This is a genomic window from Psychrobacter sp. UBA3483 (assembly GCF_002377905.1).
In the GTDB taxonomy this organism is placed as follows: Bacteria; Pseudomonadota; Gammaproteobacteria; order Pseudomonadales; family Moraxellaceae; genus Psychrobacter.
In genome coordinates this window covers 1-43,768 of sequence record NZ_DFQS01000067.1, presented here as the reverse complement: position 1 = coordinate 43,768, position 43,768 = coordinate 1, and the positions used below count along the sequence as shown (strand labels likewise).

The following is a 43,768-nucleotide window of genomic DNA, read 5'->3' as shown; positions in this document are numbered from 1 at the left end:
GTGTTGGCTGACACCGGCGCAACCGTGCTGGTTACGCTTAATGCTTTGCGATTATTACGCTTTAAAGGTGCTCCGTCACTTGATGAAAGGGAATAATTGCCAGGTTTTTAAACAATTACTCGCACCTTTTCTCAATGCAGCCATCATTAGTATTTAGAGGCGCTACTAAGTGCTAATATTTAAAATATGAAATTCAAAGCAAAAAACTACCTTTTTTTAATGATAACAATAATCATTAGTGTTATCATTATTTCCGTATTGAACATTCATATCTTTTAACTCAAAACCCTCATCTACTTCTATCTGAAAGGAAATACGATGCCGTCTCTTTTACGTTCCGAATCTGCCCGAAAAAAACAATTAAGAATGGCAGTCAAGATTGGCTTATTAATGAGTATTAGCCATACTGCATACGCTGAAGAAACGGCAAATAGTATTGAAGATGACCAAAATAAAAATGAGAATATTGCTACGGTTAGTTCGACACCAGCGACGACCTTAGATACCATTACGGTTTACGCTGACAGCTACCGTAGTACAGGCACCAAAACTGCATTAGATCCTAACGATGCTCCAATAAGTTATAGCAGAATCAATCAAGAATTATTACAAAAACGCCAAGCAGACAGTGTCAATGCAGCGTTACGTTATGAGCCCGGCGTGAGTACTGAGAGCCGCGGTACGGTATCTATTTTTGATGAATACAACATTCGTGGTTTTAAGACTTATTCCAATTTTTATGATGGATTGCGCCTCCCCTACGACGGCGCTTGGAACCTGATGCCGCAAGTAGACATTTATGCGACTGAAGCGGTAGAAGTGTTAAAAGGCCCAGCATCCTCACTTTACGGCTACGCGGCTCCAGGTGGCATGGTCAATCAGGTCGCCAAAACGCCAAAAAACACCCAAGCATCTGAAGTACAGTTGCGCTTTGGCAATCAAAACCTCAAAGAAGTGGCAGTCGATACGACCGGCCCTATCTCAGATACGCTTAATTATCGCTTGGTGGCGCTAAAACGTAAAAAAGAGGGACAGATGCAGACCACAGAAGAAGAACGCACTTTAATTAATCCGTCATTTGAATGGCGACCGACAGAAGATATCTCCGTTCTTGCCAATCTTTTTTATCAAGACGACCCAGAGATGGTGCCTTCCACTCCGCTGCCGGCTGTTGGGACAGTCTACAATGCCAGTTATGGCAAGCTAGGCAGTGATGCCTACGCAGGAGACGAATGGAATCATTTTAGCAAAGAAGTTCTGATGCCAAGTGTGACTGTCAACTGGGCTATCAATGACAAATTAACTTTTAAGCATATCCTACGCTATACCGATGCCGAAGCGCAGCAACGTAATATCTATAATAGAGGGTTCATTGATAGTAGTGATAAGGTTTTGAAGCGTAGCGCCTACACCACTGATGAGGCGATGACCAACTGGACCACCGACAATCAGCTGGCTTATCAGTTAGATACTGCCAACACCTCGCATAATTTATTATTCGGTGTGGAATATCAAGAAACTGATAGTAGGGCGACTTATCGAGATACGCTCGCCAGCGAAGATTTACCTATTGATCTATCTAAACCTAGTTTTACTCAAGTTAGTACTGACATGCTACCATTGGATACCTATTATCAGAAAGATGATATCGAACAAAGCCAGCTGGGATTTTATATACAAGATGAGATGCAGTGGCAAGATCTGACAGTGGTCGCAGGATTACGCCATGACGATTTTGAAAGTACCAATGAGCAAAAATCAAGCTATCTAGGTTCACCTAGTGAAGAAACTGTTTTTAATGATGCCTCAAAAACCAGTGGTCGTCTTGCTGCTATTTATGATTTTGATAATGGTATATCACCCTATGCCAGCTATTTATTCCCAGTCGTTTCAGCCTGTTGTCGGTAGCAACTTCATTACTAATAAGGCATTTGAGCCCACCACCGCTGACCAGTTAGAGGCTGGTATCAAATATCTGTCCCCAGATCGCGCCACACAAGGAACGTTGGCGGTGTTTGATATTACGCAAAAGAACGTCGTGGTGGCTGATGAAATCAATTATAGAAGCCAAACCCAAACGGGTGAAATTACCTCTAAAGGTTTCGAGGTTTCAGGCAGCCACATGCTAAGTGATTGGGTAGATATTGCTGCAAGCTACAGCTATACCGATGCTGAGATTACCGAAGATGAATTTAACCCTGACGTGGTTGGCAATACGCCAGCACAAACCGCTAAACATAAAGCGACACTGTGGGCAGACTATTACGCCACAGATAAATTGACCCTCAATGCAGGCGTTCGCTATGAAGACGGTATGCAACTTGATAAGCAAAATTCAGACGATCTGCCAAGTGTGACATTGGTAGATATTGGTGGCAGCTATCAAATCAATCCGATGCTCACTGTTGGCGCTAGTATCAATAACCTGTTTGATAAAACCTATGTCGGGACTTGCTACGATAGTAATAACTGCTGGATGGGACCCGAGCGCCAGATGTCCGTCAGTCTAAAGGCCAACTTTTAAACAATATAGAGCTTATCATTACTAGAGAATGTCCATTTTATATACTGGCGTTATCTAAACTGATAACTTAAAAAATAAAACACTTAAATTAAGAAAGGCATTAAAATGGCAAAACCCGCTCCAAGAACATTGAATGTTGTTCGTACCAAATACATCACGCCACAGATGTACCGCGTCACGCTTGGCGGTACTGGCCTGCTTGACTTTCCAGAAGATCAAGAAAGCGCTTATATCAAACTCATATTTCCTCAAGACCATGGGGCTCGGCCACTGATGCGCACTTATACCATTAGTGGACAACGTGAGGATGAAATAGATGTCGATTTTGCTTTGCATGACGCTGAAGGGCCTGCTTCAATGTGGGCACGTAACGCCCAAGTGGGTGAGCAAATATTGGTCGGCGGCCCAGGGCCAAAGAAGCTGATTAATAATGAGGCAGATTGGTTTTTATTGGTTGGTGATATGACAGCGCTACCAGCCATTAGCGTCAATCTTGCCCAGCTACCTGCTGAGGCCTGCGGCTATGCAGTCCTTGAAGTCACCAGTGAAGCAGATAAACAACTACTCAAAAAACCAGACAACGTTGACATTCACTGGGTGATCAACTCACATCCAAATACCGAAAGCAGCCCATTACTTGAAAGGGTTAAAACGCTTACGTGGCTAGCAGGCCAGCCTGCGGTGTGGGCAGCATGTGAATTTCATAGTATGCGCGCCCTGCGCCATCACTTTAAAACATATTTTTCAATACCAAAAACGCATTTATACATATCCAGCTATTGGAAAGTCGATAGCACGGAAGACCAGCATAAAGTTGAGAAGCAGAAAGATGCAAAAAATCTAGCATAATATGCTATTTATACTCAAAAATTGAAGGTTGTACTAACAACAATTTTTGAGCTATGAGTATTAAGTTTCTGACATGAGCTCCACTCATTGTTGGGCTAGGTTACCGGAATTGGAGTTTGTTATAGCTTACTAAGTCATAATCCAGTTAAGAAAATATGCTATACAGTATTCCAGCCGTAAAGAGGAAGAATGAAATTTTATCACCTAGCATCACAGCTAAATGGATCAAGTAATATTTTCCCCATGATATTAGTGGTCTATCCCTTTTGATAGACAGGTTTTTCTAGTCTTCTATTATCAATCGAGGTTAGACATTAGACTTTTTTTGCCAAGGTATCAATAAATAACGATTAGATTAATAAATTCTACAAGAAAGTTGATATTCTTTGATGGAATGAGCTTTAATGCTAGGAGTTCGGCACCCTAGTGAGGACTCGAACCTTTGGCAGTGGGCTAATGATATCGGTATATTGAGTTATTTAGGTAGTCGCGGTGTACTTCGTTGTGTACATGCAGTGAGCTTTTGGATGATTATTTTTGTTTACCATAAGCGCGGTTATGAGAAATCATAAAACATACCCTAAAACCCTCTATTCTTGACTGCGAATCTGCTCAATCACATCCGCAAGCGTTGAACTTTTTAGCTCTTCTCTTAACGCCCCTTCTACCCGATACAAGATCGGATTAATCGCTGATTGAATATGCATCCCTACCAAACAGCGCTCACTGGTATCTTGGTGCACATCAAACAACGCTTGTGACTTATTATCCGCATAAACCGCTTCATATACCGCTAATAGCGGAATCTGCTCTGGTGATTTCGCTAAGCACGCACCGGCAACTCCAGCTTGTGTATGAATCAGCCCTGCTGCTTTTAACAGACTCATGATCTTACGAATCACCGCTGGATTGGTATTAACACTAGAAGCAATAAAGCTTGATGACGTTACCTCGTCTTGATAAATATCCAATACCGCCAAGATATGAATCCCGACTGAAAAACGTGTCGTAATAGACATAGCGCCTCTTTCCTACTTATTTGTTTAATAACTTACAGAATAACATTTTGAGCAACTCACTAGTTTTGACATTTTACGGTCTAAACACTCTTATGAAAAGACAACAATTCTTCAATAATTATTACTAGTTGACTTTAATGAGCCTTCATTTTATCATACCTGTAACTTAAATAGTTACAGGTTCAATTACTATTGAATATTTGTTTCAATATTAACCTCAATATTTCAATACCCATTATTGATAAATAGGAATACATTATGAAAATTGCAATTATCGGTGCTACGGGTCAGGCTGGACGTTTGATTATGCAAGAAGCTTTAGATCGTAGCCACACGGTTACCGCTATTGTTCGTAGTCCAGAAAAATTAGCACAAGAAAGTCCGATCGCCGTGGTCGAAAAAGATATCTTTGCGCTAACTCCTGCAGATTTGACACCATACGATGTGGTGGTTAATGCGTTTAATGCGACTTTTGGTACGGAAGAGCAACATGCAAGCGCAGGTCATGTGTTGATTGAGGCGCTAAAAGGTCAAGCTAATACTCGCCTTGCTATTGTCGGTAGTGGTGGTAGCTTGTTTACTGATGAGAGCCGCAGCGAGCGTGTTCATGAATCAGCCGATTTTCCTGCTCAGTTCTTAGATACGGCATTACAGATGCGCAAAAATTTGGAAGAGCTTCAAAGTACGTCAGATTTGAATTGGGTCTATCTAAGCCCTTGCGGTCTATTCGACGCAGAAGGTAAGCGTACAGGCCGTTATGATACGGGTAGCGATGTGGCTTTAGTAAATAGCAAAGGTGAGGCTTATACCAGCTATGCTGATTTTGCTATTGCTATGCTTGACGAGATTGAGCAGCCTAAACACCATAACGAGCGTTATGCGGTGGTCTCTGAGTCTTAAGGAATAGTCGGTATTAAGTATTAACGACTATTATTTATACCAAGTAGTCGCTTGTTGGTATTGCTGTCGTTCACAGTGATACTAAAATTAATCCAGCTTAAATAGAGGTTGTGGGGTCCTACACAACCTCTATTTAAGATGTTATCCTTTTTGACATAAAGAGGGTTTATGGGAACACAGCATGGTTCTTAGTGAAGATTTGAATTCTAGGCTATACCCCAAGGGAACCAGCTATTTCACCCTTCAAACCTATTAACAGACCACTTAAAACAGACTGCTATATTGGAACTATTTAAAACAGACTATTCTATATGAATTGAATAATAACAGGTTTTGCCAATATGACATGGTTTTATGAAATAAGTGCTTAAATTCTTATACAAACCCAAGCAAATAGTTCGTTGAAAAGTTTACACAAATACCAAGCCATCTTCAGTCTGATGCGCTTTTATATCGACATTATAGGTAGCGCTGAGTCGCTGGCGCGTCATAACCTCAGTAGGCGTGCCTTGGGCAATAACTCGTCCGCCGTTTAGTAACACCACCTCATCGGTATAGCGATGGGCATGGGTTAAATCATGTAAAACCACGAGGATACTTTTGCGCTGCTGATGTACCAGATTGTGCAAATAATGCAGTAAAAAACGCTGATGGCGGATGTCGAGATGGTTGGTCGGCTCATCAAACACCATGATTTTGGTGTCTTGCATCAACGCCCGTACGATAGCCAAGCGCTGCTTTTCACCACCTGATAAGGTTTGCACGCGAGCACTAATTAGATTCGATAGCTCAAAATCTTGCAGCAAGGTTTGCGCGCGTTTGATATGGTAACGATTTGGCCGCTGATACCAAGTAAGACTGGGTGACACACCCAATAGCGCATAATCGAGCACCGTAAGTGGCAGCTCAAAACGCTCATGTTGCCCAACCCAAGCGATATGACCGTCCTGTATGACTGTATTAATAGGCTGACTACCAATCGTAATGTGACCATTGGTCTTCAGTGCTACTCCCGTCTGTTGACCCAACACCGTATGCAGCAGTGTGCTCTTACCTGCGCCATTGGGCCCGATAAAGGCGATCAGCTTTTGACTTGGCACGGTGAGCTTGTCTATTTTTAACAATGTTTTATGACCATGCGAAATATGAATATTCTGCATCGACAATAGTTCGCTTACCTTATCGTTATTTATATTACTTTTTTGAATCGCTTTTTGCATTGACTGCACTGACCGCACGGTTTTTGCTGCCGTAGCGCCGCGTCCACTTTGAAAAAATGAATCAAGCATAGTTATTCCTATCAATTAACGGCGGCTACTGCGCACAAACAGCCAAATAAAGAAAGGGCCACCAAGCAGCGCTAAAACAATGCCAACAGGCACATCCGCCGGATAAGCAACATGCCGCGCTGTGCTATCAATGAGCAGTAATAGTATCGCCCCAAGCCAACCAGACCAAATCATCAGCCGCATACGCCCGCCGCCAAACAAAATAGCCAGCAGGTTTGGCACCATCATGCCAATAAAACCGATGACCCCCGCTAAGGACACCGCCGCCCCTGTCAATAATGCCGAAGCAATCACGACTAAACAACGAACCAGACCCACCTTGATACCCAAGGATTTTGCCGCGGCCTCCCCTAACATTAACCCATCTAACTGCCGACCTAAGGGTAATAAAATAGCCAACCCTAAGATCATAGAAACGATCGCATAGCGCAGTGGTACAAATCCCGCCTCTGCCATACTGCCCGACAGCCAATTGGTCGCGGAGCGCAGCACCATATCATCAGACATAAATAAAATTAGGCTGACCACCGCGGCACAGAACGCACTAATGACAAATCCCAATATCAGCAGACCCATCTGCCCGCCGCCCAAGAACCGATGACAAGCAAGAATAAACAAACACACCAGCACACTACCGCTAAAAGCAGCAAGCGGTATGCCAACGCCACCAAATCCTAAAGCCAATACCAGCACTACCCCAAGTGCTGCGCCACCTGACGTTCCGATTAGGCTCGGATCGGCCAACGGGTTTTCAAACAACGCCTGTAGCGCTGCTCCACTGACAGACAATGCCATACCAACCAGCAGTGCTGTTGCCACGCGCGGATAGCGCAGCTGCCAGATAGTATCGTCAAGATGATTGGGGCTTGACCAGTCGCCAAAGCCTATACCAAGCGCCAGCCAAATCAGTAGCAGTGTTACGGCAACGGGCGCCAGATAATAAAGGCTGTGTTTGTACTTGCTTGATAGGGCGGAGATCGGTGCAGTCAGTGTGTTTGCCATGAAAAGTATCGTTTTATGTAGATAAAAATTCAGTGAGAGATTTGCTTAATTGTGCAAAATTTTGCTTAGGCTATTTTGCAAGTGCATTGAGTTTTTTTAAGACCTCAGGTGACTTTAAGCGATAACGCAAAAAATCATCGGCTGGCCAAAAATGGACGCCGCCACTTTTACCAGCAGCACTGGCCGCAACCTCAGGACGCTTACTAAATTGACTGACCCCGCCAACCACCGCCTTATTATGATCGGCAATGATAATGACATCGGGCTTAGCGGCCAGCCAACCTTCACGTGACATGGGTTTTAACCCCGCTACGTTAGCGGCATTTATCCCGCCCGCCCGCCGAATCAGCTCATCGCCTACCGTGCCCTTACCTGCAACGATACGGCCATCATAACTTAGCAGATAGCGCTTACCGGTTTTTGCCCTAGGGCTCATCGCTACCTGCCAACGCTGTGCAAGCTGCGATCCTGCAGATTTTTTATCGACATAACTGCCGATGGATTTGATACTGCTGGCAAAGGTGCTGACTTCTTCTTTGGGCGCGACATTGACTGCTTTAACTTTTAGTCCATTTAGACGCTGATAAATACTCGCCGGCTGTACCATATAACTCCCAAGCGCCAAATCTGGTTTGACGGCCAAAACCGACTCGGCGGTGATATTGCGGTGCGTGCCAACTGCTGGCACGTTTTTTAACGCTGGGTTGTTATTGGTCGCATCTTTACCAACCAATTTATCGCTCGCGCCTAGTGCCACCACGATATCTGCAACATCAGGGCTCATCGCGACAATGCGCTCATAAGCTTGAGCGGAAAGCGATGGCACGGCAACTGTTCCAATCATGATGGTCATGTTAAATGCTGCTCTGCTAAAAGATGAGCTTGTTGTTAAAGAACTTTTTGCTATTATTTTTTTTGTATATTGTGCTAATTGTTGGTTTGGTAATTGCTTTGTGGTGACCTGCTTTGAGAATTGAAAAGACATACGCATTCCTAATTTGCTAACGTAAAAACGACCCGATTGATAGTACAATTGGCGTTTATGAATTATCCAAAAGCGCTCACACAACCGCGATGCTTTATCCGTTATGTGAGTGGCAGTTGTATGAGTATCAGTTATATGACTGGCAGCATCGCAAAATTTAATGACTGATTTTTTATGACTGGTTTACGCGCTCTCTGCTTCAGCTATCATCACGGGCGCTAACGCTTCTGCGTGTGAGTGTTTTTCGACAATCTGAGCGACGATTTGCTGCCACTCTACAAGCTCAGGCGTGCCTTCAATGCGCTGACCAAATACGCTAAATACACTAGATCCTTTATTATCAAAACCTTCAATACAAGTCACGATGCCATCTTTGGTTGGACGCTTAACGCACCATACTTGCGCCAATGCCTTGTCTTTTAAGTGCAAAGTGAAGTCATTATGGTCTTTATCTAACACATTAAACCAGTCGCCCACACGCTTGAGCGTCTGTACGGTGCCCGTTTGGATTTGTACCAAACCACTATTGCCAACAAACGTCATAATTGGACATTTGGCATCGCGGGCCTTTTCATACACCGCTTCGACAGCGCTAATATTCAGTCGATGCGTCATTTTTTCAGGTGCCTGCTGGTAGCTGCTGGCACGATCGATATCAAGATTTTTTAGTAATGAATGAAACTGGTGCACATCCGTCATCTCTTGCCAGCCTTTTTGTAGCTGCGTACGCTCCGCCTCGCTCAGCGCCTTATAGCGCCACTCATTAAGCGGCTCTTGCGCTTTTAATGTCACCTCAGCTACATTAACCGTTTGCAACTGCGCCCCAATCATCGCTTGCCAACGGCTAATATTCTCATCACTTAATTCTCGTAGATATACTTTATCAATCGCGCCGCCCTCTGCGTTATAAAACTGAATACTATAAGAAGGCTTGTCGGCACGGCTGGTATCGGTTACTGCCAGCATGTGCTGCCATTGCCACATAAAAAATCGCAGATCTAAACCACCGACATTGAGCGCCAAACCCATCTTTTCACCAAGCTTAAGATTGTGATATGGCGCGGTTTTTTCATGTACGGCCAGCTCATTTCTGACGATGCTTTCAACCTCGCCAAAGTTTTCAAATTGCTTTAACACCGCTTTGCACTGCTCACCAATGTACTGACTGTAAGGTGATGCGAGCATTAGCTCAAACTCACTCACTCCTAGCGCCGCTGCCCCTTCTGTCGGAAACAGCATCGGCGTTTTTGCTTTGAGCGTTTGGTACTGTTGCCACAGCTCAGTATTTTTTTTGGTTAACGATAATGGTTGACGCATAATTCTCTCCATAAAATAGTTGGTAATAAAAACCAATCAGCTTAGCTTTATCAGTTAAAGAAACAAATGCATAAAAAATAGCAGCGATATTGAACGGAAAATATTATGGCAACATTTTTTTAGTTTGTAAATAGAAACAATTATCATTTACATGTTGATAATTATTATCGTTTGAAATATGATGTCTTGGCTTTGTTACTGCCGATAATGAATTGCGTAACAAATCCTTGAAGAATTACACCCAAGAAAGTCTCTTTGTAAGCATTTTTGCTTGTAAAGCATTTTGATAGAAAAAAGTATTCAGCAACTCTATTTTCCTTCTTTATTTACGATGGTCGTTTTATTTATGTCGATTTTAGCGCCTCAACTTCCTTTAACTTATCCAAGATTGCCCACTGCTCCATCACAGCTGCGCCGTAACTCTTTAGCTATTAGCATCGCGTTAGCATTGTTTGCATTAGCGCCAGTTCCAGCGCAGGCTGCTCCACTTCTCGCAGAAAATAATGTTGCTACCACTGACGACGCCATGCCAAGCATACGTTTAGACCCCATCGTCGTAACTGCCACCCGCTCTGAGCGCGCCTTAAGCGATGCGCCAGTTGCAATGCAAGTGCTTAGCCGCCAACAGCTCGATGACAACCATGCTCATACGTTAAAAGAAGCGCTAGCCCTCCTGCCCAATGTTTACTTACGCGAAGTCCATGGCAAGACAGGCTACGAGGTCAGCATGCAAGGCTTTAGCGGTGATCAGGTATTGGTATTGATTGATGGCTTACCGATTACCGCTAGCACTGGCTCGACGGTAAATTTAAATCAATACATGAATATGGATATCGAACAAATAGAAGTGGTACAAGGAGCGGCGTCAGCGCAGTTTGGTAGCGCGGCAATGGGCGGCGTTATTAATATCATCACCAAACCTATTGGCGCGGCGACGGGGCATATCACCACCGAGGTTGCCAGTAACGGTCAGCAAAATCCTTCTGGTAAAAAGTTAGATGCCAATAAGCGTTATGTAGAAGCCAGTATTGAGGGCGCCTTAGACAAAGACCAGCGCTTTCATGCTCGCCTATCAGGCTCGTATCTTGATAATGATGGCTTAAGCTTAGACCATAAAGCATGGCCCAGACTAAAGGACGCCAGCGAGCAGTCGCAAGTTAGCGCGCGCTTGAGCTATCACCCTGATGGTAAAGGCATGTCAAACGATAGCAATAGTAGCGACGATAGCCGAGTGGTCAAAAACACTCAGTATTGGCTAGAAGCCAGTCACTATAAAGAAGACGATGTCAGCCGCTTTAATTATTATGTGGCGCCGCGCTATTTGGCACAGCAGCGAGATGAGCACATTACTAAGCAGCGCTTTAGTGTTGGTGCGCGCGCTGATATCACGCCGCATAAGGAGGATCACAGCAAGACGTATCGACTGTCCGCTCAAGCGCTGCATGAGGACTATCAAAGTGAGTCTAATACTAAAACCCAGCAGACCATCACCAGCGCCCGTGATACCGACATCAGTACGACATTGGCGCAAGCGCAGCTCGATCTACCGGCGTTGGTACTATCCGATAAACACAGCCATCTTATCCAAGTCGGCGGTCAAGTCCAACAAGACACACTTAGCCAAACCAAAAACCAAGTAAGCGAGTTGATCAGCGATGAAGTCAGCCGCGATGTCGGTGAGCTATACCTACAAGACGATTGGCTGATTGGTGACAATTGGGAAGTCTTAAGCGGTATTCGCTATCAAAACGATGAAGACTTTGGTGATCATATCGCGCCAAAGGTATCGCTCAAATACAATCATTTAGACACGAGCGGTCGCGAGCACATCTTGCGCGGTAGTATCGGCGGCGGTTACCGTGTACCAAATCTAAAAGAACGCTACTACGTCTTTGATCATAGCAATTTAGGCTACAAAGTGCTGGGCAATCCCGACTTGCAGCCTGAAACCTCAACCAGTTACCAAATCGGCTATCAAGGTCAGCTGAGCGATAATGTCAATTTAACGGTTAATGGTTTTTATAATGACGTTGACGACCTTATCCAAACCGACGAGGACAACGCGACCTTTGATGGCAATATCGCCGTTTACAAATATATGAACGTCGATAGCGCCAAAACCTATGGCGGCGATATCGGTATCGACTGGCAAGTGGACGAGCGCGCCAAACTACAAGCCAGCTATGCGTATCTCAAGACCCACAACAATGTCACCGATACCGAGCTGACCTATAAGCCCAACCACAAAGCCATGCTAGCGCTTGATTATCAAATTAATGACAAGTTACAGCTGATCCCGCGCCTTAACTACGAATCCAAACAGCTCGTCAGCACCAGCGCGCAGACGTACTCACCGTCTTGGTGGACGCTCGATAGCAAGCTCAACTATGACATGACGGCAAATCTGAGCATATACGCGGCGGTTAATAATATCTTTGATGTGCAGCGAGATGTCACCGATGCCAGTGACTATCGCCCGATCGACAATCGTGAATGGTTATTGGGTGCCAGCTACCACTGGTAAGCCTTTGCTCATACTTATCTTAAAGCAACTCTTTTAAAGCCATTCTTTAAAAAAAACTCTGTCTAAGCGCTGTTTTTAACTTTAGCCAAAACAATAACCATCAAGGAGCCCGAAATGACCAAAACTACCCCAGCAGTGAGCACCAAACTGACCAAATTGGCCTTACTTTTTAGCAGCAGCCTGCTAGCTCTCAGCATAACCGGCTGCGGTGGCGGCAGTGATGACTCGAGTAATAACAATACCGGAAATGGCGGTAATAGCGATAACAAGCCACCTGTGAGCACAGCGAGCTTTAGTGAAACGGCCACGTGGCAAGTCACCAATCTAGCGCCTGACGCCGTTACTTGTTATGACTTTGATGCCAAAGCTGAAAGCTCGTGTGATGGAGAGACGTGGGATATTAAGTTTGAAAACCAAGCGCGTTCGGTCAAGCTTTGGTCAAATAGTGGTGATTCTGGCGCAGGTTTGGGCGGGGTTTTTGGCTTGATTGACTGGTCTGACTTGGGTCGTTATAAAAATGCCACCCTTGATCCTGATACAGGTCGCGACATTACCATGCATTACAATGAAGATCGCAGCGGCGGGATTTTTGCCGCTAAGCCTTGGTTTGAATACAACTTGCAAGGTAATCATCAGCTATATCCCAACAACCGTGTCTATCTTGTCACCACAGACAATAGCAGCGCCATGACAGACAGCAGCGTGCAGCAGCCTATCTATGCCATGCAAATTACCAACTACTATAATGATGCTGGGAAATCTGGCTACCCAACTATTCGCTGGATTGATACGGCGCTACCAGACAAGGTACAGACAACAATCATCAACGCCACAGGCAATGATAACTGGGTGTATTTTGATCTAACCACAGGACAAAGTAACACCGATAAAAATAGCACTTGGCAGATTGGCTTTAAGCGTAATGATGTGATTTTGAATGGCGGGGATTCTGCGACTGGTAACAATAAAGGCAAAGTTGGTGGCTACCTCGCTGCTACGCCAGCTGGCTATTATGATGCGCAAGGTAAACCCATTACCAGTCAGTTTATCACCGATGGTAGAGAAGCTACCTTATCCAACCTTACCAATACCGCTGTATATGATAAACCGCTGAGCGCTAGAAGCTGGGTGATCGATAGCAAAGGCTCGGATCTCAACCCTGCGTATACTGGCAACTTCCCAAATCTGGACTTTGGCTGGTACACCTACAATGGCATGACCCATCAGCTAAACGCCAAGCCGCTTGATAGCGCACAAGGCGCACTCATCCGATCTGCCGAAGGCAATAGCTATGCGCGCATGCGTTTGGATAAAATCAACTATCCTGATAGCACAGCGACAACGGCGACCTCGTGGGAGTTTAAACTAGATATTCAGCCGGCTTCTTAATACACAAGGATAAAAGCAAAAGTATTACCTCCATTATTGAGTAATCACTTTTCAGTTTCTATTATAGTGAGTGAAAAGTAATATCGTTACATCACGCACTGCTGATATCCATTTTTCTTGCTTGCTGTGCCTGCGCAGACAGAGGCTACAAAAAATTGATATCAGCAATACCGTCGCGTTTTTAGGATACTTTTACTATAGTTAAGTCATAAAGTTAAAAAAAACTGTCTGCTATTTATTTCTAGTAGACAGAGCTTTTGCTGTCTATGGTTAATTGTTAAGAACAGCCTTCGACCAAATAGATCGCTGCTGGTATCCCAATATCAATACTCTCTACCTCACCTTTTAACAGACTTTTCTTATCTGCCGTCCAATCACTCGCCTTTATTTTATGCTCGTTAAGCGTTTGACCGCCCTTAATATAATATTTAATTTGTAAGGGCAATTTATCTTCTTTATTATTAAGCTTGATATTTTCAGCTTTTAAGGACTCTCTAAGCTCGGGTTCTTTTATCACTTTAAAATTGACGTTAGCAATCAAGTTATAATATTCACCATCAACCGCGTATTTATCGACTTCATAAGTCAGCTTATTATCATGCGCTTGCATCACCTCTGCTACTGCATCGCCAACATGGATGTCTGTATAAAACGCTATGTTTGGATCCTGAATAGCAATCAAAGCAACTTTGTCATCGATGATCTGATATAGCACAGAAGCACGTTTGCCGTACTCTTTATCTATATAGTTTAGTGCTGGATTACTGACGTAATAGCACTGCTCGTTGTCAGTTTTTTCTTTGGTCAGTCCTAACTTACTCAGTAATTCTGGGCTAATAGCCTGCCCAAAGTTTAGCTTTTGGTAGCCCGATGGATTGACAGTTTTATCATTGGATAACTTTTCTGCTTCGTTATTTTGTGCTTTATCCGCCGTAGCAGGACTTATAGGCGCAGGGTTTATAGAACTAGAATTGATAGGCACACCATCTTTCTCAGCCGTATTTTTATCTATATTATCCGTTTGCGCTGCGACATTATCATTTTTATTTTCATTCGAATTTGCAGGCCGCGAATCACAACCTGCCAGCAGTTGTGCCGTACCGAGCAATACAGTGGTAAGCAGCACCGTTTTAATCGTTTGCAAAGATGAGCCTTGGGTAAAATCTAACATGGCAACGCTCCTAAATTTGGATTATCCATCTTCATAAAGCATAAACAACCATCACTACAAAACCGGCGTACCCTGCGTGCTAAAAGCAAAGCCTTTATTGCTAAAATTACCAATCATCACGGCCTCGATGACGGGCTTGACGGTTTCATCTATCCCTTCAACTTCAATGATAAATTTTGCCCCAGAACCGCCTTTATCCTCTTCTTTTTCGACGATATAATTTAACGTCGCCATGGCGGGCAGCTCAATAGGCTCTTTTAGATAGGATTTTACCAACTCGCCATCGGTACTGTAATAATCTATCTTATTAATATAGAGTGATTTTTTTAAGGTAGTATTGCGCACGCTCAAGGTCGCAGAGAGTAAAACCTTACGATTATCCCTATCAGTATAAATATCTGAGTAAATTGGCACATAAAAAGTTTGTTTATAGCCAAACTGGCTGTGATCGACTTTTTTAGACCGCTTCTCAAGCTCTTGAATAGGGTCTTGATGCTTCTCTGAAAACATCACATTTGGGTTTTGTTTTGACTCATCACAGCCGCTGAACAGCATGAGACTGGCAAGACATAGCACGGATATGCAGCTTTTATTCATAACGTTATCCCTAGCGGTTAGTGTACTTTAACCCCGACACTACGTAAAAAAGTATTGATATGTTTGTTGGCACCATAAACCACCAATACATCATTTTCTTGCAGGACTTGCTCTGCTGTCGCCAGTCCCTGAATGCTAGGTTTGCGCTGCTGACGTCCAAAGCTGTCTTCGTAATGCTCATAGCGCATGGTGCTCAATAGCTTAATATTAAACCTATTTTCTAGCTGTAATGTCGCTATTTGTTTGCCAATCAAAGGAGCAGGAATAGCAATCTCGACAATACTAAAGTGCTCCGTTAAGCTAAACGAGTCAACGTAATAACGCAGCGATAGGCGTTTTGCCCAGCGCATCGCCGATTCTTTTTCAGGATGAAAAATATCATCGACGCCAATCGCTTGCAGTACTTTTTCATGCAAGGGATTGATACTACGGCTGATTAAGCGCTTGGCTTTGAGAGTTTTAAACAGTGCCGTTGCCATAATATTGGCGCCTTCGTCTTCGCCAACCGCCACCACCACTATATCGGTATCCATAATAGGTAAGCCATTGACGGTATATTCGTCGGTGGCATCCATACAGATAGTATGAGTGATGGCTTCTTTATAGGCTTCAACTTTCTGCATACTGCTATCAATGGCGATGACTTCATGACCTTGGCTCGTCAGTGCTATGCCTAACGAAGAACCAAAACTGCCCAAACCTGCAATGATGTATTTCATAATATTCCTTGTCACTCATGCCATCGTAAAAGCAGCAATCGTGACGTATTTAGTTAATACTTAATGAGTTATAAATTATTTTTTTAATTAACATTTTTTAATTAATATTAAGTTAATTGATAGTAATCTCTTCAGTCGGATAACGATAGTTAAGCTGATATCTATTCTTCAGTAGCGCAATAAATATCGTCAACATCCCCACCCGCCCGACAAACATAATCACCGAGACAACCAGCTTATTAAAGGTCGATAGCTCGGTGGTCAAATTTAAGCTCAAACCAACCGTGCTATAAGCAGAAAAACATTCAAAAATCACTTTAATCAAATCAAGCTCGGGCTGATCGTAGCTGATAAGGGTGACGCCCATACCAATGACAAATAAAGACAGCCACATAATGGAAAACGCCCGGCGGATAGAGATGTCAGCAATCTCGCGCTGAAACACTTCAACCTTGGTCTGACCACGCGCTAAGCTCAAGGTATTTAACACCGCAATGGCAAAGGTGCTGGTTTTTATACCGCCGCCGGTTGAGTTTGGTGACGCCCCAATCCACATCAAAAAAATCGTCAGCATAATGGTCGGGAACGCCAGCGCATCCATATCGGCAATATTAAAGCCTGCCGTCCGCGGAGTTGCTGCCGTAAATAGCCCTGTGATGAGTTTTGCAAAAAAACTCTGATGCTCAGCAAGGATGCCGTTGTATTCAAATAATACGACTCCGACCAGCCCAATAAGCAATAAAGCGCCGGAGGTAATTAGCGTAATACGGCTATTGATACTCAGCAGCCATGGCTGATAGCCAAATCTTGGGTCATTATGAAAAAGCGCCCGCTGCGCACGGTGGCGCAGATAACGCAGTAGATTGACGATAATAATAAAACCCATGCCGCCAAATAAGAACGTGGTACTAATGATAAGCTGCAAAGGATAATTAAAGCGTAGCGACTCATCGTATAAGCCGGCGCTAAAGGTCGAAAATCCTGCATTACAAAAGGCAGAGATAGCATGAAATACCGAGAAATACACTCTTTGGGCAAAGCTCATCCCTGGCAAATCATAAATACTTATAAAAATCAAAATAGCAGCCAATGCTTCAACGCCAAAAGTCACATACAAAATGGACTTAATGGTGGTGACCATATCGCCGATGCGCCGTGAGACGTTCATCTCACTGATACTGAGCTGCGTCTCATAACTGACCCCACCTTTAAAAAAGTAGCTAAAATAGGTCACAAAAGTCAAAATCCCCAGACCGCCGATTTGAATCAGCCCGATGATAATCAGCTGCCCAAACGTGGTAAAACGAGTTGCCGTATCCACCACAATCAGCCCTGTCACACAGACCGCACTGGTAGCCGTAAATAGCGCATCGACAAAGGATATCGGCTCAGTAGTGGCATTCGGCATCATCAATAGTGCGGCACCGATCAATATCACCGATAAAAAGCTTAGGATAAAAAACTGACCAGGGTTTAAAAATGCCCGATTAAGGCTAAAATTATTGTCCGATATCTCACGGATAAAGGTGACAAAAACAGCAATTTTAATCGCCACAAAACCATCAACTGGCATCGACAGTCCTGAGCGCGCCAGCTCAAAGAAATGCACCGCCAACAGCATAAAAATAGCGCCACTGGTCAGCAAATCAAAAACCGCAACTTTGTTAACCGCGAATTTATTAACTGACGAGCGCGTCTTTGAGCGAAGATAGCGCCATACCGTGGCTATAAAACCCAATAGAATAATGATTAGATAAAAAATATGAAAAATATGCTGTAGCCATGTCGTGAGGTTAAAACCACTATCAACAAAAGCAATCCCGATGCCAATGGCGCTGATAATAATAGTGAATCTATTCAACAGCCGATATAGTAGGGCTGGATGCATAGTCTAATTCCGTGAAAGGAGTAACGATAATACTTATACGCCTTTTTTTTGCCATTCCCTAAAACTGTTTCTGAATAATCGTAACCAGTTATGACATTTTTTTTGCTTGTTTTTGGTGCAGCTGTAAGTATCGCGTGCGCAGTAGAATGGAGAGCTTTTTAGTAGCAAAACGGCGGCATAAAAAAACCCACTTATCGGTCAGTAGAGTTGCTACAGAAATGGTTATTAAAATTTAGAAGCTGACTAAAACAAGGCATTATTAAAAGGTATTGTTAAATTATCATAATCGCTATGTTGAATTGACGAAGGAAGCTAAACGACAATAAACCTAAAAGCTCAAGGCTCAAGGCTAAAAGCCAAGCAATTTAAAGGTAAGAAACTCAATCTATAGCAGCTGAACGAATATGAGCAGTAGGAAATACGGCGCTAAAGGTGGAGCCTTTGCCTTCTGTCGATGCGATTTGCAGAGTCGTATCATATTGATATAACACATGCTTGACTATTGCTAGCCCCAATCCCGTACCACCTGTCGCCCGACTGCGACCGCTATCTACCCGATAAAAACGCTCGGTCAACCGCGCGACGTGCTCGGGCGCAATACCAATACCATCATCACTGACCGCAAAGCGACAGCCTTCTGCTACTTTTGCCCAACTGATAACGATATTGCCGCCTTTTGGCGTATATTTAATGGCATTGATGACCAAATTGGATAACGCACTGTTTAAATACATCTCCGAGCCGTAGAGACCATCATAGGTATCTATCTGCAGGTGCAGCGTATGGCCGTATTCTTGGTTATACGCCTGCGCGTCGTCATAGACATGGGTGAGCAGCTTAGTCATATCAATATAATGCAGCTCATGCGTCTCTTCGATTTCAATTCGTGATAACAATAATAAGTCATTGACCACCCTATTCATACGCGCAGTCTGCTGCGTCATTAGCTCAAACCCGCGTCGCCATTGCCGCGGCATTTCTTCTTGATCGGAAAAATTCTCCAGATAGCCCATCAGTACAGTGAGTGGCGTTCGTAACTCATGCGAGACATTTGCCACAAAGTCGCGGCGCATTTGCTCTAAGTGTTGTAAGCGGGTCACATCATAAATAATTAGTAGCTTTTCATCGCCAAAAGGTGTGAGTTCACATTTAAGATAACGGTTAGGGTCTTGCCATGACTTCATGTGTACGCCATCATTGGGCGTGATCTTATTCTGATAGTACTGACGAAACTCAGGGACATTAATAAAGTCAAAAATACTTTTGCCATGATCCGTTGTCTGCAACAATAATAAATCTTCGGCGGCCTGATTCCACCACTCCAAACCATCGTCACCATTGAGCAAGATAACTGCATCTCGCAATGCGCGTAAGGCACTTCTGATTTTTTGAAGCTGATCGGGAGAATTTTGCTGCAAAATTTGATGGTCCTGTTGTTTTTTACTTTTTTGCTCTTTATTTTGTTGTTCTTTATTTTGTTGAGCATTTTCTGGTTGGGCGTTTTTTTCAAGCATTGTTATGCAGACCTCTTATTTTTATTGAACCAAACTAGAAAACCGATAACCTGTCCCGCGCACCGTTTGAATCAAGGTACTACAATCGTAAGGCTGGAGCAGTTTACGTAAACGCCTGATATGCACATCAATCGTGCGATCTTCGATATAGACATTACCGCCCCAGACCTGATCGAGCAATTGAGTGCGCGTATAAGCGCGCTCTGGATGACTCATAAAAAACGCTAATAATCGATATTCTGTCGGCCCGATATCAAGGACTGTATTGTCAGCGGTGATGCGTTGGCTTTTGGGATCGAGGCTAAGCTTACCTATTTCGATCGGCTTATCGCTACTGAGCGCACGACTACGCCGTAACACCGCTTTGATTCTGGAGATTAATTCACGCGTTGAAAAGGGTTTGGTCATATAGTCATCAGCGCCCGCATCAAGTCCATGAACCTTACTATCTTCCTCACTTTTGGCGGTCAGCATAATTACGGGTATCTCGCCCAGCATTTCATCACTTTTTAGCATGCGGCAAAAATCAATACCGCTTTTATCGCCTGGTAACATCCAATCGAGCAAAATCAGCGCAGGTCTGTGATCGACCACTTGCTGATGCGCCTCTGCGACGTCAGCCGCTTCTAAACTCTCAAAGCCCGCCATCTCTAGCGTCATTACCACCATCTCACGAATTGCAGGTTCATCTTCTACAATCAAAATCTGCTCACTGCGCATACCATAGCCTTATTATTAAATGACAAAGTTGAAAGTTAAAGTTAAAAGACAAAAACGTAGAAATAAATAAAACAATATTAAATGCCAATGCCTACCCATTAAACGGCTTAATTATGACAGTTTAATGACATTGAGTTTGAAATCCGCTTTTACGAAAACGCCTGCCCATATCATAACGATTTTTGTACAAGATATCAGCCGTCATTAGAAGCATTTCTACCCTTTATCACACGTCTATTTTAATTAAATGACTTTTTTCATAAAAATGTCTTATTTCATCAAACTGTCATATTTGCGCGGCACAATGGGCTCATCGACCACCAAGCGTCTTTGCAGTAAATCATTTTTAATAAAGCGTTATGAACAAAGCAGTATGAATAAAGCACCATTTATAAAACATCGAAATCAGCTCTGTTATTCATAAATATCCAATACTCAACTATGTTTACTTAATATCATTACTTTTTAGGAGAAATAATGCGTTATTCATTAATGGCTTTAGCCGTCGCGAGTACCTTGACCTTAGCTGCTTGTAATAAAAACTCCAATAGCAATGAAAGCAACGAGCCCGCTACTTCGGCGCAATCAACTACCGCTACTACCGACACCGCAAACGTTACGTCGTCAACCGCTAAATCAGCTGACAATGTATCAATGAATATCACCGGCGCAGGCGCTTCTTTCCCGCAGCCTATCTATGCTAAATGGTCAGATGCCTATCATAAAGCCACTGGCGGTCAAGTGAACTATCAGTCGATTGGTTCATCGGGCGGTATCAAACAAATCGTCGCAAAAACGGTGGATTTTGGCGCGTCCGATGCGCCGATGACGCCAGCGGAATTAGAGGAAGCCGGTCTGATTCAATTCCCGACCGTTATTGGTGGCGTGGTACCTATCGTCAATATCGATGGCGTTGCGCCTGGTCAATTAAAGCTCGATGGAAAAATGCTCGCTGACATCTATCTTGGCAAAATCAGCAAATGGAACGACCCTGCCATCACAGCCATGAACCCTGATTTAACCCTTCCTGACGCGGCTATTACCACGGTGTTCCGTTCAGACGGTTCCGGCACAACCTTTAACTTTACCGATTATCTAGCCAAAGTTTCAAACGACTGGAAAGACAGCGTTGGCGTCGACAAAACCGTGAAATGGCCAACCTCAGCAACCGGTGCGGGCGGTAAAGGCAACGAAGGCGTTTCAAGCTATGTGAATCGTATGAAAAACTCTATCGGCTACGTTGAATACGCCTATGCTAAGCAAAATGGTATGTCACACGTTGCCCTGAAAAATGCTGCCGGCAATGTCGTTCAACCATCTGCGCAAACATTCGCCGCCGCTGGTGACATCGATTGGTCAAAGCAAGAAGGCTTTTATAAAGTCATCACCAACTCTGAAACGGCTCAAGCATGGCCTATCGCTGCTGCGACCTTTATCTTAGTCCATAAACAACCAAAAGACGCCAAGCAAGTGGCAGGTGTCCTTAACTTCTTTGACTGGGCTTATACCCAAGGCGATGATGATGCGATGAGCCTCGATTACGTGCCTTTTTCTGATACGGCCGTGGCTTTATTTAAAGCGAAATGGAACGAGGTGGTAGATAGCGAAGGTAAGCCTGTTTATACCTCAGCACAGTAGCTCGAAGCTTATTAATTCGAATCTTATTAATTCGAGAAGAAGCAAGTCGAGAATAAGCCAGTCGAGAACGAGCTAACTAATGCCATCAAGCAAATACTGAAAAGCGTGTTTGCTTGGTGACGTCTTAGCCGTAGTGAACTTAATAGATGGTTGTTAGATGACACAGTTTATTACGGTAAGACGCTAAAGCTAAAACCCATAAGGTTTTTTACAATCAAGCTTTCACATAATCAAGCGTTAACACCATTCATCATTAACATAATGAAAAGTTAGAGCGATAAACAATAGAGGCTTTTATGGCAGACCTAAAATCCCAACTGGCAAAACAAAAACGCTACGATGCAGTTTTTGTCAACGCCACCAAAGCATTTGCAATCTTGGTGCTCTTGTCGCTTGGCGGCATCATGCTGTCATTGATTGTCGGTGCGTGGCCAAGTATCACTAAGTTTGGTTTGGGATTTTATACCAGCAATAACTGGGATACGGTGAACGATCAATACGGTGCGCTTGCGCCCATTTACGGAACGGTGGTCACTTCACTCATCGCTATCTGTATTGCCGTGCCAGTCAGCTTTGGGATTGCTATCTTTCTAACGGAACTTTGCCCCATTTTTTTGAAAAAGCCATTGGGTATTGCTATCGAGCTGCTGGCAGGTATTCCTTCTATCATCTACGGCATGTGGGGCTTGTTTGTCTTTGCGCCGTTTTTTGGTGATCACATTCAGCCTTGGTTTATTGAAAATATTGGTCCCCTACCTATTATTGGCAAGGTTTTTACCGGTGCGCCGATGGGACTGGGACTGTTTACCGCCTCATTAATACTGGCAATTATGATTATTCCCTTTATCGCCGCTACCATGCGCGATGTTTTCTCTGTGGTGCCAGACCTGCTAAAAGAATCGGCATACGGTATGGGCGCCACCACGTGGGAGGTCATGTTCAAAATTATCTTACCTTATACCAAAGCAGGTGTGGTTGGTGGCGTGATTTTGGGACTTGGTCGGGCGCTTGGCGAGACGATGGCCGTTACCTTTTTAATTGGTAATGCTTTCAATATCAGCCCAAGCCTATTCACCTCTGGGGTGACTATTACCTCAGCGCTGGCCAACGAGTTTGCCGAAGCGTCAAGTGAGCTGCACTTAGCGTCATTATTACATTTGGGATTAATCCTGTTTGTCATTACCTTTATCGTTCTATCAATATCTAAGCTGATGCTCATGCATATTGACCAAAAAGCAGGCAATTAAAAACACCCTATTTTAAATAGCCAACAAAGCAAGCCTAAACAAACTAAAACACGCTATTTGCAGCCATTACTTGACTCAAGAAGGACAAACACTTCATGACTTTAGCACCAGTCACTACTCAAACTACGCAGCCAAGCCAGCCTTCTATACGCTTTGAAGACCGCTACAACAAGCGGCTGTATAACAAGCGCCGTTTTATCAATAGATTGGGACTTGGGTTTGCCTTATCAGCGATTGTATTTGGTTTGTTTTGGCTGATTTGGATTTTGATTACGCTGTTTGTTGAAGGCTTTCAAGGTCTAATCGAGATGCCTGTTTTTATGGCCGATACCCCGCCACCGATGGGCGAAGGTGGTCTACGCAACGCCATTGTTGGTTCAGTGATGTTGGCTTTTTCGGGCTTGGCGGTTGGTGCACCAATAGGCATGATGGCTGGCATTTATTTAGCAGAGTTTTCACATGGCAGTATGCTGGGTAAAGTCACCCGATTCTTAAATGATATTTTATTGTCGGCCCCATCTATCGTGATTGGTCTGTTTATTTATGCCTTGATGGTCAAAGGACAGAGCTTTTCGGGTTGGGCCGGTGCTTTGGCATTGGCGCTGATTGTGATTCCTATTGTCGTGCGTACGACGGAAAACATGCTAAACCTAGTGCCCAATACCCTGCGTGAAGCTGCTTATGCACTCGGCACACCAAAATGGAAGCTGGTCAGTACCGTGACCCTGAAAGCTGCCAAAGCCGGTCTGACTACCGGTGTGCTGCTCGCTTTTGCGCGTATTACCGGTGAGACCGCGCCCTTGCTATTTACCGCGCTAAACAACCAATACTTTAGTACCGATATGAGTGAGCCAATGGCCAACTTACCCAATACGATTTATCAGTTTGCCATGAGCCCTTATGACAACTGGCATGCACTGGCTTGGGCAGCGGCGCTACTCATTACTGCAGCAGTATTATTCTTAAATATTGCGGCGCGCTTTATCGGCGGCAAAGACCATAGCAGATAATTTAAGGCTAACAAGCGCACAGCTACTAGCAAAAAAACACCCCCATTTAATAAAACTTTAAAACAGATGGATACCATTATGACTGATGTATTAGAGAGAAAAGCGACTAGGCCGATGACAGACACCAGCAGCAAACGCCGTTTACTGGATGACGCTATGTTCAATAATGGTCAACATAAACAGCCAGATATCGCCCATTTTATCAAACAAACCATGGCGGACATGCCTGACAACATGCCGCCTGCCAAGATTACCATTCGCGATTTGGACTTTTATTATGGCAATTTTCAAGCGTTAAAAAACATCAATATCGACATTCCAGAAAAAAAGGTCACGGCTTTTATTGGTCCATCAGGTTGCGGTAAATCAACACTACTACGTACCTTTAACCGTATGTATGACTTATATCCGAGTATGCACGCTAAAGGTCAAATCACCCTTGATGGCCAAAATATTTTGGCCAAAGACATGGATGTCAATTTGCTGCGTGCGCGTGTTGGTATGGTCTTTCAAAAGCCCACACCCTTCCCGATGTCCATCTATGACAACGTCGCATTTGGCGTCCGTCTCTATGAAAAACTCAGCAAAGCAGAGCTAGATGAGCGTGTTGAGTGGTCACTAAAAAAAGCGGCATTATGGCTAGAAGTCAAAGACAAACTAAAAGCCTCAGGGTTGTCACTATCTGGCGGTCAACAGCAACGACTTTGTATCGCTCGCGGCGTAGCAACGAAGCCTGAAGTTTTGTTATTAGATGAGCCAACGTCCGCGCTTGACCCTATATCCACTGGCGCGATTGAAGATTTGATTACCGATTTAAAAAACGACTATACCATTGCTATCGTGACCCATAACATGCAGCAAGCCGCACGTATCTCAGACTACACTGCCTATATGTATTTGGGAGACATGGTAGAAATGGGCGAAACGAATCAAATATTCACCAATCCCGCACAAAAAGCGACTGAAGATTATATTACCGGTCGTTATGGCTAAGTTGCTGTTTGTTTAAAGGAAGCATTTTTAGTGGTCATTTATCACGCTACTTATTTTGGCAATATTTTATGAGCAACATCAATACAATTAAGGAGGTAAGCATGGCGATAACGGCAAAGCATTTATCAAAGAGTTTTGATAATGACTTACATGACGTGATTGAGCTGTTCATGCAAATGGGTCACCTAGCAGCAGAGCAAGTCATGGTGGCGACACGCGCCTTAATAGCTGCAGATGAGGCGACCGCAAAAAAAGTCATTGAAGATGATCATCTGATCAATCAGCTAGAGATTAAAATCGATGAGCAAATCATTTTGTTGGTCGCCAAACGCCAACCAGCTGCCAATGATTTGCGTTTAGTCATGGCGCTTAGTAAAGGCATTGTTGATTTTGAGCGTGTCGGTGACGAAGCAGAAAAAATTGCCCGTATGGCCTGCAAATTGATTGAAGATGGCGCGTCACCAAGAGGCTATTCAGAGGTTCAGCATTTATCCAATCAGGTGCGCCTGATGCTGCTTGATGCGATTGACGCCTTTTCGCATATGAATCCGCAGCAGGCATTTTCGGTATTGCAAAGTGATACCGCGGTCAATGAAGAGTATCAATCTGCCACTCGCGCCTTGATGACCTATATCATGGAAGACAGCCGCCATGTATCTAAAGTGATTAACATACTTTGGGTGTTACGCGCCCTAGAACGAGTGGGCGATCACGCTAAAAACATTGCTGAACTAATCATTTTTTGTACCAGTGGCAAAGATGTGCGGCATACAGATTTTATGCAAGTCGAACAAATCGTCCAACAAACGACTGATGCTAGCCGGTATGAGTAACAATATTAATAAATAGACAAAAAATTTCTCAATTAACCCCTCTTCAAAGTCTTTACATATACTTAGTTATACATCTTTCTTAAGCACCGTTACTTGTATTAAAAACAGTTTATGCCTATCTTTCCTAGTCAAGAGTTTGCCACGCTCTCATACTTATTCAAAAAAGCCATTATAGGCCTCATAAATAGAGATCTATAATGGTTTAATCCTATCTTTTCTCAGGTGGTATAAGAATTTTTTGATGTAAGTATTTTCTCTTTACATAATTTCCTTATTATTAATAAGATAGCGATGGACAGTAAAAATCATCTTTTCAGCTATAACTGGGCGTTGGCGCTATCAATCTCAGCATAAACCGCCGTGCTACCGTCTTTGTTGATTTGCATCACTTGATAGGGTGAAAATTTATTTTGGTACTCCATACCAGGGCTACCCATTGGCATACCGGGTACGGCAAGGCCAATAGCCTCGCTTGGTGGATTGGCTAGAAACTGGGCTATATATTTGGCAGGCACATGACCTTCGAATACATAACCATCGGTCGTGACTGCCGTGTGACAAGAGCGCATATTACTAGGGACGCCATAGCGCTCTTTAAAAACAGCTAAGTCGGCGACATCTTGCCCCGTTGCAGTCATACCGTGATGCTCAGCATGGCCAATCCACTCTTTACAGCAGCCACAATTGGCATCTTTATAAACCGTCGCAGAGACGTTTCTTAACGCATCACTGTTACTGCTAGCGCTTGTAGACTCAGTTTTAGGGGTTTGGACTTGTGAATTCTGGCTGTCCGTTGTCGTCTCTACAGGCGCCGTGGTTGCAGCGGTGGTATTGGTTTCGCTACAAGCAAATAACGACGATGTCGCTGCCAGTAGGATAAGCGCGCCAAATAACTTATGCTGCTTCAAAGCTAAGTTACGGTTATAAGGTTTCATACATACCCTCTCATCATTTTTTATTGAATGTTGCATGTGATATTTATAATCAAAAGGAGCTGTCTTTCATTTTTAAATTTGGAGCAATACGTTAGGCGTTTGATCCGATATCACGACACTATCATCATACATGCATAATACATGAATCCTTCTGACTAACAGATGACGTTAAGATTACAATCTTGTCATCCACTTTTCGAAGTATTAATACTCGGCCGCGTCATTCAGGCCATCGGTACTGGTTTACTGATTCCTCTTATGTTCAATACCGTATTAATCATCTTCCCGATACATAAAAGAGGGACGATTATGGGATTAATTGGGCTGGTGATGATGGCGCCACCGGCGATTGGGCCTGCTACAGCAGGGTTAATTATTGAGATCTTGAGTTGGAATTGGATTCTTTGGCTACTTATTCCGTTTTTGGTTTTTTCATTGGTATACGGACTGCTGTTTGTACAAAACGTTTCGCCGCTGACCAAACCTAAAATAGATGTGCTTTCAATCTTATTATCAACCATTGGTTTTGGTGGTATTGTGTACGGCTTTAGTACCGCAGGTCATCGAGGCTGGGGCAGCCCCATTGTACTTAGTACTCTTATAATAGGTCTGCTTTCTCTTTTGGTGTTTTCATCAAGACAATTCAAACTCGATAAGCCAATGTTAGATTTGCGCACGCTAAAGCATCCGACGTTTACCTTAGCCTTACTCAGTGTTTCCGCTACTTTCATGATTATTTTATCAAGCATGATTCTGTTGCCCTTATATCTACAAATTGGGCTTGGGCTAGCAGCACTGACAGCAGGCCTTATCCTTATGCCAGGAGGAGCAATCAATGGCATCTTGTCGCCAGTTGCTGGGCGTGTCTATGATAAATATGGACCTAAATGGCTCTTTACACCCGGCTTTATCATTATGATTATTATGCTGTGGCTGCTATCAAAGGTAACCACTGACACCTCAATTGCCATGGCGATATTTTTGCATTCAGGTTTGATGATCGGCGCGACATTTGTCATGATGCCGATGCAGACCCATGGATTGAATGCGCTACCCAAAAAATTATACCCAGACGGCACCGCTTTGATAAACACTTTACTGCAAGTCTCTGGCTCAATTGGGACTGCACTTGCCATCACAATAATGTCTGCCTCACAAAACAACTTCTTAAAAAATGTTACCTATCCAGCAGATCCAGCTCTAACCAGTACGTCATTAACTGCTGGGGTACAGACGGCATTTATTTTGAGGATTATACTAGCGATAAGTGGTTTAATTATGTCGTTTTTTATCAAGTCATCAAGAGCCGATTAAAACAGATTTATTTAATAAAAATGCAAAATTACTGCTACCCGCCATTTAATAACCTTGTAATTGCCTAGAGCAAAAGCTAAAAACTGAGCGTTTAAGCTCCTGCCCTAAACAATTAAACCATCACTATTAAATTATTGTCATGAAACCATCTGATTAACTTGCAGCAAATTTATGATTAACGCAACTCATCAACGACCGCCAGCATAGCGATTAACGAGGCTTCCCCTAATTTAATAGAACGCTCAGGTGACCAACCTGTATCTTCAAAAGGTAAATTGGCATTCTCTTTAAATGGCATCTCTAAAGTGTTGGCAAGGCAATCAAAACGCTCGGCTACCCAGTGGGTGGCAATCGTCATATTTGCTGTGCCCGGCGCATCAATGTCATAACCAAATTCAGACTGAAAATCGGCACTGGCCAATGTTAAGACTTCTGAGAATTTATCACGTAGATGGGCAAGGCGGTCGTTATAGCTTGGCGTGCCCTGCGAGCCGGCAAGGAATACATACGGCAGCGCTTCATCACCATGCACGTCATAAAACAAGTCCACGCCCGTTTCTTCCATTTTATTGATGACATGAAATACTTCAGGGCTTTTTTCTAAGCTTGGGTTTGCCCATTCACGGTTTAGATTCGTCCCTACCGCATTGGTACGCAGATGCCCGCGCACACTGCCATCAGGATTCATATTCGGTACGATATAAAAATTGGCTTTTTCCAATAACAACTTAGCCGTGGCATTATCCTCGTCTAACAAACTGTTCAATAGCCCCTCAACCAGCCATTCAGCCATTGTCTCGCCCGGATGCTGGCGCGCCGTAATCCAGATACTGCGCTTCTTGCTATCACCATCACCTACTTTTACTAAGGTTAAGTCGCGTTTATCAAGCGTTTCGCCCAAATGCTCTAAACATGCGAGCGGATGCACTTGCACCGCCGCTAACAAGTCTTGATGACGCTCATAGCTATAGGGAGCGAAATACGCAATTTGAATACTTTCGCACGCAAGCTCTGCCGTTATCGTTAACTTACCATCCCTATAAGAGGTTGGCAGACGGAACCAATACTCGCGATCATAGGAAGCCACCGCTTGATAATCCTCCCAGCCTGCAAGGTAGGAGGCCTTCCCTGCATTCATAATGTTGAGTACGTACTGCTCGCCAACTTCGCCTGATAGACGAAAGTTAAACCACTGAAAAAACTCGCCGCCCACGTCTGGACGAATTGCCAATTGAATGTTGGTTTGATCTTCTGCATTGATAACCTCAATATTACCGGCATCGAAATTTGCGCTGATATGCATAATCTTTTCCTAATGGTTTTTGTAAATTAAAAGACAGATACTAAAAAAACTTATACTAAATACCATATTTTGTCCATCGTAGTAGGATGGACTTTATGGCAAACTTATGAGGAAGCTTAATTACTAAGCTTCGTTAATAATTTTTATTTACTTAACTTTAATGGCTTAGCCTTGATTGCTTAACTTTAATTGCTTAACTTCGATTAAACAATACCCGTTTTAGAGCATCATATAACACATTAAAATAAGGATAACATGTGACTTCAGGAAGAAGCGTCCCAGCAAATAGCGCCCCTATCAGATGTCCTATATATATTGCGCCAAATCACCTCGCTGATTACCTCTCTCATCAGCAGCGCTACTGCTTGTTTTTAGATATCGACGGCACGCTTGCTGATTTCACCTTGAACCCGAAAGACAGCTTTATCCCCGCTACCACTTTAACACTTTTACAAAACATACAAGATTATGGCGTCAAAATCGCTGCTGTTACTGGGCGCAGTCTAGCCGAAGCAAAGCAAATGCTGGCGCCGCTAAGCTTACCAATCGCCGCAACGCATGGACTAGAAATAGACTTTGAAGATAACGACTTCAATAAGAATACGAGCGTTTCATTCGTCGACAGCGCTGAGCTTGCTATTATAAAACAAGCGCTTATCCGCTCTTGCTTGCCCTACGACGATTTTATCATAGAAGACAAGCCCTACTCCGTTGCCCTACATTATCGACAAAATCCCGCCTTAGCCGATATCGCTTATCGCATTATAACAACAATCGTAAAAAGCCATGCCGATTGGATATTAAAACAGGGTAAATATGTCTGGGAAATCGCGCCCAAAGACGCTGACAAAGGCAGCGCACTATTAAGCTTATTAAAACAACTCCAAAGCAGCCATACGCTTTGTCCCATCTTTATTGGCGATGACATCACCGATGAAGCAGGATTTATGGCGGTACAAGGCGACAAGCAGATGACAAAAAAAAGTCGCTTTATAAAGAATAACGAACCGCGAGAGGATTTTAAACCATTCATAAGAGGTATGGGTATTAAAGTAGGCTATGACAGCACTGAACCGACGTGTGCCCATTATTATGTCAATAATATTTTTGAGGTCACAGTTTTACTCGAGAGCTTTTTAAAGTTTTGCCAACAACGTCCCCATTTATCGTCCGACTTATCTGGTTCAACAGCGCGAGTTTCTCTACCAACAGATACTGACCGACAGCCATTAAAAAACATCACGAGACCTGTTATATGAGCCGCTTAATTGTCTTATCTAATCGGGTAAAACTGCCCGATAACCATCCTATGGCGGGCGGGCTCGCTGTCGCATTGCAAGACGTCTTAATCGGAAAATCAGTCGTCTGGATGGGCTGGAATGGCGAAGTTATTAATGACCATAATACTGGCGACGCCAATACATTTAGCAGTATTCAACAACGCTTTTTTGCAAGCAGCAACGCAAAAACCAGCACAACACAAATCACTTATATGACCACAGCTTTTACCACGCAGCAATATCAGCATTTTTATTGCGGTTTTGCCAACAATGTATTGTGGCCACTACTGCATGAGCAAACGGCGCTTATTAGCCAAACAGCAGACGATTATGCCGGCTATCAGGCGGTCAACCAGCTATTTGCTCGCCAATTAAAAAGCATCGTTCAGCCTGATGATGTGATCTGGGTACATGACTACCACTTTCTAAGTGTGGCTTATCATTGCCGAAAGCTTGGCATCAACAATCGCATTGGGCTTTTTTTACATATTCCTTTTGTGGCGCTGGATTTTTGGCAACAGCTTGAGCAAAGCGCTGAGCTCATTCATCATTTGGCGCATTATGATGTGCTCGGCACCCAAACACAGCAAGGACGCACCAATTGCGTTGATGTTTTCCAGCATTACTTAAAAGACAGCCTAATAAAAGGAAGCTTAGGCAAAGACCGTTTGGTAAAAGACAATGTAAGTGAAGATACCTTAGTAGAGAACAGCTATTTCGAGCTTGCACCCATCCATATCTTGCAAAAAAATCAACCTTTTACTCACTCTTACCGCTCATCTGGGACGCAGTTAAAGCTTAATTTAAACTTCAAACCTCAACATTCTTTACTGATTAACACCTATCCGATTGGCATTAATGTGGCGAGAATTCAGCAGCAGGTCAGTCAGTTAGCCTCGTCTTTACCTTCGCCTTTTGTCCAGCATAGTGCATACAAAAAAACCATTAAGACGACGACACAACAAATTATCGCGGTAGATAGAATTGATTATTCAAAAGGCTTATTAAGGCGTTTTTCAGCCTATCGTGACTTTTTAGAGCATTATCCAAGCTATCAAAATACGCTGCAATTATTACAAATCGCTTGTCCTAGTCGTTTAGATTTGCCAACTTATCAAAGGCTTTATAAGGAAGTAAAGCACACGGTCAGCGATATAAATCAGCAATTTTCATCTGATGCAAGTACTTGGCAAGCGATTAAATATAGCGAAAACGTATTAAAGCATGAGCCCTTGATGGCAGCATTTTGGCAAAGCGATATCGGCTGGGTCAACTCCTTAAAAGACGGTATGAATTTGGTGGCTAAAGAATACATAGCCGCTCAGAATCCTGATAATCCGGGCGTACTGATGCTTTCTCGCTATGCAGGAGCCGCTGAGCAGATGCAAGCTGCAGTCATTGTTGACCCGCATCAGCCTACTAGTATGATAGAGGGGTTAAAAGCGGCACTGACGATGCCGTTAAAAGAGCGACAGTTACGCTATCAAACGTTGTTACAAGGGCTACATCAAAATGACTTATACGCTTGGCAGCAACGCTTTTTAGACGATTTATATTTAACGGGCCGATATGATAATAAAAAACGGCCAGCAGATGATGGCGCTTTCGATGCCGTGCAAATGTCTGATTCATAATCATAATTAGGAGACTGTATGTTAGCGCACGATGGCAAAAACGCCTTATTATCAAATATAAAATCTGCTATAGACGACGCTATACGCGCAGAAAACCAAACGATCGATGGTTTGGCTATAACCGATAAGTTACGCCGTGAGATATTAACTATTTTAATCGGCTATAGCGACAAAATCCCTCACCCTGCTAGTGCTACTGGCCATGTCATAAGGGCAAGTCATACGACGAGCGCTAAAAACAATAAACGCACAAGCCATTCAAATAACTCAAACACCTTGATTCGATGGCAAGTACTGGCTTACGTTTCAAGCCTAGATTTAACCATTGCAAAATGGTTTGAATCGCATTTAGATGCGTTAAGTATTTTGCATGAAGTTGGCTACGATAAAGCGCCTCAAGGCTTATGGGCAGTTTGGGCAGCCGAAGGTCATCCGAATCCTGTACGTTATAAAAAGGGCAAAATCAGCGGTATCAAAGCATGGTGCTCAGGTGCTAATCTCGTGGATTATGGGCTGATGACTTATCGCGATGAGCTGGGACAAGCGCAACTATTGATGGTAGATATGCACCAATCTGGCATTGATATTGATAATGATGCTTGGCAAGCGGTTGGCATGCAAGCCACTGATACGGCGACCATACAGTTCCATGAAGTAGCGGCCAGTAACGTGGGTGCGCCAAATGCGTATTTAGAACGGGTAGGATTTTGGCATGGCGCGGCAGGCGTTGCGGCTTGCTGGTATGGCGCGGCCGCTTGCATCGCCAATTATTTAATAACCGCTTATCAGCATAAACCCAATGATTATAAGGCCATGTATTTGGGTCAAATCAGCACAGCATTGGCCGTTACTCAGCAGTATTTTTATCATGTTGCTGACTTAATAGAGAGTGAGCCGCAGCAAAACCATGAACTTACTATCCGTCAATTACGCGCCAACGTTGAGCAAGTAGCACGCCAAGTGATGGAAACAGTCGGACAAGCATTGGGGGCGGCGCCGTTTTGTGGCAATGCCCACTTTGCCAGATTAACCGCAGATTTGGCAGTCTTTATTCGCCAAAGTCATGGTGCCTTTGATTTACAAAGCATCGGCGAGTTATCTAGCGCCTTAGACCGCGCCGCAATCAGGGATTCGGCAGACAAACAGGACAACATATGGCAACTATGACACCAAAAGCAGATGTGCTGGTACAAAACTTTGCGCCTGATCATCCGATTGTCGGTGACCGTGTCATTGAAGGCGATGGTACTAGCACCGATGCTTGGCAAAACTGGCAAGGACTACAGGATTTATCTCGATTAGAGATAGCAAAAAGCTTCCCACCGCAGCAGCGCGTTTGCGTATTTGCGCCGCATCCTGACGATGAAATATTGGGCTGCGGCGGACTGCTGCAACAATTGGTCGCCAACGGTAATTCTATCGTCCTTGTGCATGTGACCAACGGCACGCAAAGTCACCCTGACTCGCAGATTTATCCGCCGCGCCTGCTTGATACTATCCGTCCGCAAGAAAGCTTAGCGGCGTTAGAAGTGTTGGGTATTGCGCATCAGGTGACGTGTATTTCTTTAGAGCTAACCGATGGTGATGTTTTTGCTGAGCGGGCACAGTTTCACCAAAAATTAGCAGCAATTATTCAACCTGATGATATTTTAGTCACACCTTTTATACACGATGGGCATCCTGATCATGAAACAACAGGACAAGTGGTCGCTGCATTTGCTAAAGAGCATCAGCTCGCCTGTTATCAAGTGTTAATTTGGGCTTGGCATTGGGCAAAGCCTGCCGACAGCCGTATTCCTTGGCACTGTGCGCTCAGAGTGGACTTAACACCCGAGCAATTACAGCGCAAAACCGAGGCTATTGCCTGCTTTAAAAGCCAAATAACCGTTGATGAAAGTACGGGCAACCCGCCTATTTTATCGGCTCAAACCATCGCTAGAATTAGCCAACCTTGGGAAGTTTATTTATATGAGCCACAATCTTAAATTGACACCGCCACTGCATGAGGTTGGTAATTCGCAGGTATCTACAACCGACTTGAGTGCTTCTGAATCTGATTTTCACAATAGTAAAAATGATACGTCAGCTCATACTTATTCAGAAAGCTATTTTGATGCCTTATACAACGACAATAGCGACCCGTGGCAGTATCAGACCCGCTGGTATGAAAAGCGCAAACGCGATATGTGTCTAGCGGTGTTGCCCCAAGCAAAATATACCAATGCCATCGAGTTAGGCTGCGGTAACGGTGTGTTTAGCGCCCTACTTGCCAGCCGTTGTCAGACCTTGGTCAGTATCGACGGTAATAAACAGGCGGTGCATCTTGCTAAGCAGCGTTTGGCAGAGGTCGAGCATGTAAAGGTCATACAAGGGGTCATTCCTAGCGTATTACCGAATGCAAAATCGCATTTTGATTTAATTGTGATTAGTGAAATTTTATATTATTTATCGGCACATGATATTGATACCGTCATCGCTTGGATTCAGAAAAATCTTGCGGTAGGTGGCACGTTACTCTGCTGTCATTGGCGTTATGACATTGATGGCTTTGCTATGACGGGTGAAACGGTACACCAACATCTGAACCAAGCATTTAACAGAGTAACTCATCAGACAAACCCTAAGCAAGGTCAGCAAATCGATAGTAAAACCCCCATCTTTACCCATCAAAGTAAAGTGCTCGATAGCGATTTTTTATTGGATGTTTGGCAACGTTCGCCAGAAACGGTGGCTATGCAAGAGAACTTGGTTTAATAGTGAACCCGCCGAGGAGAATGGATGAATAATACAAATATCAATATCGCTATCGTCATTCCCGCTCATAACGAAGCGCTGACCATTTCTAAATGCTTGGCATCGGTGCAGAGCGCCATTGAGCAGCTGCCCTCTACCATTACCGCCACTGTACTGGTGGTGCTCGATAGTTGTAGCGATGATACGCTTGCATTGGTTAAGCGCGCGGGCGTAGATTATCTATGCTGTGATTACCAATGTGTGGGACAAGTACGAGATTTTGGCATTCGTTATGCTCTCACCTCTGGCGCGACTTGGATTGCCTGTACCGACGCTGATTCGCTCGTCACAGCAGACTGGTTAACGCAGCAAATCGCCCATATAAAAGCCCAGCCGACCGCTATGATATGCGGCGTTGTGATCGTTGATGATTGGTCACATTTAACGCCACAAACGCGCAAAGAGTATATCGCTCACTATCAAGATAGTATGGGACATCGCCATATTCATGGGGCAAATCTAAGCTTTAGTAGTGAAGCTTATCTCGCTGTTGGCGGTTTTGCAGCCCTGCCTTGTCATGAAGATGTCGATTTGGTGAAAAAATTTGAGAAGCAAAATTTTGCCATCACTTGGAGTAATCGCGTTCGAGTCATTACCAGTAGCCGCTTACAAGCGCGGGCGACAGAAGGTTTTGCAGCGTTTTTAGCACATTTAGAAGCAAACCGTTAGAAATAAAAAATGCACAGTCATTCACTTGCGACACGCCATATACTTCGCTAACACAATGAATCTGTTACTAATATTCTGGTAACACTCTAAACATTCAATCTACAGACAACCCGATTTTCCATGCTTATATTAGATTTGTCAGCTAGGGATTTATGCCAGCTGATAACCCATAATTGAGAAATATAACAAAGCAAATTGATGGGTCTTAATAGTTAGATAGCCAATAAATTAATCTAATAATCGGAAAAGGAATACCACTATGAATGAACATACTTTAAAAGGTGATTGGAACCAACTTAAAGGCTCAGTAAAACAGAAATGGGCGGATTTGACCGATGACGATCTCACGCACATTGAAGGCAGCCGTGATAAGTTGGTTGGCCGTGTCCAAGAACGTTATGGCCATAGTAAAGAAGATGCCGAACGTGAAGTTGACGATTGGCGCCGCAGTAATAACTATTAATTTTAGGTTTTAATATTAAGTAATATTTGAAACCTATTAGTTATTCATGATAAAGCGTATTAGGCAGTCATAAACATGCCTAATGCGCTTTTATTTTCTGAAATCTATCATTCTTTAAGCAATGTATACAAGGCTCTTTTTATACAAGGCACTATTTTTTAACCCTAGCGTTCTTCGTTGCATCGCCTTTATATTTCCTTCTCTGTTTTAAATTCTTGTCATTCTCGCTGTCCCTCTTTTCTGTAGCTCCTTTTTGAAATACTTAAATTATCCCAAAAACTTTGCGATTTATCTGATAACACAAACCTCGTCTAACTCGTATTAGGCGTACTGATAGGTGTGAAATAGCTCGCATAAATTACGTAGGATTACACTCTTAAATATTCACCAACACTTAACAGTCTCAAGGTTACCGAGTTTTGTATTACTATTTGTCGGGTAATCGAAAACACAATAATAACTACTTCATTATAACTATTACTATGCTCATTTTTTGCATGTGTTTTTCATCCATGCTTTTATCAATATTTTCGTCCGTCGTATGTGCCTAAGGATAAGCCATGACAGTTCATAAAAAACATCTTTTAGCTCCTGCGTCTTTCAGTTTTCAGCTAATGACCCGGTCTGAACCACCAGAAATGGTGATTGCGACTATCCAGTCTTTGCTGGCTGTAAAACAGGCGACTGATGAGATACTTATTATCGATAACAACAATACAGATACGTCCATGTATCAGCCTTTGGCCGCTTTTTGCGCCAGTCTAGATCCAGCACTCAATGTGCGTTTTTATCATATCGATGCAGTAGCCGGTTTTAAGGCAGGCGCGTTAAATTTGGCGTTGGGTCTTATGAATCCAGACTGCTCACACCTTGTGGTGGTCGATAGTGATTATCAAGCACTTCCGCATGCAAGAATATCTATTGCCAATGCTATTAAGCAATATCCAAACCATACGCTTTTACAGTTCCCGCAGTTTTACCGCAGTGCTGGGCAAATGGACACGCACAGCGAGCTTAACCATTATTTTAATCATCATTTATATCGCCCCTTTAATCGTAAGCGTGCACTATCAACAGGCACTTATGCAGTGATACGTCGCTCCGATCTTTTGAGCTTAGGCGGTTGGTCAGGTGCCTCCATTACTGAAGATGCGCAAATGGGCGTATTGATGCATAAAAGAGGGTTTCGCAGTCAGTTCATACCAGAAGTTATTGCGACAGGCCTATTACCTACCTCGTTAAATGATCTGATGTGTCAACGTCGGCGCTGGATCTATGGCAATATGCAGGTGTTAAGCAACTATTTTTCAATAGCCTTGCCCACTAAAATCCAAGATACGAAAAGTCTGGGTAAACGTTTGGCATATGCGCGTGCGCATTTATCTCAGCTCAGTGCTTGGATAAACTTCACTGGTTTATTTATCTTTTTGCAGCTAGCGACCTTATTTATCCTTGGCTACGCACTTTTAAAGTTTCAATTCTCAGATGTCATGCCTGATATTTCCCTACTCACGCCTTTGTACTTGGTCTATGCCAGCTATAGCGTTTTTATCATAAGGCGATTATGGGCATATTTACAGGATAAAGCGCCACTGAACAAACAGCTCAGTCAAAACCATGAGTATAGTATCAAAATGCGTGTCAGAGCATGGCTGATGCATTTAAATTTTTGGGAGCTTGGTGCACTATCGTGGTTGCCTGTGTTATGGGGTAGCGAAAAACCCTTTGTCTGCACCCCAAAGCAAGAATACATTCGTACTCAAAGCTCATTACGTCGCGCCAATATGGTGGCGTTACCCAAGCTGATTTTGCTACTCAATATCATCACTGCCGTTATAGTGGCACCGTTCTCGCCGCTTTATTCTCCGCTATTATTTATCTGTGCTTTGATGATTTGTATGTTAAAAATTGGCGCCGCAAAAGTGGCATTTGATAACTTTACGGTCCCTAAGAAAAATTCGTCTAGTATTAGCATTAAATCTAAACCTGCCGTTACCTTGGCTGTTAATCAGCCTCGTAAACAAACCAAAAGTCTAAAGCCATTACAACCTGAAATCTACACGTTATTTGAAGACAAAAAAATTATTAATTCTTAATGATTGGCTTTAAGCATTTATTTTTAGCTTATTAATTTGAAATTTAGCCTATTAATTGAATAACGCTTAAAAACGCCTGCAGCAGTCTATTGATAGCGAATCAACGCTTTAGCATGTTTTAAGCAGTTGTTTTATTAAGACTGCCTTTTTTACTTATTTACCATAATCGCTCGTTTTACTTTGAGGTACTTATGCCCGTTGCTGATCCTATTAATTTTATAGAGGCTATTGACAATAATGCTGAACGCCCTGCCCTGTTAGCGGATAAACCTTTACGTATTGCGATGATTGCTCATTGTTTATATCCTATTGCTCAGCCCTTTGCTGGCGGGCTTGAGATGATTACTCAGCTTATATGTGATGAGCTTGTCTCCCAAGGCCATGAGGTTTTGCTTTATGCACATAAAGACAGTCAAACGCAGGCTCGCCTTGTCCCAATACTAACCCGAGAAGAATTTGATAAGACTGTCTATCCGAATGAGCATGAGACTTTAGGCATGAGCCGCGAGGAGATGTATCAGTATTTGGTCTATCAAGATGTGCTACGCGATATCATCGAGCGCGATGAACGTGGTGAGATTGACATCGTGCATAATCACAGCTTACATCATATCCCGATGATGACCGGTCAAGCGTTTGGCGCGCGGTTTTTTACCACCTTTCATACGCCTATTTTCCCGCAATTGCGTTTGGCGCTATTGACCTTGCGTCATGGTACAACCACCCAGTTTACCGCTATCAGCAAACACCAACAGCAGCTTTTTTCAGAGTTTGTGCCATCAGAAGTGGTTTATAACGGCATTGATGTAAAATCCTTTAATGCTAATATTGAATTTACGGATGATTTTACCCGTGAAAATGGTGAAATTTATTTTTGGTTTGGACGTATTTGCCCCGAAAAAGGCACACATTTGGCCATGCAATACTGTATGGAAGCGGGAAAAAAACTTATCATCGCTGGTCCCAAAAGCAACGAAGCGTATTTTGATGAGCAAGTTGCCCCACTCTTGGCTCAAGATGGTGAAAATGGCGCGCAAAAACTGTTTGATTATGTCGGTCATGTCACCAAAGACGAGGTAAATCGCTACCTCTGTCAAGCGACTGCCATGCTATTTACCAGCACATGGGATGAGCCGTATGGTTTAACACTGGCTGAGAGCTTAGCGTGCGGTACGCCAGTGATTGGCTTTGATGTTGGTGCTAGCGCCGAGATTGTCACACCAAGCACCGGCGTTATCGTCGCTAAGGAAGATAAAGACGCGTTTATCAAAGGCTTTACTAAGATTAAGAGCATCTCACGTCAAGCCTGCCGAGAACGCGCCTTACAGTTTTGTTCCGTAGCAGCCATGGTAGCAGGCTATTTAGACTTGTATAAAGCAGCAGTAGCAGAAATCGAGCAGAAAAAAGGCGTTGAAACTCCAACAGATGTACATTTAAAACCGAATTCATTTAACCACAAAAATGGCAAAAGCAATAAAGCAGAGCCGATAATCAGTTCAAGCAGTCGCTTAAATAATATAATGGAGCGAGGATAATGCGGCTTGGTTATTACGCTCATCATCACGGCTCAGGTCATTGCCGCCAAATCGATAAGCTTGCTGCCTTATTACCCACTGAAGCAAGACAGCAATTAACGGTATTTACTAGCGTAACCTCTGATGCTTATACGTTTGCGGCTATAGATGAGGCGCAAATTGTACGACTGCCAGCAGAGGATGAGCGTGCAGATGATGTACTCGCTGGGCGCGCAGGACAATATTGGCAACCAGCCAGCCTGCATTATTCGCCCGTCGGTAATAGCGATATTCAGCAGCGCAGCCATAAAATACTCGATACGATTTATCAGCGCCGTATTGATTTGATGATTGTTGATGTCAGCGTTGAAGTCGCCATGCTATGCCGCGCCGCCAGTGTTCCATACCTTTATGTCAGACTGCCTGGTATTCGCGATGATGAGCCGCATCTAAACGCTTTCGCTGGTGCGCTTGCTTTGCTTGCCCCTTATCCTCGCACATTAGAATCCGCGATGACACTTGATTGGCTGGCCAAAAAGACCCTCTATCTTGACTTTATCAACACTGAGCAAAAAAATGCGCAAACTTACCAAGATTTTATAAAAGACTTAATGCAGCTTACCACTGATGAAAAAGCACTCTCTTTGATGCTAAATGATAAGGATAAAGATACGCCAACTATCGTTACCGTCATTAAAGGCTATGGTGGGCATCAAGCCATTGATGCAAAACTGCCCGAGCTGCGGCAGCTTTTACCACATGCTTTTATTATATCGCTTGGCCCTATCGACGAGGATAAACGACATTATGTTGATATCGCGGCCGAAGTGAGTAATGTGACGCCATTCATCGAACATAGCGATTATCTACTGATGGCGTGCGGTCTAAATGCCGTCGCCCAAGCCTATGATTATGCGACGCCACTGGTCGTCCTACCTGACGATCGTCCCCACCAAGAGCAAGAGGTAATGGCAGAGGCGTTGATAGCCCAAGGACGCGCATTAAGTTGGCAGCAATTTAAAGCGTTAATAAATGTAAGCGGCACACATAAGCTAAGTGGCAAAACTGCTGACCACTCCACTCGAACTCAGTGCTTATCAAAGCCTGATAGTACAACGCTTAATCAAGAAGCCATACAGTCAGCCCAAGCGTTTATGCAGAGTACGGGCAAGTATCGAACGACTAAAGATTGGTTTGAACAATGGTTGCTGCCGCAGCTTGCCTTAAAGCCTAGACATTAAGTGCAATAATTATCAATAACGTCATAGCAAAAATATACAAGCCAAATTAATACAAGAGGTGCTGACAAACAATGACCGTAAAACCCATTACCAATCTTAACGCGGTTTCAGAGCATGTGCCGGTAACGGTGATCACGACTTGTTATGGACGCAATCGTCACCTGTATAATCTGCTCAGTAGCCTTGCGAATGGCAGCGTTAAGCCCGACGAAGTCATTATTGTCAATGATGATGCTGACCCCAAACATCTGGCTGATTTTGCTTTAAACATTGTCAAGATTCCCACAACTGTAGATTTAGTGGACAGCGCAGACCATCAAACGTTAGAACATCAAACGTTTGATGTTCTAACGTTAGAAAAATCGGACAAAACCGAATTTGATATCGGTCATAATCGCAATATTGGCGCCGCGCATGCTACGCATGAGACGCTGATATTTTTGGACGTTGATTGCATCGTAGCGCCGAGCTTTATTGAACAACTAAGCACAAAATTAAACCAGTATCCAAACGCTCTACTGATGGGACAACCGCGCTATCTGACGCGACCTTTATCAAACGAGGAAAGCTTAGCGTTGCAAAAGGGCGCGCTGACTAATGATTACTTGAATCGTCTGTCTGTTTATAATCCTTATCGTGATAACTTCGATGCGAAACAATCGATTTCTACTGAGACAGCACCGACAGCTATTAAAAAAACAAATGATTACGGCGCTTTTTGGAGTTTATGCTTTGCGATTAAACGTGAACAATTCGAGCAAATAGGAGGTTTTGATGCGCAGTACACCGGTTATGGCGCAGAAGATACCGACTTTGCCTTTACTGCCTGTCAGTTAGATATTGCTTTTTATCTGACCGCCGACCTTATTTATCATCAGCAGCACGCTGTCTATCGCCCGCCTCTCAATCATTTAGAAAGTATTATCATCAATGCCAATCGTTTTTATCAAAAATGGCAATGCTGGCCAATGGGCGGCTGGCTTGAGCAGTTCTCTGAAATGGGCTTAATTGATTGGACGAACGAGCAATCAAATTCAATTATGCTGTTACGACAACCTGGCAGTAAAGAGATAGAGCTGGCTTATTGTGCCGATGCCGCCTACGTTTAGAGGGCATTTGTTACAACAGCCAATGCTTGAGCAAATACCTCCATACTTAGGGTGTATTCTCATTTTAAAAATGGTGATAAAAATGAGACAAATTGACGTCAAACAAGAAAAATAGCGCCGTTAATATCGGGATATTACCCAGCTATGTGACGAAGTTTGGCAAAATTTAGCCCATTTAGACGTCCAGCGCTTGAGTTGATGACATGCCCTAATACTGGCGTATGATCTCCACCTCGGGCGGCGGCGAACTCATTTCATGGCGCTCAAATTCCCAATTATGCCCTTGCCAAAAGTGCGCCGTTTTATCATTGTCATTAAAACCTATCATTAATAATTGTAGCGGCAGAGTGGCGTTTTGCATCAGCTGCACATGCTCGCGCGCCGCTAGCAACAAGCGATACAACAAAAATCCTGACGACGGGGCTGAAGAGTGAATATCTGTAAAGTAAGGATAGTCATCAACAACCGGATGGCGCTCCGATAACACGCTATGATGCGCCGCATCTTGCAACAACACTTGCACGGCTGGTGGCAACGTCAGTATGCGATCATCATCAATCGGATCATCATCGGGACTTGGGTCATCACTGGGCAAAGGAAATTGATAAGGCTGATTGCTCAGTAAAATACCTAATGGTGCCGCTTTTGCCATGCGCTTCATCACCGCGACATTATTGCTCCTCGGTGGCAAACCAAAATGCAGTTTACTGTCCCCAATTTGGCGAAAAAATAACAATTTAGGCAGGCTACTTGCTAGCGGATGGTTGGCAAAAAAATCAGCATTAATAAAATGGTTAAATAACACCAAAACATCGTCAGGGCGTAATAACTGCTTGAGTTTATCTGTGCTAATAGAAGGGTTATTGGCGATAAAGACGATGCGTTTATTTTGCTTTAACGCGTTTTGGATGTTGAGTGGCAAGGCTGTAAATGCAGCCGCTTCTTTGCTTATTTTATTCAAATTATCCTCATAATTATGGGCGGTTGATTATGATGTTAATAGCTTGTTATTGAACCAAATTTTCAAAAATTTAAGTCTGTATAAATGAGTTACTTTCCTCCTTAATATACCTCACTTTTTCATAGATAAAAGCCTATCTAGCAATAATATTTATTTGCTTGCCTTGAATACCACCCTAAAATTCACTCTGAAAAATCATCAACCACCCTTCTATATAAAAAACACCTATCATCAAAATATTAAATCAACATTTTCATTTATGTATTGATAATAATTATCATTTGTAATATTATTCGCATCCATAGTTATACCAATCCCAATAATTAAA

Annotated in this window: 37 protein-coding genes; 23 read left to right on the top strand and 14 right to left on the bottom strand. The window is 43.5% G+C overall.

What is annotated here, in order from left to right; all coding sequences use genetic code 11:
- Positions 1-318 precede the first annotated feature (318 nt).
- The 3 genes from B2866_RS12275 to B2866_RS12265 all read left to right on the top strand — a co-directional run bounded on the left by B2866_RS12275 (position 319) and on the right by B2866_RS12265 (position 3,373).
- Entirely contained in the window at positions 319-1,908 is a 1,590-nt protein-coding gene (locus B2866_RS12275) for a TonB-dependent siderophore receptor (RefSeq protein ID WP_296194714.1), read from the top strand.
- Complete coding sequence (locus B2866_RS12270; protein ID WP_296194710.1) at positions 1,865-2,524, top strand: TonB-dependent siderophore receptor; 660 nt, start codon at positions 1,865-1,867, stop codon at positions 2,522-2,524. Before B2866_RS12275 ends, B2866_RS12270 begins: the two co-directional genes overlap by 44 nt.
- Before the next feature lie 105 nt (positions 2,525-2,629).
- Complete coding sequence (locus tag B2866_RS12265; RefSeq protein WP_296194708.1) at positions 2,630-3,373, top strand: siderophore-interacting protein; 744 nt, start codon at positions 2,630-2,632, stop codon at positions 3,371-3,373.
- 590 nt (positions 3,374-3,963) lie between these two features.
- On the opposite strand, the gene B2866_RS12260 is transcribed toward B2866_RS12265, so the two are convergent.
- The gene (locus B2866_RS12260) at positions 3,964-4,392 is read right to left on the bottom strand and encodes an Rrf2 family transcriptional regulator (RefSeq protein ID WP_296194704.1); all 429 of its coding nucleotides are present in this window, start codon (positions 4,390-4,392) and stop codon (positions 3,964-3,966) included.
- Between the two features lie 258 nt (positions 4,393-4,650).
- On the opposite strand from B2866_RS12260, the gene B2866_RS12255 reads away from it, so the two are divergent.
- Positions 4,651-5,292 (top strand): NAD(P)-dependent oxidoreductase, encoded by a 642-nt coding sequence (locus B2866_RS12255; protein WP_296194702.1) that lies wholly within the window; start codon positions 4,651-4,653, stop codon positions 5,290-5,292.
- Positions 5,293-5,702: 410 nt separating this feature from the next.
- Here B2866_RS12255 and B2866_RS12250 read toward each other — a convergent pair whose 3' ends face one another.
- The 4 genes from B2866_RS12250 to B2866_RS12235 form a co-directional block, all read right to left on the bottom strand.
- Complete coding sequence (locus B2866_RS12250) at positions 5,703-6,581, bottom strand: ABC transporter ATP-binding protein (protein WP_296194700.1); 879 nt, start codon at positions 6,579-6,581, stop codon at positions 5,703-5,705.
- 15 nt (positions 6,582-6,596) lie between these two features.
- Positions 6,597-7,583: a FecCD family ABC transporter permease gene (locus B2866_RS12245; protein ID WP_296194697.1), complete on the bottom strand. Its 987-nt coding sequence runs from the start codon at positions 7,581-7,583 to the stop codon at positions 6,597-6,599.
- 70 nt (positions 7,584-7,653) lie between these two features.
- Positions 7,654-8,436 (bottom strand): heme/hemin ABC transporter substrate-binding protein, encoded by a 783-nt coding sequence (locus B2866_RS12240; protein WP_296194696.1) that lies wholly within the window; start codon positions 8,434-8,436, stop codon positions 7,654-7,656.
- A 315-nt stretch (positions 8,437-8,751) separates the two neighbouring features.
- Positions 8,752-9,885: a ChuX/HutX family heme-like substrate-binding protein gene (locus B2866_RS12235; RefSeq protein WP_296194694.1), complete on the bottom strand. Its 1,134-nt coding sequence runs from the start codon at positions 9,883-9,885 to the stop codon at positions 8,752-8,754.
- Between the two features lie 346 nt (positions 9,886-10,231).
- Between B2866_RS12235 and B2866_RS12230 the strand changes: the two genes are divergently transcribed.
- Positions 10,232-12,409: a TonB-dependent receptor plug domain-containing protein gene (locus tag B2866_RS12230; RefSeq protein ID WP_296194691.1), complete on the top strand. Its 2,178-nt coding sequence runs from the start codon at positions 10,232-10,234 to the stop codon at positions 12,407-12,409.
- 114 nt (positions 12,410-12,523) lie between these two features.
- Positions 12,524-13,798: an HmuY family protein gene (locus B2866_RS12225; protein WP_296194688.1), complete on the top strand. Its 1,275-nt coding sequence runs from the start codon at positions 12,524-12,526 to the stop codon at positions 13,796-13,798.
- A 277-nt stretch (positions 13,799-14,075) separates the two neighbouring features.
- On the opposite strand, the gene B2866_RS12220 is transcribed toward B2866_RS12225, so the two are convergent.
- The 6 genes from B2866_RS12220 to phoB form a co-directional block, all read right to left on the bottom strand.
- Positions 14,076-14,969, bottom strand: coding sequence for a hypothetical protein (locus B2866_RS12220; RefSeq protein ID WP_296194686.1), 894 nt, complete (start codon positions 14,967-14,969; stop codon positions 14,076-14,078).
- Positions 14,970-15,023: 54 nt separating this feature from the next.
- Positions 15,024-15,566, bottom strand: coding sequence for a DUF3124 domain-containing protein (locus tag B2866_RS12215; RefSeq protein ID WP_201541474.1), 543 nt, complete (start codon positions 15,564-15,566; stop codon positions 15,024-15,026).
- Between the two features lie 17 nt (positions 15,567-15,583).
- Entirely contained in the window at positions 15,584-16,285 is a 702-nt protein-coding gene (locus B2866_RS12210; protein WP_296194682.1) for a potassium channel family protein, read from the bottom strand.
- Between the two features lie 112 nt (positions 16,286-16,397).
- Complete coding sequence (locus tag B2866_RS12205; protein ID WP_296194679.1) at positions 16,398-18,173, bottom strand: TrkH family potassium uptake protein; 1,776 nt, start codon at positions 18,171-18,173, stop codon at positions 16,398-16,400.
- Between the two features lie 380 nt (positions 18,174-18,553).
- Positions 18,554-19,687 (bottom strand): phosphate regulon sensor histidine kinase PhoR, encoded by a 1,134-nt coding sequence (gene phoR, locus B2866_RS12200; RefSeq protein ID WP_296194676.1) that lies wholly within the window; start codon positions 19,685-19,687, stop codon positions 18,554-18,556.
- 21 nt (positions 19,688-19,708) lie between these two features.
- On the bottom strand, positions 19,709-20,407 hold the full coding sequence (gene phoB, locus B2866_RS12195) for a phosphate regulon transcriptional regulator PhoB (RefSeq protein ID WP_296194674.1): 699 nt from the start codon (positions 20,405-20,407) through the stop codon (positions 19,709-19,711).
- 477 nt (positions 20,408-20,884) lie between these two features.
- Between phoB and pstS the strand changes: the two genes are divergently transcribed.
- The 5 genes from pstS to phoU all read left to right on the top strand — a co-directional run bounded on the left by pstS (position 20,885) and on the right by phoU (position 26,128).
- The gene (gene pstS, locus B2866_RS12190) at positions 20,885-22,045 is read left to right on the top strand and encodes a phosphate ABC transporter substrate-binding protein PstS (RefSeq protein ID WP_296194672.1); all 1,161 of its coding nucleotides are present in this window, start codon (positions 20,885-20,887) and stop codon (positions 22,043-22,045) included.
- Between the two features lie 296 nt (positions 22,046-22,341).
- The gene (pstC, locus tag B2866_RS12185; protein WP_296194670.1) at positions 22,342-23,292 is read left to right on the top strand and encodes a phosphate ABC transporter permease subunit PstC; all 951 of its coding nucleotides are present in this window, start codon (positions 22,342-22,344) and stop codon (positions 23,290-23,292) included.
- Between the two features lie 95 nt (positions 23,293-23,387).
- The gene (gene pstA, locus B2866_RS12180) at positions 23,388-24,302 is read left to right on the top strand and encodes a phosphate ABC transporter permease PstA (RefSeq protein WP_296194667.1); all 915 of its coding nucleotides are present in this window, start codon (positions 23,388-23,390) and stop codon (positions 24,300-24,302) included.
- A 213-nt stretch (positions 24,303-24,515) separates the two neighbouring features.
- A complete protein-coding gene (pstB, locus tag B2866_RS12175) occupies positions 24,516-25,295 on the top strand; it encodes a phosphate ABC transporter ATP-binding protein PstB (protein WP_296194722.1) in 780 nt (259 codons plus the stop codon).
- A gap of 101 nt (positions 25,296-25,396) precedes the next feature.
- Positions 25,397-26,128: a phosphate signaling complex protein PhoU gene (phoU, locus tag B2866_RS12170; RefSeq protein WP_201541468.1), complete on the top strand. Its 732-nt coding sequence runs from the start codon at positions 25,397-25,399 to the stop codon at positions 26,126-26,128.
- Positions 26,129-26,445: 317 nt separating this feature from the next.
- Here phoU and B2866_RS12165 read toward each other — a convergent pair whose 3' ends face one another.
- Positions 26,446-27,063, bottom strand: coding sequence for a DUF411 domain-containing protein (locus B2866_RS12165; RefSeq protein WP_296194661.1), 618 nt, complete (start codon positions 27,061-27,063; stop codon positions 26,446-26,448).
- A gap of 162 nt (positions 27,064-27,225) precedes the next feature.
- Here B2866_RS12165 and B2866_RS12160 point away from each other — a divergent pair, with 162 nt between their 5' ends.
- The gene (locus tag B2866_RS12160) at positions 27,226-28,377 is read left to right on the top strand and encodes a DHA2 family efflux MFS transporter permease subunit (protein ID WP_296194658.1); all 1,152 of its coding nucleotides are present in this window, start codon (positions 27,226-27,228) and stop codon (positions 28,375-28,377) included.
- 175 nt (positions 28,378-28,552) lie between these two features.
- On the opposite strand, the gene B2866_RS12155 is transcribed toward B2866_RS12160, so the two are convergent.
- Positions 28,553-29,680 carry a M14 family metallopeptidase gene (locus B2866_RS12155; protein ID WP_296194655.1) on the bottom strand — a complete coding sequence of 376 codons (1,128 nt, stop codon included), beginning with the start codon at positions 29,678-29,680 and terminating at the stop codon, positions 28,553-28,555.
- 257 nt (positions 29,681-29,937) lie between these two features.
- Between B2866_RS12155 and otsB the strand changes: the two genes are divergently transcribed.
- The 11 genes from otsB to B2866_RS12100 all read left to right on the top strand — a co-directional run bounded on the left by otsB (position 29,938) and on the right by B2866_RS12100 (position 42,479).
- Positions 29,938-30,939, top strand: a complete 1,002-nt coding sequence (gene otsB, locus B2866_RS12150) for a trehalose-phosphatase (protein ID WP_296194652.1) — start codon at positions 29,938-29,940, stop codon at positions 30,937-30,939.
- On the top strand, positions 30,936-32,594 hold the full coding sequence (locus B2866_RS12145; protein ID WP_296194649.1) for an alpha,alpha-trehalose-phosphate synthase (UDP-forming): 1,659 nt from the start codon (positions 30,936-30,938) through the stop codon (positions 32,592-32,594). Before otsB ends, B2866_RS12145 begins: the two co-directional genes overlap by 4 nt.
- 18 nt (positions 32,595-32,612) lie before the next feature.
- Positions 32,613-33,761, top strand: a complete 1,149-nt coding sequence (locus tag B2866_RS12140; protein WP_296194647.1) for an acyl-CoA dehydrogenase — start codon at positions 32,613-32,615, stop codon at positions 33,759-33,761.
- Positions 33,758-34,579: a PIG-L deacetylase family protein gene (locus B2866_RS12135; protein WP_296194719.1), complete on the top strand. Its 822-nt coding sequence runs from the start codon at positions 33,758-33,760 to the stop codon at positions 34,577-34,579. Before B2866_RS12140 ends, B2866_RS12135 begins: the two co-directional genes overlap by 4 nt.
- The gene (locus B2866_RS12130) at positions 34,563-35,348 is read left to right on the top strand and encodes a class I SAM-dependent DNA methyltransferase (protein WP_296194644.1); all 786 of its coding nucleotides are present in this window, start codon (positions 34,563-34,565) and stop codon (positions 35,346-35,348) included. The genes B2866_RS12135 and B2866_RS12130 overlap by 17 nt, the downstream gene beginning before the upstream one ends.
- 24 nt (positions 35,349-35,372) lie before the next feature.
- Entirely contained in the window at positions 35,373-36,056 is a 684-nt protein-coding gene (locus B2866_RS12125; protein WP_409520877.1) for a glycosyltransferase, read from the top strand.
- Positions 36,057-36,315: 259 nt separating this feature from the next.
- Positions 36,316-36,519, top strand: a complete 204-nt coding sequence (locus B2866_RS12120) for a CsbD family protein (RefSeq protein WP_296194641.1) — start codon at positions 36,316-36,318, stop codon at positions 36,517-36,519.
- 560 nt (positions 36,520-37,079) lie between these two features.
- A complete protein-coding gene (locus B2866_RS12115) occupies positions 37,080-38,615 on the top strand; it encodes a glycosyltransferase family 2 protein (protein ID WP_296194638.1) in 1,536 nt (511 codons plus the stop codon).
- Positions 38,616-38,806: 191 nt separating this feature from the next.
- Positions 38,807-40,150 carry a glycosyltransferase gene (locus B2866_RS12110; RefSeq protein WP_296194636.1) on the top strand — a complete coding sequence of 448 codons (1,344 nt, stop codon included), beginning with the start codon at positions 38,807-38,809 and terminating at the stop codon, positions 40,148-40,150.
- On the top strand, positions 40,150-41,370 hold the full coding sequence (locus B2866_RS12105) for a hypothetical protein (RefSeq protein ID WP_296194634.1): 1,221 nt from the start codon (positions 40,150-40,152) through the stop codon (positions 41,368-41,370). The genes B2866_RS12110 and B2866_RS12105 overlap by 1 nt, the downstream gene beginning before the upstream one ends.
- A gap of 71 nt (positions 41,371-41,441) precedes the next feature.
- Complete coding sequence (locus B2866_RS12100; protein ID WP_296194632.1) at positions 41,442-42,479, top strand: glycosyltransferase family 2 protein; 1,038 nt, start codon at positions 41,442-41,444, stop codon at positions 42,477-42,479.
- A gap of 208 nt (positions 42,480-42,687) precedes the next feature.
- Here B2866_RS12100 and B2866_RS12095 read toward each other — a convergent pair whose 3' ends face one another.
- Positions 42,688-43,440, bottom strand: coding sequence for a hypothetical protein (locus B2866_RS12095; protein WP_296194629.1), 753 nt, complete (start codon positions 43,438-43,440; stop codon positions 42,688-42,690).
- Positions 43,441-43,768: the final 328 nt, after the last annotated feature.

Bases quoted from the DNA above. Each gene is read 5' to 3' on its own strand.
- B2866_RS12275 (WP_296194714.1), top strand. From the start codon at position 319: ATGCCGTCTCTTTTACGTTCCGAATCTGCCCGAAAAAAACAATTAAGA.
- B2866_RS12270 (WP_296194710.1), top strand. From the start codon at position 1,865: ATGCCAGCTATTTATTCCCAGTCGTTTCAGCCTGTTGTCGGTAGCAAC.
- B2866_RS12265 (WP_296194708.1), top strand. From the start codon at position 2,630: ATGGCAAAACCCGCTCCAAGAACATTGAATGTTGTTCGTACCAAATAC.
- B2866_RS12260 (WP_296194704.1), bottom strand. From the start codon at position 4,392: ATGTCTATTACGACACGTTTTTCAGTCGGGATTCATATCTTGGCGGTA.
- B2866_RS12255 (WP_296194702.1), top strand. From the start codon at position 4,651: ATGAAAATTGCAATTATCGGTGCTACGGGTCAGGCTGGACGTTTGATT.
- B2866_RS12250 (WP_296194700.1), bottom strand. From the start codon at position 6,581: ATGCTTGATTCATTTTTTCAAAGTGGACGCGGCGCTACGGCAGCAAAA.
- B2866_RS12245 (WP_296194697.1), bottom strand. From the start codon at position 7,583: ATGGCAAACACACTGACTGCACCGATCTCCGCCCTATCAAGCAAGTAC.
- B2866_RS12240 (WP_296194696.1), bottom strand. From the start codon at position 8,436: ATGACCATCATGATTGGAACAGTTGCCGTGCCATCGCTTTCCGCTCAA.
- B2866_RS12235 (WP_296194694.1), bottom strand. From the start codon at position 9,885: ATGCGTCAACCATTATCGTTAACCAAAAAAAATACTGAGCTGTGGCAA.
- B2866_RS12230 (WP_296194691.1), top strand. From the start codon at position 10,232: ATGTCGATTTTAGCGCCTCAACTTCCTTTAACTTATCCAAGATTGCCC.
- B2866_RS12225 (WP_296194688.1), top strand. From the start codon at position 12,524: ATGACCAAAACTACCCCAGCAGTGAGCACCAAACTGACCAAATTGGCC.
- B2866_RS12220 (WP_296194686.1), bottom strand. From the start codon at position 14,969: ATGTTAGATTTTACCCAAGGCTCATCTTTGCAAACGATTAAAACGGTG.
- B2866_RS12215 (WP_201541474.1), bottom strand. From the start codon at position 15,566: ATGAATAAAAGCTGCATATCCGTGCTATGTCTTGCCAGTCTCATGCTG.
- B2866_RS12210 (WP_296194682.1), bottom strand. From the start codon at position 16,285: ATGAAATACATCATTGCAGGTTTGGGCAGTTTTGGTTCTTCGTTAGGC.
- B2866_RS12205 (WP_296194679.1), bottom strand. From the start codon at position 18,173: ATGCATCCAGCCCTACTATATCGGCTGTTGAATAGATTCACTATTATT.
- phoR (WP_296194676.1), bottom strand. From the start codon at position 19,687: ATGCTTGAAAAAAACGCCCAACCAGAAAATGCTCAACAAAATAAAGAA.
- phoB (WP_296194674.1), bottom strand. From the start codon at position 20,407: ATGCGCAGTGAGCAGATTTTGATTGTAGAAGATGAACCTGCAATTCGT.
- pstS (WP_296194672.1), top strand. From the start codon at position 20,885: ATGCGTTATTCATTAATGGCTTTAGCCGTCGCGAGTACCTTGACCTTA.
- pstC (WP_296194670.1), top strand. From the start codon at position 22,342: ATGGCAGACCTAAAATCCCAACTGGCAAAACAAAAACGCTACGATGCA.
- pstA (WP_296194667.1), top strand. From the start codon at position 23,388: ATGACTTTAGCACCAGTCACTACTCAAACTACGCAGCCAAGCCAGCCT.
- pstB (WP_296194722.1), top strand. From the start codon at position 24,516: ATGGCGGACATGCCTGACAACATGCCGCCTGCCAAGATTACCATTCGC.
- phoU (WP_201541468.1), top strand. From the start codon at position 25,397: ATGGCGATAACGGCAAAGCATTTATCAAAGAGTTTTGATAATGACTTA.
- B2866_RS12165 (WP_296194661.1), bottom strand. From the start codon at position 27,063: ATGAAACCTTATAACCGTAACTTAGCTTTGAAGCAGCATAAGTTATTT.
- B2866_RS12160 (WP_296194658.1), top strand. From the start codon at position 27,226: ATGACGTTAAGATTACAATCTTGTCATCCACTTTTCGAAGTATTAATA.
- B2866_RS12155 (WP_296194655.1), bottom strand. From the start codon at position 29,680: ATGCATATCAGCGCAAATTTCGATGCCGGTAATATTGAGGTTATCAAT.
- B2866_RS12145 (WP_296194649.1), top strand. From the start codon at position 30,936: ATGAGCCGCTTAATTGTCTTATCTAATCGGGTAAAACTGCCCGATAAC.
- B2866_RS12140 (WP_296194647.1), top strand. From the start codon at position 32,613: ATGTTAGCGCACGATGGCAAAAACGCCTTATTATCAAATATAAAATCT.
- B2866_RS12135 (WP_296194719.1), top strand. From the start codon at position 33,758: ATGACACCAAAAGCAGATGTGCTGGTACAAAACTTTGCGCCTGATCAT.
- B2866_RS12130 (WP_296194644.1), top strand. From the start codon at position 34,563: ATGAGCCACAATCTTAAATTGACACCGCCACTGCATGAGGTTGGTAAT.
- B2866_RS12125 (WP_409520877.1), top strand. From the start codon at position 35,373: ATGAATAATACAAATATCAATATCGCTATCGTCATTCCCGCTCATAAC.
- B2866_RS12120 (WP_296194641.1), top strand. From the start codon at position 36,316: ATGAATGAACATACTTTAAAAGGTGATTGGAACCAACTTAAAGGCTCA.
- B2866_RS12115 (WP_296194638.1), top strand. From the start codon at position 37,080: ATGACAGTTCATAAAAAACATCTTTTAGCTCCTGCGTCTTTCAGTTTT.
- B2866_RS12110 (WP_296194636.1), top strand. From the start codon at position 38,807: ATGCCCGTTGCTGATCCTATTAATTTTATAGAGGCTATTGACAATAAT.
- B2866_RS12105 (WP_296194634.1), top strand. From the start codon at position 40,150: ATGCGGCTTGGTTATTACGCTCATCATCACGGCTCAGGTCATTGCCGC.
- B2866_RS12100 (WP_296194632.1), top strand. From the start codon at position 41,442: ATGACCGTAAAACCCATTACCAATCTTAACGCGGTTTCAGAGCATGTG.